Consider the following 57,189-nt stretch of genomic DNA (forward strand, 5'->3'; position numbering starts at 1 on the left):
CGTCCTCGCCGCGCCGACCGGCCGGGCCGCGAAGCGGATGACCGAGCTCACCGGGCACCCGGCCGCCACCGTGCACCGGCTGCTGCAACTGCGGCCCGGCGGCGATCCGACGTACGACCGGGACAACCCGATCGACGCGGACCTGATCGTCGTCGACGAGGCCTCGATGCTCGACCTGATCCTGGCCAACAAGCTGGTCAAGGCGGTGGCGCCCGGCACGCATCTGCTGCTGGTCGGCGACGTCGACCAGCTGCCGTCGGTCGGCGCCGGCGAGGTGCTGCGCGACGTGCTCGCCGCGCCCGCCGTACCGCAGGTGCGGTTGACCCGGATCTTCCGCCAGGCTCAGGAGTCCGGGGTGGTGGTCAACGCACACCGGATCAACGCCGGCGAGCAGCCCCGTACCGACGGCATGGCCGACTTCTTCCTGTTCGCCGCCGACGACCCGGAAGCGGTCGCCGGCCTGGTCGTCGACGTCGTCGCCCGCCGGATTCCGCGCAAGTTCCGGGTGCCGGCCCGCGACATCCAGGTGCTCGCCCCGATGCACCGGGGCCCGGCCGGTGCCGGCAACCTCAACGTCGCCCTGCAGGAGGCCCTCGCACCGCCGCGCGACGACCGGCCCGAACGGCGCCACGGGGCCCGGGTGTTCCGGATCAACGACAAGGTCATCCAGATCCGTAACAACCACGACAAGGGCACCGCCGGGGTCTTCAACGGCACCATCGGCGTGGTCACCGCCATCAGCACCGAGGACCGCAGACTCACCGTCCGCACCGACGAGGACGAGGACATCGAGTACGAGTTCGACGAGCTCGACGAGCTGCAGCACGCGTACGCCATCACCGTGCACCGCTCCCAGGGCAGCGAATACCCGGCGGTGGTCATCCCGGTGACGATGAGCTCGTACACGCTGCTGCAGCGCAACCTGCTCTACACGGCGGTGACCCGGGCGAAGAAGCTCGTCGTGCTGGTCGGCTCGCGCAAGGCGATCGCGATCGCGGTCCGGACCGCCGGGGCCGGTCGCCGGCACACCGCACTCACCCACCGACTGGCACCCGACTGACCCCTGCCCGACCCGTTTCTCATAGCCCGGGCCTGGATCTCACGGCCGCAGCGCGGCGACGACGACCTGCGCGGCCTGTGCGATCAGCGCGTTGTCGTACCCGGCGTCCGGATCGTCCCGGTCGGAAAGCACCGCCAGCACGATCGGTTGGCCGTCGGGCGGCCAGACCACGGCGATGTCGTTGCGCGTGCCGTATCCGGCGGCGCCGGTCTTGTCGCCGACGCGCCAGCCGGCCGGTACACCGGCCCGGATCAGCTCGTCGCCGGTGGTGTTCGCCACCAGCAGGTCGACCAGCAGGTCCCGGTCGTCCGTGGCGAGCGCGTCGCCGACGGCGTACGCCCGCAGACTTTCGGCCAGTGCCTGCGGCGTGCTGGTGTCCCGGGGGTCGCCCGGGGTGTAGTCGTTCAGCTCGGTCTCCCAGCGGTCCGGATCGGTCACGTCGTCGCCGATCTCCCGCAGCCGCTTCTCGAAGCCGGCAGGGCCACCGAGCTGCTCCAGCAACAGGTTGCCGGCGGTGTTGTCGCTGTACCGGATCGCCGCGTCGGCGATGTCGCGCAGCGGCATTCCGGTCTCGACGTGCTGTTCCGTGATCGGTGAATAAGTGACCAGGTCATCGGTGCTGTAACGGATCACCTGATCGAGCTCGGCATCGGTGGTCTGGTCGAACACCGCGGCTGCGGCGAGTGGCTTGAAGGTCGAGGCGTACGCGAACCGCTCGTCTGCCCGGTGTTCGACAATCTGGCCGGTGCCGGTGTCGACGGCGTAGACGCCGAGCCGGACGTCGAAGCTTTCCTCCAGGCGTCGGAGCTCGACCAGCTGTGCGCCGGTGGTCGCCGTCGTGGTCGGCTGCCCGACAGCGCTCGGGGCGGCGTCGGGCGGGCCCGAGGTCACACAGCCCGCCAGCGGTACGAGTGCCACCACCGCGACGGCGATACGGACAGAGGTACGCAAAGTCATGCGGAGCATCCTTTCCCGGTGCACTTGGGACGCCAGTCAGCCTGGCAGAGGAGTCGGATGCGGTAAAAGACGGCGACGCGCGTTCTGATGCTGATTCGGCATAGGGCCGGCATAGAATCAGCTGCCGTGGACGTGGTGGCCGCCTGCCGGGCTTTCGTTGCGGTGAGCGCCCACGGCAGCTTCACCATCGGCGCGGCGGCGGCCCGCATCCCGCAGTCCGTGGCCAGCCGGCGGATCGCCACCCTCGAACAGCACCTCGGTGCCCGGCTGTTCGACCGCTCGTCACGCGCCATCACCCTGACCGCTTTCGGGCGGGACGTGCTGCCCTCGGCCCGGCGCCTGGTCGACTTCGCAGACACCCTGGAACACCACGCCGAGCAGGCCCGACAGCGCCCGCTCCGGCTAGCCGTACCGGCGATCTGCCCGCCCCGGCGGCTGGCCCGGTTGGTCGCCGAAGCCCGGACCGACGGTCTGCGACTGGATCTGGTCCCCGCCGATCCGGCGGGGCGCGCCGACCTCGTCCACGGCCTGGAGGTACGCGCGGCGCTGCTCGCCGTGGCACCCGACGGCAGCCGGTGGCAGGTGCCGCTGGGGCTTGCCGGCTCGTCCGACGACTCCACCGGCGACGCCGCCGATCCGGAAGCCGCCGACCCGATCTTCCTCGCCGCGCTGCGCCCTGGTCGGTTTCGGCGTGACCCGGTCCGCCACCGGATCTGGATTCAGCCCGAGGACGACGTCCCGCATGTACGGGACCGGATGATCCATCTCGCCCAGTCCGTTGGTCTGGCACCCACGCAGGTCGGGCTCGCCCCCGGACTCGTCGCCGCGCTCGCCGACGTGTACGGCGGCGACCTGTTGCTCTGCTCGGCCAGTCAGGCCCGGGATCTCGGGCTGCGCTGGCGCCCGATCGGCGAGCAGGTGTTCGCCCGAGGCTACGACATCGCCGCCGGGTTGGCCGAGGACGCCCGGCGGTTGCACGACCTACCGGACGCCGCAGTGCGAGCCTGCCTCGGTGCCCCGCCCGACGAGCAACGGTAGGGAAGGCATGGGCGTCGCCAAGGTGCTGCGGCTGGCACGGGCCACCCTCGACGAGGCGGGACTCCGTGGCTCCGTCCTGGTCCGTGACCTGCGTACCGGCGACGAGCTTGGCATCGACCCCGACCTGGAGTTCCCGGCGGCGTCGCTGGTCAAGGTCCCGCTGGCGGTGGTCACGTTGGACCGGATCCACCGGGGGGAACTCGATCCGGCGACGCCGATCCTGGTGCGCCCGAACCGGGTCGCCGGGCCCGGCCCGACCGGGTTGAGCAAGTTCCGCCACCCGGCCACAGTGGCCGTCGAGGACCTGCTCTATCTCAGTACAGCGATCAGCGACGGCGCCGCCGCCGACGCGTTGTTCGGCCTCACGCCGCCAGCGGAGGTCACCATCGGGCTGCGCCGGCTCGGGCTGTCCGGGATCATCGTCCGGCACCCGATCAGTGACCTGACCGACACCCCTGCCGAACGGTTCGCCCCGCAGGAGAGTCACCTGGCGCAGTCGTTGGCCATCGGCGCGGCGACCGCCGGTCATGGCCACCCGGTCGCCCAACTCGACGTCAGCCGGGCCAGTACCGGATCGGCCCGCGCCTTCGTCGACCTCCTGCACGAACTCTGGCTGCCGACCGCGATGGACCAACGGGTTGCCGGCCGGGTCCGCGAGCTGATGGGTGACAACGTGCTGCGACAGCGACTCGCACCCGATTTCAGCTCCGATGCTGCCCGCTGGTCGTCGAAGACCGGCACCCTGCTCAATCTGCGGCACGAAATCGGCGTCGTGGAACACGCCAATGGCCAGATCTACGCGGTCGCCGCGCTGACCGAGTCCCGGGTGCCGGCGATGGTGCAGCCGGCGGCCGAGGCCTCGATGGCGTACGTCGCCCGCAGTCTGCACGACGAGCTTCGGCTGGTGGGCGGCTGACCCGACCGACATCCCAAGATCAGGTGGGCGCTATGGACCTCTCGACGGCGGGGTGCGGTCCAGGTCCATAGCACTCACCTGATCTTGGCGCGGTCAGCTTTCGGAGCCGGCTCGCTTTGGCCAGGTCGACGAACCCACGCCAGGCCGCCGGCGCAAACACGGCGCGCTCGACCGCGAACAGATTCAGCCATGCCGCCTTGCTTGCTATCGATCCTTCCGTGCGATGCCCGAGGGCCTGCTCCGCGCGCCGCTCCTGGCCCTGCCGCCCTGCGTCGGCACCTGCTGGGAGCCTCCTGCTGCCGGTTCGGCGGCCGCCGGTGCCGGCTGCCGGCCGGCCGACGCGCGTTGCCGGCCGGCCGGGCGCCAGGTGCGGCCGTTGGCGTAGACGATCCGGAACCCCAGGTACGCCGCCAACGGTGCCCAGTGCGACGAGCCCATCCGCAGCTCGGCGGCGTTGTTGTAGACCCCGTTGGCGAGTACGTCGAGCAGTACCGTCTCGAACGCGGCCGACTCCACCCAGTCGACCTCCCGGGTGTAGCCGCAGATCAGCGCGGCACCGGTGGTGGCGAGGAACTCCCGCATCCGCACGTCGGAGGCTCGCAGCACCGAGCAGCTGCCGAAGTAGAGCCGCTTGCCGGCACACCGGCCGGCCATCTGGTCGGCGACGTCGTCGAGGTCGACGTGGTGGCGTTCGGTCAGGCAGAGCCGGGTCGGCTCGCCGTGCATCGCGAAGAAGCCGACCCGGTAGTCGGCGTACTGGCGTAGCAGCCAGCGGTCCAGGAAGTAGGCGAGCTCGTCGGGGGTGGCGGCGTCCCGGTGGATGAACCGGATCCGGCCGAGCCGTTCCAGCAACTCCAGCGTGGGCAGCACGGATCCACGTTCGTTGAGGTCACGGTGCCACTGACCTTCGATGCAGAAGACACCACCGCGCGCCACGTCGCCCCCCACCGTGCCGGTCCGCCCGGTGACCATACCGCCGGTCAGGCGGGTGGTGTCACCTCGGATCGGGAAACGGTCAGTCGGACCGTGCCGACCTCGACCGCCGCGATCTGGTCCGCCCCGGCGTAGCCGACGCCGTCGATCTTGATGAACCCGGTACGCAGCAGCCGCGCGGCGATGTCCGGAGCGGTGGTCGGCTCGTCGCCGGCCTGTGGGTGCGGCACCTGGTCGCCGATCGCGTCCTGCGGGTCGACGTCGCCCTCGACGGCCACCGCCGCCGGGTCGCCGACCTGGGCCAGGGCGACCCGGCCGACGACATCACCGTGTACGTCGACCACCGTCATCCCAGGCGCTGTCCGCTGGATCGGGTCCGATGTCCCGAATTCGTCGACGCTGCTCATGGTTGCCCGGTTCCCCGCGCCGGCGGCGGACAAACCTCTTCGGCCGTCCGGTGGCGGGCAGCTGGGGGTCCGTCGGAGACCTCCCGCCAGTCGCCCGGCCCGGCGAGCAGGTGACGGACCATGTCGTACGCCGCGTCCTCGGTGCCGTGTTCGGTGAACCGGGACCGTCCGTCGGCCCCGCCCACCCGGGCCTCCACGTACCAGTGGTCGGCGTCGGTACGCAGGAAGACGTCCCGCCGGGCGAGCCGCCCCCACACCCCGTTCCACCAGTGCTTACGTTGCTCCACCGGGCGACCCTATCGAACATGTGTTCGACAGGACAGGTGTTTGGTCAGTCGGTTTCCGGGCGCTGGTAGCAGGCGCCGCAGGTCGGGTCGTCGCACCGGCTCCGGATGAGCGTGGCCGCCCGCCCGCCGGCCGGTCTCGCGGGTGGGCGGTTCAGGTCGGGTAGGGGGCGGGCGGGCGTCGCACAGTCCTGGGAGCTCGTCCCGGCTAGCTGCTGCATGTGTTCAGTGTCACTCAGGCCGGGTCGGCCTGTCGTCTTCTTTTCGACAACTGGGAGCGATATAGCAACTACGAAGGGTTGTCGACTGGGGGTGTGGAGTGAATCAGCGGAACTGGCCCGGCTGACCTGGCTGGCCCGGTTGCCCCGGCGTGCCTGGCTGGCTTGCGCGGGCGACCAGCGCGTCCCGGATCTCGGTCAGCAGCTTGATCTCCTCGCTCGGCGCGGCGGGCGGCGGCTCCTCGCCCCGACGGCGCCGCTCGGCCAGCCGATTCATCGGCAGGACGACCAGGAAGTAGAGCGCGGCGGCGGTCAGCGCGAACGTGATCACCGCGTTTACGAACGCCGGCCAGTCGAACTCGACTCCGCGGACGGTGACCACCGAGCCCGCGACGCCGTCTCCGCCGGTCAGCAGCACTGTCAGTAGCCGGATGAACGGTTCGAGGAACGACTTGGTCAACTGGGTGACGACAGCGGTGAACGCCGCACCGATCACGATGCCGACCGCGAGGTCGATGACGTTGCCGCGCAGGATGAAGTCCTTGAAACCCTTAAGCATGAGGGGTACTCCCGGGGGCCAGAGCGAGATGTCGCGGACAACCTACCCGTGACCGCCGCCGCAGCGGCCCCTGGCCTGCGCGGCTCCGCCCGCAGGCCGGCCCGGAATGATCCGCCGGGCCGGGTCGTTGTGCATGGTCCGCGACGCGCAGTAGACCGCTTCGGCCAGCCCCGGCATGCCTGCCGGTTGCACCCGCCTGGGCGTCCTGGCGGACCGGTACTGCGGTAGAACAGTATTCCTGTGAGGAATAATCATTCCTCTGAGGTATATCGCCCGGACGGTGTCCCTGTCCAGCGCCGTCACGGTCGGTGACGTGGCGGACCGCGAGGCCACTGCGGGGAATGGCCGGCCGGCCCGCATGGTTGTACATTGTCGCGACGCACGGAAGGCCAGCCCCGAGCGGGCGAGTAGCCGCCGCCGCGTCCCCGTACCACCCGGACGACCGTTTACCGCACACCCCGCACGACCGCCCGCCCCGGCACGCTTCCCGGGGCCCGGGTGGCGGGTGTGCCCCCTCGGAAAACGGAAGGTGGACCCCCCTATGACCACGATCATCACCCGCACCCTGCGCACCACCGCTCTGGGCATCGCCGGTCTCACCCTGGCCGGCGGCGCGATCGCCGGCCCCGCCCTGGCCGCCGACCACGCCCCCACCGCCCTGGCCGCACCCGCCGCCGCAGCCGCGAGCGACAGCGGCGTCGACACCGCCAAGCTGATCCCGCACGGTGTGCAGGGCGAGCAGTCCCGCATCGACCTGAGCAGCGAGCAGACCGACAACGTCAAGGGCATCATCGCCGCCACGAAGAAGGCCGGCATGGACGAGCGGGCCGCCGTGGTCGCGATCGCGACCGCGCTGCAGGAGTCGAAGCTGGAGAACCTCGGCCACCTGGGTGACCGTAACGACCACGACTCGCAGGGCCTGTTCCAGCAGCGGCCGTCGTCGGGTTGGGGCACCGTCGAGCAGATCACCGACGTCGAGTACTCGACCACCGCGTTCCTCAACGGGTTGAAGCAGGTCGACGGCTGGCAGGACATGCCGCTGACCGAGGCCGCGCAGACCGTGCAGGTGTCGGCGTACCCGGACCACTACGCCCAGTGGGAGACCCAGGCCGCCGAACTCGTCGCCCAGCACTGGAACAGCTGACCCGGAACCAGACACAGACACAGCAGACAGGTCGAAGGGCCGGACCCCGTACCCCGGGGTCCGGCCCTTCCACGCGTACCCGCCGGGGTCAGTCGGTGGTGAGGTAGGCCGCCGCCTCCCGGGCGGCCCGGTCCGGGTCGCCGTCGCGGATCGCCTCGACCAGCCGGGCGTGGTCGACGTGCCGGTCGGGGTGCAACTGTGGGCCGACGGCTTCGGCGACGGTCGTCCGCATCGCCGCGCCGATCGAGTCGTACAGCTCGGCGAGCATCACGTTGTGCGCCGCCGCCAGGATCGCCCGGTGCAGGGCCATGTCGGCCTCGACGAACGGGGCGAGATCGCCGGTGCGCCACGCCGCCTCCCGGTCGGCGAGGGCCCGGTCCAGCGCGGCGATGTCGGCCGGGGTACGGCGTTGGGCGGCGAGCCGGGCCGCTTCGACCTCGAAGGCGCGCCTGACCTCGACGGTTTCCCGCCATTCGGCGGTGGCGCAGCGGCGGGCGACGGCACCGGCGAGTTCGTCGGTGGAGACGACGTACGTGCCGGAGCCCTGCCGGCACTCCAGGATGCCGGCGTGGACGAGCGCCCGTACCGCCTCCCGGACGGTGTTGCGCCCGACGCCGAGCGCCTCGGCCAGCTTCGGCTCGGTGGGGATGCGGGAGCCGAGGGGCCAGTCGCCGGCGGCGATCGGCTCGCGCAGCGACTCGATCGCCTGGCGGACCAGGGTCTGCCGGGAGCGGGCGGGCCGGGCAGCGGCCGCAGGGGAAGGTACCGGTGGTGTCATCCGTTACATCACCCGACCATAAATCATCCCATGATTTTAGGATGGCAGGCATGACTCCGCCAACCGCCCTCGCCACCCGGACCGCCGTCCGCACCGGTACGGCACCGGCGCCGGCACCGGCCCCGACCGGCCCGGCGGGCGACCGGCTGCCGGATCCCGGCGGGCGCGGGCGGCACCGGGCCACCCACCGCCAGCAGGTCCGGTCCGGCCAGGGCGCGCTCCTGGTGCTCGCCGCGATGGTGCTCGTCGCGCTCAACCTGCGGATGGCGATCACCAGCCTCGGTCCGCTGCTCGACGAGGTCCGCACCGGCCTGCCGATGTCCGCCCTGCAAGCCGGAGTGGTGACCACCCTGCCGGCGTTGGCCTTCGCAGCGGTCGGGTCGGCCACCCCGTGGCTGGTCCGTCGCTTCTCCCCGCCGCGACTACTGGTCGCGGCGATGGGCGCGCTCGCCCTCGGGCAGCTGCTGCGGGTGGCGACCGGCGACGCCTGGCTGTTCGTGGCGACCAGCGCGCTGGCCCTGGCCGGGATCGCGGTCGCGAACGTCCTGCTGCCGATGCTGGTCCGACAGTACTTTCCGCACCGGATCGGCCTGGTGACCGGCGCGTACAGCATGTCTCTGACCATCGGTGCCTCGGTGGCCGCCGGTACGGCGGTGCCGATCGCCCACGCGGCGGGCAGCTGGCGGGTGGGGCTCGGCTTCTGGGCGCTGGTCGCGGTGGCCGCCGCCGTGCTGTGGGTGCCGATCGCCTGGCGGAGTCGGCGCCGCGCCGCTGCCGCTGCCGGCACCCCGCGCCCGGCGGCCGCCGCCGGGGTACGGATCCGGGCGGGCCGGACCCGGCTCGGCTGGCTGATGGCGGTCTTCTTCGGTGCCCAGTCGTTCGCGGCGTACGCGCAGATGGGCTGGTTGGCGCAGCTGTTCCGGGACGCCGGCTTCCGGGCGGAGACCGCCGGGCTGCTGCTGGCCGGTGTCACGGCGGTGAGCGTGCCGATCGCGATGGTCATGCCGACGTTGGCCGGCCGGATGACCAGTCTGCGGCCGCTGGTGCTCGGTACCGCCCTGGCGTCCGGGCTGAGCTACGCCGGGCTGCTGTGGTCGCCGTACGACCTGGCGTTGGTCTGGATGGTGCTGCTCGCCCTCGGTCAGGGCACCTTCCCGATGGCGCTGGCCATGATCGGGCTACGGGCCCGGACCGGCGCGGGCATCGTGTCGCTGTCGGCGTTCACCCAGAGCGTCGGTTACCTGATCGCGGCGGTCGGCCCGCTGTCGGTGGGCCTGCTGTACGGGCGGACCGGTGACTGGGTGGCGCCGGTCGGCCTGCTCGTTGTGGCGTTGCTGGTGCAGACCGGTGTCGGCTGGTCGATTGCCCGTCCACGGTGGATCGAGGACGAACTGCGCTGACCGGTCGAGCGACGACCGCCAGTCGGCCGGGCCGGGGCGACCTCAGTCGGTCGCCGCCGGCTCCGGTGCGGAGACGGCCTCGTCGACGGTGGGGAAGGTCTGCAGGACCTCGACGAGCCCACTGACTTCGAGGATGCGCAGCACGCCACGTTGCGGGGCGGCGAGTCGGACGACGCCGCCCGCCTCGTCGCAACCGTTCTTGGCCCGGACGAAGACCGACAGGCCGGTGGAGTCGCAGAACGAGACGTCGGCGAGGTCGAAGACCAGCCTGCTGCGGCCTTTGTCCAGTAGGTCGGTAATCTGGTCCTGCAGCTGCGGGGCGGTGGCCATGTCCAACTCGCCACCGACCGACACCACGACGACATCGCCGCGCTGCTGCGTCTCCACCGTCAAAGACATTCACGACCTCCAGCCATTCCGCTCGAACGGTACTCCACTCGATGTCGTCCGTGCCGGACCGGGAGTTCGTCGTCGGTGCCACCATAATCGGTGGCCCGGCGACGAATCGCACCACCGGCACCTTACCCGTCCGCTCCGGGGCGGCCGGCCGTCTCAGTCCCCGGCCCGGCCCACCCGGTCGAGGATCCAGGCGGTGACGAACGCCTCCTCGTGCCAGGCGTCGTAGCGGCCGCTCGGACCCCCGTGCCCGGCACCCATCTCCGTCTTGAGCAGGTACGACCCGCCCGGTGCCACCGCCCGCAGCTTCGCGACCCACTTCGCCGGCTCGTGGTAGAACACCCTGGTGTCGTTCAGGCTGGTCACCGCCAGGATCGGCGGGTAGTTGACGGCGGTCACGTTCTCGTACGGCGTGTACGAGCGCATGTACGCGTACACCTCCGGGTCGGCCAGCGGGTTGCCCCACTCCTCCCATTCGGTGACGGTCAGCGGCAGCGACGGATCCAGGATCGTGTTCAGCGCGTCGACGAACGGCACCTGCGCGACGACCCCGCCGAACGCCTCGGGCGCGAGGTTGGCCACCGCGCCCATCAGCAGCCCGCCGGCGGAGCCGCCCCGGGCGACCAGCCGGTCGGTCGTCGTCCAGCCCGCCTTCACCAGATGCCGGGCGCAGGCCACGAAGTCGGTGAACGAGTTCTTCTTGGCCAGCATCTTGCCGTGGTCGTACCAGCGGCGGCCGAGTTCACCGCCGCCGCGTACGTGCGCGACGGCGAAGACCACGCCCCGGTCGAGCAGTGACAACCGGGGGACCGAGAACCAGGGGTCCATGCTGATCTCGTACGAGCCGTAGCCGTAGATGACGCAGGCGGCGGAGCCGTCGCGCGGGGTGCCGGCGCGGCACACCACCGAGATCGGCACCCGGGTGCCGTCGTCGGCCATCGCCCATTCCCGATGCTGTTCGTAGTCGTCGGGGTCGTAGCCGCCGAGCACCGGCTTGCGCTTGAGCAGCGTCATCGCCCGGGTGACCAGGTCGTAGTCGTAGACGGAGTCGGGGGTGACCAGCGAGGTGTACCGGATCCGCAGGGTGCTGGTGGTGTACTCCGGGTTGGCGTCCAGCCCGACGCTGTAGATCGGCTCGGGGAACTCCAGGTCGAAGGTGTCGGTGCCGCCGGCGGGCAGCACCCGCAGCCCGGTGAGTCCGTCGGTGCGCAGCGAGACCACCAGGTGGTTGGCGAAGGCATCCACCGACTCGAGCCGGGTGCCGGGCGTGTGGTCGATCAACGGCACCCAGTCGCCGGGGGTGTCCGCCGAGGTGTACGCCAGGGCGAAGTCCTCGGCACCGTCGTTGTGCAGGATCAGGAACCGGTGCCCGTGGTGCTCGACCGAGTAGTCGACGCCCTGGCGGCGGGGCGCGATGACGACCGGCTCGGCGGTGGGGTCGGCGGCTGGCAGCGCCCGTACCTCGCTGGTGGTCTTGCTGTGCGCGTCGATCAGGATGAAGCGCTCGGAGCGGGTGAGCTCCACGCCGACCCAGAACCGTTCGTCGTCCTCCTGGTAGAGCACGTCGTCGGTGTCGGCGGCGGTCCCGACCCGGTGCCGCCAGACCCGGTACGGCCGCCACGCGTCGTCGACGGTCAGGTAGAACAGCACGCTGCCGTCGGCCGACCAGGCGGTGCCGTAGAAGGTCGACGGGATCTCGTCGGGCAGCACCTGCCCGCTGGCCAGGTCCTTGACCCGCAAAGTGAAGCGTTCGTCGCCGGTGAAGTCGGTGGAGTAGGCCAGCCACCGTCCGTCGGGGCTGATGTCGAAGGTGCCCAACGCGAAGAAGTCGTGTCCTTCGGCGAGGGCGTTGCCGTCGAGCAGGATCTCCTCGTCGGGCGGTGGTGCGCCGTCGACGGTGGCCGGCGGCTGCGTCTCGTCTGGACTGACCGGCCGTCGGCACTGGATTCCGTACTGCTGACCCTCGACCGTCCGGGTGTAGTACCAGTGGTCGCCCTTGCGGGTGGGCACCGACAGGTCGGTCTCCTGGGTGCGCCGCTTCGTCTCGGCGAACAACGTCTCGCGCAGCGCGGCGAGGTGTGCCGTGGCACCCTCGGTGTAGGCGTTCTCCGCCTCCAGGTAGGCGATGGTGTCCGGGTCGTCCTTGACCGCCAGCCAGGCGTACTCGTCGATGACGGTGTCGCCGTGGTGGGTGCGCTCGGTCGGGACACGCTTGGCGGCGGGAGGCACGGGTGCGTCGGTCGTCACCCGGCCACGGTACCGCCCGGGTGCGACGGGTCGGTGCCGGTCGTCGACCACTCGACGTCGATTAGAACATGTGTACGATGTCCGGTGGGAGGTGTGTGGTGTGCTTGATCACCTGGCGGAGATCTGCGGTGCCCGGTACGCGCGCCGGGGCGGCGAGGGCGACGCGGTGGCGGCGACCACGCCGCGGTGGGTGGTGTCGCCCGGCAGTCCCGGGGTGGTCGCTGATGTCCTGCGGCTCTGCGCCGATCGGGGTCTGACGCTGGTGCCCCGGGGTTCGGGCAGCAAACTGGACTGGGGTGCCGCTCCGCCGCATGTGGACATCTTGTTGGACACCGTGCGGCTCTCCGGGATCTGGCACCATCCGCCGGGTTCGGCCACCGTACGGGTCGGTGCCGGCACCACCCTGCAGGCGGCCCAGCGGGCGGTCGGTCGGACCGGGTGGCGACTGCCGTTCGATCCGCCCTCGGCCGCCGCCACGGTGGGCGGGGTCGTCGCCACGGCTGAGGCCGGGCCGTTGAGCCACCGGCACGGCTCACCCTGTCGGCATCTGACCGGCGTCGACTACGTCGACGCCACTGGTGCCCTGGTCCGGGCCGGGTCCAGCGGCGGTGGCCCCGACCAGGTGCCGGAGCTGCTCTGCGGGTCGCAGGGCGCGTTGGCGGTGCTGGTCTCGGCGACCGTACGCCTGCAGCCCGCACCGGCCGACCGTCGCTGGGTCTGCCGGTCCGTCGCCACCCCGCTGGAGGTGCACGACCTCGTCGAGGAGCTGACCGGCATCGGGCTGCAACCGGCGGCGATCGAGCTGGACCTGCCGGCGTCCGACGCGCCGTCCGGGTCGGGACCGACCGGGCCGGACCGGGCCGCCGGGCCGAGACCGACGGTACGGTCGGGACCAGCCGTACGGTCGGGCACGCTCGCGGTGCTGTTCGAGGGTGAACCGGGCCCCACCGGCAGCCGCGCCGACCGCGCCGCCGCCCTGCTCGGCGGCACCGCCACCGTCACCGACCGCCCACCGTCCTGGTGGCAGCGCTACCCGTTCGGTCCTGGTGACGTCGCGATCCGGTTGGCCGTACCGGCGGCCCACCTGCACGCGGCGATCTACGCCCTGCGGGACGCCGTCGGCGCGCCGGTCGGGGTGCGTGGTTCGGCCGGCACCGGCGTGGTGCACGCCGTGCTGCCCGGGGCGACCTCACCGGAGCGGATCGGCGGGCTGCTCGCGACGGTGCGCACGGTGCTGCTCGCCCGGGGCGGGACCTGCCAGGTGCTGGCGGCACCGGCAGCGGTACGCCGGTCCGTCGACATCTGGGGCGACGTGCCTGATCTGCCCCGGTTGCGCCAGCTCAAGCAGGCCTTCGACCCGCACCGCCGGCTGGCCCCCGGCCGGCTTCCCGGCGGCCTGTGAGGTGGTCGGTCTGGCCCGTGCCGGCCGGGCCCGTGCCCGCCGTCAGTTCGTTACGGACCACCAGGATCGCGATGTCGTCGCGGGGTGCCTCGGCGGAGAAGTCCAGCGTGGCGGTCCGCAGCCGGGCCGCGACCACCTCGGCCGAGAAGCCGGCCAGCGGTGCCGCCGCGCGGCGCAGCCGTTCGGTGCCGAACAGTTCCCGGCCGTCCCGCCGCTCGGTGATCCCGTCGGTGTAGAACACCAGGGAGTCGCCCGCCGCCAGGCTCAGCTCCACCGACGGCGCGGTGATCCGGTCCAGCAGACCCAGCGCGGTCCCACCGGCGCCGACGAACCGGGCCTGCCCGTCGCCGCTGACCAGCACCGGCCGGTCGTGTCCGGCGAGGTGCAGCCGGACGTCGAGCCGCTGGTCGTCGGTGACCCCGACAGCCGCCATGGCCAGTGTGCAGTACCTCCCACCGCCGCGTTCGACGAGCGTGTCGTTGAGCCGGCCCAGCACCTCCGGCAGCGCCTTGCCGTCGCGGACCAGCACCCGGATGACGTCGCGGACCAGTCCGGTGACGGTCGCCGCCTGGACGCCCTTGCCGGAGACGTCGCCGACGACCACCAGCCACCGGCCGCCGGGCAGCGGCACCACGTCGTAGAAGTCGCCGCCGACCTCCACGGCGTCGCCGCTGGGTACGTACTCGGCGGCCAGCCCGATGCCGTCGATCACCGGCAGCACCGGGGGCAGCAGCGACTGCTGCAGGGTGTGCGCGACCCGGCGACGTTCCTGATGGATCCGGGCGTTGTCGATGGCCAGCGCGGCCCGCCGGGCGACGTCCTCCAGCACGGCGACCTCGTCGGGGTCGTGCCGGTGTCGTTCGTGCCGGCCGACGGCGAGGGTGCCCAGCCGCTGCCCCCGGGCCACCAGCGGTACGGCGAAGCCGTCCATCGGGGCGCCGAGCGGCACCTGGGATCCGATGCGGGATGCCTCCCGTAGCCGGGCGGAGACCGAGTCGGGGCCGGATTCGGTCAGCGTGGCGTGCAGCGCCGGCAGGACCGTCTCGTCGGCGTGGATCGCGGCGGCCAACTGCAGCTGACCCCACTCGTCGGCGGTGTGCACCGCGCACCACCGGCCGAGTCGGGGCACCACCAGTTGCGGGATGAGTGCCATGGTCAGGTCCACGTCGAGCGACTGGGCGAGCAGTTCGCTGGCTTCGGCCAGGAAGGTCAGCCAGGTCTGCCGGCGCAGGTCGGCGCGGCGCAGCCGGTCGTTCTCCAGGTGCAGGGAGAGCCGCTCGGCGACCAGGGTGGCCAGCGGTCGGGCGTAGTCGGAGGGTGCGGCGTCCAGTTCCAGTTCACCGCTGTACGGCCGGTGCAGGGTGAGCGGCACGCGCAGCAGCTCACCGGAGCGCGGTGACCGGCCGTAGCGGGCGAGCACCTGGGTGCCGTACCCGTCGCCCCGGTCGACCCGGATGGTGCCGCCGGCCGCCCCGACCAGGTCGGCGACCCGGGCCAGCAGGGTCCCGGCCAGGTCGGCGAGCGGATCGTCGGCGTACGGCTCCGGGGCGGCCTGCAGGAGTGCGGCGAGCGTGGCGGCGCTGGGGGCGGCCGGTCGGTGCTCGTCGTCGACCGGCGGTGCGGGTACGGCGGACACGCCCTGCCACGGGTCGACCGGGCCGGCTGGGTCGGCCGGGCCGGTCGGGTCGACCTGGTCGGGCGTCGGCGTGGCGGGGTGCCGGTCGAGCCGGAACCAGACGCCCTTGCCGCTGGGCAGGTGGGTGGTGCCCCAGCGGCTGGCGAAGTGGTCGACCAGCAGCAGGCCGCGACCGCGTTCGGGCACCTCACCGATGTTCTGCCGGTCGTTGCGGGGGTGGGCGGCGACGGTTTCGATGGGCCCGGCGGCGAAGTCGGTGACCGTGACGGTGAGCCCGACCGCGTCGGCCGCCACTTCGATGATCAGCTCGGTGCCGGCGTGTACGACCGCGTTGGTGGACAGCTCGGTGGTCAGCAGCAGGGCCTCGTTGAGCAGGTCGTCCAGGGCTGCGTCAGAGAGTATGGATCTGACTACTGCTCGTGCTGTTGCTGGGGTGCGTCGGTCGGCGGGCAGGCGTACTCGTCGGAAATGTTCACTCCCAGTACCGGTGGTGGGACCCTCGGCCCTTGCTGTCACCTGCCAGTTCCTCCGATCGCCCGGTTCATCGAAACGGTCGTGCACCTCGCATCTGTCACGGTAGTCGAGCAATGATGAGGTCAGCCCACTCCCAGAGCTGAGCGAGGATCCGATGACCCGCGCGAAAGAGCTGTCCACCGACCGCCTGCCCACCGAGCATCCGCCGGCCGGCGACGAGACCGCGTTGCTCGTCGAACTCGCCGCGGCGCTGCGCCGGATCGGGCAGGGCGACCTCAAGGTGCGGCTGCCCCGCCGGGTCGGGGTGGCCGGCGAGGTCGCGGACGCCTTCAACGAGGTGGTCTCGTTGCAGGAGCGCCAGCACCTGGACCTGCGTCGGATCAGCCGGATCGTCGGCCGGGACGGTCGACTGACCGAACGCCTCGACGAGGAGGGCTTCGGCGGCGCCTGGGCCGACAACCACCAGGCGATCAACGCGTTGATCGACGACCTGGGCCGGCCGACCACCGAGATCGCCCGGGTCATCCGGGCGGTCGCCGAGGGCGATCTGTCCCAGCACATGGAGCTGGAGATCGACGGGCAGCCGCTGCGGGGCGAGTTCCTGCGGATCGGCCGGACGGTGAACACGATGGTGGATCAGCTGTCGTCGTTCGCCGACGAGGTGACCCGGGTCGCCCGGGAGGTGGGTACCGAGGGCAAGCTCGGTGGCCAGGCGCGGGTCAAGGGCGTCTCCGGGACGTGGAAGGACCTGACCGACAACGTCAACTCGATGGCGTCGAACCTCACCCACCAGGTGCGGTCCATCTCGCAGGTGGCGACCGCGATGTCCCGGGGCGACCTGTCCCAGAAGATCACCGTCTCCGCCAAGGGCGAGGTCGCCGAGCTGGCGGACACCATCAACATGCTCACCGACACGCTGCGCCTGTTCGCCGAACAGGTGACCCGGGTGGCCCGGGAGGTGGGTACCGAGGGCAAGCTCGGCGGCCAGGCGCAGGTGCCGAACGTCGCGGGCACCTGGAAGGACCTGACCGACAGCGTCAACTCGATGGCGTCGAACCTGACCGCGCAGGTGCGCAACATCGCCCAGGTGTCGACGGCGGTGGCCAAGGGCGACCTGTCGCAGAAGATCACCGTCGCGGCGCAGGGCGAGATCCTCGAACTGAAGTCGACGGTGAACACGATGGTGGACCAGCTGTCCTGGTTCGCCGACGAGGTGACCCGGGTGGCCCGCGAGGTCGGCATCGAGGGCAAACTGGGCGGTCAGGCCCAGGTCCGGGGCCTTTCCGGTACGTGGCGTGACCTCACCGAGAACGTCAACCAGCTGGCCGGCAACCTGACCAGCCAGGTCCGCAACATCTCGCAGGTGTCGACGGCGGTGGCCAAGGGTGACCTGTCGCAGAAGATCACTGTCGACGCGCGGGGCGAGATCCTGGAGTTGAAGTCGACGGTGAACACGATGGTGGATCAGCTGTCGCTGTTCGCCGACGAGGTGACCCGGGTGGCCCGGGAGGTGGGTACCGAGGGCAAGTTGGGTGGTCAGGCCCAGGTCAAGGGCGTTTCGGGTACGTGGCGGGACCTGACGGACAACGTGAACTCGATGGCGTCGAACCTGACCAGTCAGGTGCGTAACATCGCGTCGGTCACCACCGCGGTGGCCAAGGGTGACCTGTCGCAGAAGATCACTGTCGACGCGCGGGGCGAGATCCTGGAGTTGAAGTCGACGGTGAACACGATGGTGGACCAGCTGTCGTCGTTCGCCGACGAGGTGACCCGGGTGGCCCGGGAGGTGGGCACCGAGGGCAAGTTGGGTGGCCAGGCCCAGGTGCGTGGGGTTGCCGGCACCTGGCGGGACCTGACCGACAACGTGAACTCGATGGCGTCGAACCTGACCGCGCAGGTGCGCAACATCGCCCAGGTGTCGACGGCGGTGGCCAAGGGTGACCTGTCGCAGAAGATCACTGTCGACGCCCAGGGCGAGATCCTGGAGCTCAAGGACACCGTCAACACGATGGTGGATCAGCTGTCGTCGTTCGCCGACGAGGTGACGCGGGTCGCCCGGGAGGTGGGCACCGAGGGCAAGTTGGGTGGTCAGGCCCAGGTCAAGGGCGTTTCGGGTACGTGGCGGGACCTGACGGACAACGTGAACTCGATGGCGTCGAACCTGACCAGTCAGGTGCGTAACATCGCGTCGGTCACCACCGCGGTCGCCAAGGGCGATCTGTCGCAGAAGATCACTGTCGACGCGCAGGGCGAGATCCTGGAGTTGAAGTCGACGGTGAACACGATGGTGGACCAGCTGTCGTCGTTCGCCGACGAGGTGACCCGGGTGGCCCGGGAGGTGGGCACCGAGGGCAAGCTGGGTGGCCAGGCCCAGGTCAAGGGGGTCTCCGGCACCTGGCGGGACCTGACCGAGAACGTGAACCAGCTGGCCTCGACCCTGACCACCCAGCTGCGGGCGATCGCGCAGGTGTCGACCTCGGTGACCCGCGGCGACATGACCCAGCACATCACCGTCCAGGCTCAGGGCGAGGTCGCCGAGCTGAAGGACAACATCAACCAGATGATCGTGACCCTGCGGGACACGACGAAGAAGAACGCCGAACAGGGCTGGCTCGACTCGAACCTGGCCCGCATCGGTGGGCTGCTGCAGGGTCAGCGGGACCTCGGCGAGGTCTGCCGCATGATCATGAACGAGGTCACGCCGCTGGTCGACGCGCAGCTCGGCACCTTCTTCCTCGCCGACGTCGACGAAGGGGTGATGCGGCTGGGGCTGACCGCCTCGTACGGCTACGTGGCCCGTGACCACATCGTCATCTTCGGGCCCGGCGAAGGCCTGGTCGGTCAGGCCGCGGTGTCCCGGCGCACGATCCGGGTCGGTGCCGGCAGCACCGGTGCCCTCACCCTGCGGTCCGGTCTGCTCAGCGCCGCGCCGCGTGACCATGTCGTCCTGCCGGTGCTGTTCGAGGGCGAGATGCTCGGGGTGATCGAGTTCGCCTCGGTCGCCGCCTTCTCCGAACTGCATCTGGCGTTCCTGGAGCGGCTGGTGGCCACCATCGGCATCGCCGTCAACACCATCCAGGCCAACAAGCGCACCGAGGAGCTGCTCGCCCAGTCGCAGCGGCTGGCCAACGAGATGCAGGCGCAGTCCGCCGAGCTGCAGCGCACCAACGCCGAGCTGGAGGACAAGGCCCGGCTGTTGTCCGAGCAGAAGGGCAACATCGAGACCAAGAACCGGGAGATCGAACTGGCCCGGCTCGGCCTGGAGGAGAAGGCGCAGCAGCTGTCGCGGGCCTCGGCGTACAAGTCGGAGTTCCTCGCCAACATGAGCCACGAGCTGCGGACGCCGCTGAACTCGCTGCTGCTGCTGGCCCGGCTGCTGGCCGACAACCCGGACGACAACCTGACCGAGAAGCAGATCGAGTTCGCCAAGACGATCCACAGCGCCGGCTCCGACCTGCTGTCGCTGATCGACGACATCCTGGACCTGTCGAAGATCGAAGCCGGCCGGATGGACGTGCAACCGGCCGAGGTGCCGTTCGTCGAGATCCAGGCGTACGTCGAGCAGGCGTTCACGCCGCAGGCCGACGAGAAGGGCCTGCAGTTGCACGTCGAGGTCGCCCCGGACCTGCCGCCGGCGATCGTCACCGACGCACAGCGGCTGCAGCAGATCCTGCGCAACCTGCTATCCAACGCGGTGAAGTTCACCGACAGCGGCTCGGTGATCCTGCGGATCGGCCCGGCGGCACCCGGCCAGGAGTTCAGCGTGCCGGCGCTGTCGGCCGCCGCGCAGGTGGTGGCGTTCACCGTCATCGACACCGGGATCGGCGTCTCCGACGACAAGCTCTCGTTGATCTTCGAGGCGTTCCAGCAGGCCGACGGAACCACCAGCCGACGCTACGGCGGCACCGGGCTGGGACTGTCGATCAGCCGCGACCTGGCCCGGCTGATCGGTGGCACGATCACCGTGTCGTCCGCTCCGGGTGCCGGCTCCACCTTCACGCTGTACGTTCCCGACGTGCTCGACGCCGACGCCGTACTGTCGCAGGCGCCGCTGCCGAGCGCGGCGCCGATCCGGACCGCGTTGCCGCCGCTGACCCGGCCGATCGAGGTCGACCGGCCGGAGCCGCCGGCCACCCGGCGGTTGGACGGCGCCACCGTACTGATCATCGACGACGACGTGCGCAACGTCTTCGCCCTGACCAGCGCCCTGGAACTGCACGGCATGACCGTGCTGTACTCCGACAACGGGGTCGACGGGGTGCGTAAACTCGCCGAACGCCCGGAGGTCGACATCGTGTTGATGGACGCGATGATGCCGGACCAGGACGGCTACGAGACGACCCGGATCATCCGCCGCAACGAGCGGTTCGCCGACCTGCCGGTGGTCTTCCTGACCGCCAAGGCGATGCCCGGCGACCGGGAGTCGGCGCTGCAGGCCGGTGCCACCGACTACATCACCAAGCCGGTGGACCTCGACGAACTGATCACGCTGATGGTGACCTGGATCAACGCCGCAGAGGAGCAGAATCGATGACCGCCGCGACGGCGAAGGCACTGCTGGTGGACGACCGGCGGGAGAACCTCATGGCGTTGGAGGCGATCCTGCAGGGTCTGCCGGTGCAGACCGTGGCCGTGGAGAGCGGCGAGGCCGCGTTGAAACAGCTGCTCGTCGACGACTTCGCGGTGATCCTGCTCGACGCGCAGATGCCGGAGATGGACGGCTTCGAAACCGCCAACCACATCAAGCGGCGGGAGCGGACCCGGCACGTACCGATCCTGTTCCTGACCGCTGCGGACCGGGACAACCAGCTCGCGCTGCGCGGCTACGCCGCCGGCGCGGTCGACTACCTGATCAAGCCGTTCGACCCGTGGGTGCTGCGGGCCAAGGTCGGCGTCTTCGTCGACCTGTGGGTGAAGAACCGGCAGCTGGCCACCCAGGCCGACCTGGTCCGCCAGCGCGACGAGCAGTTGCGCGGGCTGGTCGCTGCCGTGGACCGGGCGGTCGGGCAGCTGCGGGCCGGTGACGCCGCCCCGGCTACGGTCGCCGACGAGCTGGAGGCGGCCCGGTGGGGCGGGGACCGTACGGCGCAGCCGTGACCGTCACCGGATGGTTTGGCGCGGCGCAGCCGTGACCGTCACCGGATGGTTTGGCGCGGCGCAGCCGTGACCGTCACCGGATGGTCAGCGCCGAGCGTAGCCCGGTGATGTTCAACACCCGGAGCAGAAACTCGCCGACGTTGGTGAGCAGCAGCAGGCTCTGCGCGTGACTCGCCTTACGGGTGAGCACCACCAGGGTGCCCAGCCCCTGTGAGTCGCAGAAGGTGATCCCGCCCATGTCCAGCACGATCCGCGCCGGGGCGTCGCTGAGCAGTTCGTTGACGGTGTTGGTCAGCTGGGTGGCGGTGAGCATGTCGATCTCTCCGGCGAGGCGGAGCATCGCCTCGTCGGAAGTGCGCTGCAGCGCGATAGACAGCTCCGCCCGCTCCACCCGGCCAGCGTATCGCGATCAGGCGAGCCGGGCCCGGCTACGCCCGGCGCGGGTGGCCGCGAGCTGGGCACGGGGCGGATGTGCACCCCCACGGGCGCGACTGCCACAATGGCAGTGCCGTGACTGCCACCGACACCGCCGGCGCCCGCCCGTACCCGGCTGACGCGCCCGCTTCCCAGGCCCTGTTCGACCGCGCCAGCTCGATCGTCCCCGGCGGGGTCAACTCACCCGTGCGCGCCTTCCGGGCGGTCGGCGGGACACCCCGCTTCATGGTGCGCGGCAGCGGACCGTGGCTGTTCGACGCGGACGAGCGCCGCTACCTCGACCTGGTCTGCTCCTGGGGCCCGCTGATCCTCGGCCACGCCCACCCTGAGGTGGTCGCCGCGATCGGCCGGGCCGCCGCGCTGGGCACCAGCTTCGGTACGCCGACCCCCGGTGAGGTGGAGCTGGCCACGGAGATCGTCGAGCGGACCCCGGTCGAGCAGGTCCGGCTGGTCAACTCCGGCACCGAGGCGACGATGTCGGCGATCCGCCTGGCCCGTGGCCACACCGGCCGGTCGCGCATCGTCAAGTTCGCCGGCTGCTACCACGGTCACGTCGACGCGTTGCTCGCCGCCGCCGGCAGCGGGGTGGCCACCCTCGGGCTGCCCGACTCGCCCGGCGTCACCGGCGCTGCGGCCAGCGAGACGATCGTGCTGCCGTACAACGACGTGGCTGCGGTCGAGCGGGCCTTCGCCGAGTACGGCGACCAGATCGCCGCGATCGTCACCGAGGCGGCGGCCGGCAACATGGGGGTGGTCGCCCCCGGCGCCGGGTTCAACGCCGCGTTGGCCCGGATCGCCCACGCGCACGGCGCGTTGCTCATCGTCGACGAGGTGATGACCGGTTTCCGGGTCGCCCGGGGCGGCTGGGCCGAGCTGGATCCGGCCGACGCCGACCTCTACACGTACGGCAAGGTGATGGGCGGCGGCCTGCCGGCAGCGGCGTTCGGCGGCCGGGCCGAGATCATGGCGCAGCTGGCCCCGGCCGGTCCGGTCTACCAGGCCGGCACCCTCTCCGGGAACCCGCTGGCCTGCGCGGCCGGCCTGGCCACGCTCCGGCTGGCCGACGCCGACGTCTACCGGCGGCTGGCCGACACCGCCACCCAGGTAGCGACGATGGCCACCGGGGCGCTGCGCGCCGCCGGCGTGCCGCACCGGCTCTCCACCGCCGGCACCATGTTCTCCATTTTCTTCACCGACGCCGAGGTCACCGACTACGCGAGCGCCCGGACCCAGGACACCGACGCCTACCGGGCCTTCTTCCACGCGATGCTCGCGCACGGCGTCTACCTGCCCCCCAGCGCGTTCGAAGCATGGTTCGTCTCGGCGGCGATCGACGACGCCGCCCTGGAGCAGCTGGCCGCCGCGCTGCCTGCTGCGGCCACGGCCGCAGCCGCCGCCGGTGACCTGCGGACGGTGGGGGATTAGCGGATGAAACGTACGGTGGTCCACGTCCTGCGGCACGGTGAGGTACACAACCCGACCAAGATCCTCTACGGTCGGCTGCCCGGCTTCCGGCTGTCCGAGCTGGGTGTGCAGATGGCGAAAGCGGCCAGTCAGGCGCTCGCCGACCGGGACGTGGTGCACGTGGTCGCCAGCCCGCTGGAGCGCGCCCAGGAGACCGCCGAGCCGATCGCGGCCCAGTTCCGGCTGCCGGTGTCCGTCGACGAGCGGCTGATCGAGTCCGCGAACTGGTTCGAGGGCCGGCGGGTCTCCCCGGGCGACGGATCGTTCCGTGACCCGCGCAACTGGTGGGTGCTGCGGGATCCGGTCACCCCGTCCTGGGGCGAGGCCTACACGGTGATCGCCGAACGGATGTTCGCCGCCGTGCACGCGGCCCGGGTGGCGGCCGAAGGTCACGAGGCGGTCTGCGTCTCCCACCAGTTGCCGATCTGGACCCTGCGCCGCTACCTGGAGCGCAAGCGGCTCTGGCACGACCCTCGGCGTCGCCAGTGCGGCCTGGCCAGCCTGACCTCGATCCACTTCGAGGACGCCAAGGTGGTCGGCATCGGCTACTCCGAGCCGGCCGCCCACCTGATCGCGATGTCCCCGTCGGCGCGGACCGCCAAGGGCGCCTGACATGCGGGTCCGACGGGCGTCGGTGGCGGCGGCGGTGGTCGCCGTACTCGCCCTGACCGGCTGTGGTGGTGCCGCCAGCGACTGGGCCACCGACTGCGACACCGACGGGCAGGGTGTGATCCGCTGCGTCGGCGACGACCGGCCCCCGGCCCCGCAACTGGAGCTCGAACTGCTCGACGGCGGCACCTTGGACGCGGCGGCGCTGCGCGGCCAGGTCGTGGTGATCAACTTCTGGGGGTCGTGGTGTCCGCCCTGCCGGGCCGAGGCCGCCGACCTCGAAGCCACCTACCAGGCGACCCGCGACCGGGGCGTCGCGTTCGTCGGCGTCAACGTCCGTGACGAACGCGACCGGGCCCGCGCCTTCGAACGGGGCCGGGTGACGTACCCGAGCCTGTTCGACCCGGCCAGCCGCCTGGCGCTGGACTTCAACATCCCACCGAACAGCATCCCCGCGACGATGATCGTCGACCGGAACGGCCGGATCGCCGTCGTGATCCGCGAAGCCGTCCGCCAGGACGACCTGCAGCCGCTCGTCGAGCAGATCGTCGCCGAACCGATCAAGGCGGAGCCGGTCGATGGGTGAGACCTTCGCCGAGATCACCCGGGGCGGGCCGGTGCTGGTCGCGCTCGGCCTGGCCGCGCTCGCCGGGCTGGTCAGCTTCCTGTCACCCTGCATCCTGCCGCTGACCCCGGGCTACCTGTCGTACGTCACCGGGCTGGCCGGCTCCGACCTGGACTCCGCCGGCGGCGACTCCGCCCGCCGGTACGGCCGGGTGCTGGCCGGCACCCTGCTGTTCGTCGGCGGCTTCACCCTGGTCTTCACGCTGACGGCGATCCTGATGGCCGGCGTCGGCCGCTACCTGTTCGTCTACCAGCGGCCCGTCGAGATCGGCGTCGGTCTGCTGATCGTGCTGTTCGGCCTGGCCTTCCTCGGCCTGGTGCCCGGGATGCAGCGGGAGATCCGGATGCACCGGCTGCCGGAGGCCGGGCTGTTCGGGGCCCCGGTGTTCGGCGCGGTCTTCGCGCTGTCCTGGACCCCCTGCGTCAGCCCGACCCTCGGCGCGGTGATCGGCATGGCGACCGTCAGCGGCAAGACCGACCGGGCCGTCGCCCTGGCGATCGCGTACTGCCTCGGCCTCGGGCTGCCGTTCGTCATCTTCGGGCTGGCGTTCCGTCGGCTGCTCGGCGTCTTCACGGTGATCCGCCGCAACAGTCAGTGGGTCACCCGCATCGGCGGCGTCATGCTGATCGCAGTCGGGACGGCGCTGGTCACCGGCGCCTGGAGCAGCTTCGTCATCTGGCTGCAGGCCACCGTCGGATCGGGCGAGGTCGGGATCTGATGTCCCGGTCCGGAGCGGTACGGGCACTGCTGCGCAACTCCTGGCGGCAGCTGACCAGCATGCGTACCGCCCTGATCCTGCTCTTCTGCCTGGCGGTCGCCGCCATCCCCGGCTCCCTGCTGCCGCAGCGCGACGTCAACATCGAAAATGTCAACGCCTACTTCCAGGACAACCCCCGGCTGGCCCCGGTGCTGGACCGGCTCGGCATGTTCGACGTCTTCGCCGCGCCCTGGTTCGCCGCGATCTACCTGCTGCTGTTCACCTCGCTGGTCGGCTGCATCGTGCCCCGGCTGCGCGACCACGTCCGCGCGCTGCGGGCCGCGCCGCCGGCCGCGCCCCGCCGGCTGGACCGGCTGCCGCAGCACGCCAGCTGGACCGGCACCGGCGACATCACCGCGATCGCCGCGCAGCTGCGACGCCGCCGCTGGCGGGTCACCGTCACCGGCGACACCGTCAACGCCGAGAAGGGCCACCTGAAGGAGACCGGCAACCTGGTCTTCCACCTGTCGTTGGTCGCCGTCCTGTGCGGCGTCGCGCTCGGTTCGTGGTACGGCTGGCACGGCAACCGGCTGCTGGTCGCCGGCCCGGACACCGCCTTCTGCAACACGGTCCAGCAGTACGACGAGTACGGCCTCGGCCCACGGGTCGCCGACACCGACCTGCCCCGGTTCTGCCTCGAGCTGACCGACTTCACCGCCACCTTCCTGGAGACCGGCCAACCGGACAGCTACACCGCCGAGGTACGGGTCGACGACGGCGGCGGCGACCCCCGCGACGCGACGTTCTCGGTGAACTCGCCGCTGCGCCTGGCCGACGCCAACGTCTACCTGCTCGGCCACGGCTACGTGCCGGTGCTGCGCTACACCGACCGGTACGGGCAGGCCCAGACGGTCACCGCGCCGTTCCTGGCCGTCGACGACATGATCACCAGCGAGGGAGTGGCGAGCTTCCCGGACGCCAACGTCGACCCGGCCAGCGGCGAGCGCGACCCCGACCTGCAGGTCGCGTTCGAAGGACTGTTCCTGCCGACCGCCCCGGCACAGGCACCGTACATCCGTTCCACCCATCCCGAGCTGCGCGACCCGGCGCTGATGCTGTGGGCGTACCGGGGCAACCTCGGGCTGGACGCCGGCATCCCCGGCTCGGTCTACCGCATCGACCAGAGTCAGGTGGAAGCCGGCCGGCTGCTGCCGGTCGGGGATCCGCAACTGCTGCGCGTCGGCGAGACGATGACCCTGGACGACGGCACCAGCATCGAGTTCCTGGACATCACGCAGTACGTCACCCTCTCCGTACGCCATGATCCGGGCAGCGGGCTACTGCTGGCCAGCTCGGTGCTGCTGCTCGCCGGGTTGATGCCGTCGCTGTTCGTCCGGCGGCGTCGGGTGTGGTTCCGGGTCACACCGGCCGCCCCCGGCGACGGCTCCACGACAACCGGTAGTAGCGTCATCGAGGCCGGTGGGCTGCCGCGTACCGACCATCCTGGGTTCGGCGACGAGTTCCGGGAGCTCGTCCGGGCGGTCGGCGGTGCCGGCCCGCCACGGGAAGGAACGCAGTGATGGCAGAGCTGTCCGACCAACTCCTGGTCGTCACGATCTTCGCGTACCTGTTCGCGATGATCTGTCATGCGGTCGAGGCCGGTTTCGGCAGCGGCAGCCGGCGGAGCGCGCCGGTCGCGGCCCGCGACCGGGAACTCGCCACCGCCACCGTCGGTGGGTCGTCGCCGACGGTGACCGCCGTGGTGCCGGGCGCCGCTGACGACCTGATCCCGGACGGTCCGGTCTCCAGAGCGCCGACCCCGGGCGGCCCGGTCGGGCTTGAGCCGGAGCGGACCGGCTGGGCCCGCGTCGGACTCGCCGGCTGGTTCGCCATCGGCGCGACGGTCCTCGGCGCGCTGGTGCACCTCGCCGCCCTGGTCGCCCGGGGTGTCGCCGCCGAGCGGCTGCCCTGGGGCAACATGTACGAGTACGTGCTGGCCATCACCTTCGTCGGTGTCGCCGCTTGGCTGGTGATGGTCTACCGGCATCCGTCGCTGCGCCCACTCGGGCTGTTCGTCGCCCTGGTGATGGTCGCTCTGCTCGGAATGGCCGGACTGGTCTTCTACACGCCGATCACCCCGCTGGTGCCGGCGCTGGAGTCCTACTGGTACGCCATCCACGTCTCGACGATCATGGCGTCGTCCGGGGTGCTGCTGCTCGGGTCGATTCCGGCCGCGATGTTCCTGCTCCGGCACGGGTACGAGCAGGGGCGGCGCGGATTCCCGTACCTGCTGGCCAAGCGGGTGCCGGCGGCGGTGTCGCTGGAACGGCTCACCTTCGGGCTGCACGCGATCGGCTTCCCGGTCTTCACCTTCGCGGTGATCGCCGGGGCGATCTGGGCCGAACACGCCTGGTCCCGGCCGTGGGCGTGGGACCCGAAGGAGACCTGGGCGTTCATCTCCTGGGTGGTCTACGCCGGCTACCTGCACGCCCGGGCCACCCCGAGCGTACGGCGGACCACCGTCACCTGGATCGCGATCCTCGGGTTCCTCACGATGCTGATGAACCTGATCGGCGTCAACTACTTCTTCGAGAGCCTGCACTCGTACGCCTGACCGCCGGTCGCGCGCATCTCGTCCGTAGCCGACCGGGGCGGGGGTGCATCGGTCGGAGTACTCCGACCGATGCACCCCCGCCCCGGACCGACCGCCTGACGGCGACGGGTTACTTCGACGAACTGGTCTCGTCGTCGCCGGTGACCAGCACGACCCGCTTGCGCCGGCCGAGCAGGAAGACCGCCACACCGACGACCAGGATCGCGGCACCACCGGCCGCGACCAGCCCGGCCTGCGCGCCGGTGACCGGCAGCCCGCCGTCGCCGGCACCGCCACCACCGGATCCGCCGCCGGTGCCCGGGTGCTCACCGGTCGGGTTGATCAGCACCAGTGCCTCGTTGTTGTCCAGGTTCCGGTCGTACCACGGCTCCGGTGACCCGTCCCAGTCGACGACCTCGACCAGGCCCTCCGCGTCCGGGATCACCTCGTTGATCAGCAGGGTGAAGGTGTGCTCGAACTCCTCACCTGCCTTGATGATGATCAAGGGACTGCGGCAGATGTACCAGTCCGCGCCGGGCACCTGGTCACCGGACTCCTCCGGCGTGTGCGCGGTGCGGCAGCCCTCCGGCACCTCGGTGACCTCGGTGCCTTCCGGGGTGTGGAAGGCGAAGTAGGCGGCCGGATTGCCGGACCGGTCGAACACCGTGCCCGGTCCAAGGTTGGTCAGCCCGAGGGTCACCTCGACCTCGTCGCCGGCCACGCCGCTGGCCTCGGCACCGGCCACCGCGAAATCGGCCTGGTTGTCGACATTGAGGAACACTGAGCCGTAGTTGTCCGACTCGTCGAGATCGGCAGCCGACCGGCTGGCCACCCGGCTGCCGGTGGCGACGGCGCGTAGGGTCGCGCCTCGGCCCCGGCTCAGCTCAGCCTGGCTGGACAGGCTGACCTCGCCAGCGGGCAGCACCGTGTAGATGAGGTGCTCGCGCAGCGCGGCCTCGGTCGGCGTGACCTCGAACCCGTCGACGATCTCGAAGCCATCGCCCGGCTCCAGCTCGAGCGCGATATCGCAGACCGCGTAGTTGGAGAGCGGGTAGCTGGTGTACACGCAGTTGTCGTACTGGCCGAACTCGCTGGAGGTGACGTCGATGGTCAACTGCAGGCCGTCGGTCGGCTGGTTGCCGGCGTTGTAGCCCTCGATCGGCACCGCGACCGATTCACCGGGGGCCACCAGGCCGAGGTCCTCGTCGCCGGTGGTGACCACCAGGTCCGGGCCGTCGCCGAGGGTGATCGTCGCCGAGCCGGATCGAGCGCCGGCGTTGGCGGCGGTGGCCGTCCAGCTGATCTGGCCGCTGTCGCCGACGTCGGCGCCGCTGGCGGCGGCCAGGCCGATCGGCATCACGAAGGAGCCGTACGGGTCGGCGTCGAACAGATCCAGCTCGCAGGTGACGGTGTCGGCGTCGACGGTGCACTGCGCCGGGAACTCCACGTCGACGACTCCGGCCAGTCCGGAGACGTCGACGGTGACCAGCGGGTCGACGATCCCGTCGCTGAGGTAGATCTGTGCGGGGACGTACTTGCCGGGGGCACCGGGGCCGCCGATGGTAACGTCGTTGAGCCAGAACTCGAGGTAGCCGTCCTCGCCCTGGGCCGCTGCGGCGGCCGGCACGGCGGCGAGCAGCGCGCCGGCGGCGACCAGGGAAACTCCCAGGCGGGCCGAGTGGCGCCGCCGGGATGTGCGTACGAACATGGGTGTCCTTACGAGGGATTATGGGGGACGCACGATGATAAACGGACCGTGCGACAGCGCGGGGTCCCGTCGGGACGAAGACCGGACGAACCGGACGCGGCGCGAATCACCGCCCCGGATGGTGGCACCGGCGCCCTGGTAGGCCAGACTTGGCGACATGGCGGCTGCAGGGTTCCCGTACCAGGATCTGAAAGACTTCGTCGCGGCGCTGGAGACCGCCGGCGAGCTGCGCCGGGTCGACGTGCCGGTGGATCCCACGCTGGAGATCAGCGAGGTGGTGACCCGCACGGTCCGCGCCGGCGGCCCGGCGCTGCTGTTCGAGCGCCCCACCCGGGGTGAGATGCCGCTGGCGATCAACCTGTTCGGCACCGAGCGGCGCACCGCCATGGCGCTCGGGGTCGAGCACCTGAACGAGATCGGCGACCGGATCGGTGCCATGATCAAGCCCGACCTGCCGGTCGGCTGGTCCGGCATCCGTGACGGGCTGGGCAAGGTCATGCAGCTCACCTCGCTGCCGCCGCGCAAGGTCAAGACCGCACCGTGCCAGGAGGTCGTCTACACCGGTGCCGACGTCGACCTGAACCGGCTCCCCGGGCTGCAGGTCTGGCCGGGCGACGGCGGGATCTTCCACAACTACGGGCTCACCCACACCAAGCATCCGGAGACCGGCAAACGCAACCTGGGTCTCTACCGGCTGCAGCAGCACTCGCCCAACACCCTCGGCATGCACTGGCAGATCCACAAGGACTCGACCGCCCACCACGCGGTCGCGGAGCGGCGCGGCGAACGGCTTCCGGTGGCGGTGGCGATCGGCTGCGACCCGGTGGTCAGCTACTCGGCGTCGGCGCCGCTGCCCGGCGACATCGACGAATACCTGTTCGCCGGGTTCCTGCGCGGCCAGCGGGTCGAGATGGTCGACTGCCGGACCGTGCCGCTGCAGGTGCCGGCGCACGCCCAGATCGTGCTGGAGGGCTACCTGGAGCCGGGCGAGCGGCTGCCGGAAGGGCCGTTCGGCGACCACACCGGCTTCTACACCCCGGTCGAACCGTTCCCGGTGCTGCACATCGAATGCATGACCTTGCAGCGCGACGCGCTCTACCACTCGATCATCACCTCCAAGCCGCCGCAGGAGGACCACGGGCTCGGCAAGGCCACCGAACGGATCTTCCTGCCGCTGCTGCGGATGCTGATCCCGGACATCGTCGACTACGACCTGCCGGCCGCCGGGGTGTTCCACAACTGCGTGATCGTGTCGATCCGCAAGCGCTACCCGAAGCACGCCCAGAAGATCATGTCGGCGATCTGGGGCGCCCACCTGCTGTCGCTGTCCAAGCTGATCGTCGTGGTCGACGACGACTGCGACGTGCACGACTACGCCGAGGTGGCGTTCCGTGCCTTCGGCAACGTCGACTACTCCCGTGACCTGCTGCTCACCGAGGGCCCGGTGGACCACCTCGACCACTCGTCGTACCAGCAGTTCTGGGGCGGCAAGGCCGGCGTCGACGCGACCCGTAAGCTGCCCACCGAGGGCTACACCCGGGGCTGGCCCGAGGAGATGACCATGTCACCGGAGATCGTGTCGCTTGTGGACAAGCGGTGGCGGGAGTACGGGATCTCGTGAGCGCCGCAGCCACCACCGCCGGGCCGGCCGGCGTACCGGTCGGCCGGGTCCGGGCCTTCCTGCGGCTGGTCGCGATCGAACACTCGGTCTTCGCGCTGCCGTTCGCCTACCTGTCCGCGCTGACCGCGATGGTCAGCCTCGACGGTGGGGTCCGCTGGCTCGACCTGCTGCTGATCACCGTCGCGATGGTCGGGGCACGCACGTTCGCCATGGCCGCGAACCGGATCATCGACCGGCACGTCGACGCGCGCAATCCGCGTACCGCCGGTCGGGAGCTGGTGACCGGGGCGGTCAGCGTCCGGACGGCCTGGACCGGTGCGGTGGTCGCCCTGGTGGTCTTCCTCGGTGCCGCTGCCGCGCTGAATCCGCTCTGCCTCGTGCTCGCCCCGCTGGCGGCGGTGCCGCTGGTCGTCTACCCGTACGCCAAGCGGTTCACCAACTGGCCGCACGCGGTGCTGGGGCTGGCCCAGATGGTCGGCCCGGTCGGTGCCTGGCTGGCGGTCACCGGCACTGTCGACGGCGCCGGACCGGCGATCGTGCTCGGCGCGGCGGTCGGCCTGTGGATCGGCGGATTCGACCTCATCTACGCCTGCCAGGACGCGGAGATCGACCGCGAGATCGGGGTACGTAGCGTGCCGGCGCGGTACGGGCGGGCGTTCGCGCTGCACGCCTCGACGGCGGCGCACGTGGTGACGTTCGGGCTGTTCGGCTGGTTCGGTTTCGTGGTCGGCTTCGGCTGGCCGTGGTGGCTCGGCCTGGCCCTGACCGCCGTGGCCTTCGGCTACCAGCATCTGGTGGTCACCCCGACCGACCTGTCGAAGGTGAACCGGGCGTTCTTCACCGCCAACGGCTTCGTCGGCATCGCGCTGTTCGTCTTCGCCCTGCTCGACCTGGTGTTCCGACTCGGCCTACGGCCCTGACCCCGGCTCACCCGCCCGCCCGCCTCGACCTGGCGGGCGGTACCGGCCCGACTCGGCGGACCAGTCGATGGTGCCGCGTACCGCGTGGCCGATCCCGTCCAGCAGCGCGGCGGCGGCCCGGTCGTACGCCGGCCCGAACGACGGCACCGCCGCGCGGCGGGCCGCGAAGAGGTCCAGCTGGGCGCGCCACCGCCCGGCGACCAGGTCGACGGCCGCCGCCAGTGGGATCCGGTCCGCCTCGGCCACCGCCACCACCAGGTTGTGCCCACCGCCGACCCGCAGGTCCCCGGGGAGCGAGTACAGGTCGTTGTACCAGGAGAGCAGGTCGTTGCCGGTGTCGGCGAGCTCCCGGACCCGGGGGTGGTGGAACACCGCGTCCGGCACCGGTTCGCCGGTGGCGAACTCGATCAACGTGTACGCGACGTTCGCCGCCGACGTGGCCCGGCGCAGCTCGACGTACTCGGCCGGGTCCGGGCGGTGGCCGGTGGCCTTGTTCCGGGCCTCGCGGACCGCACCGTCGAGGTGCTCGGCCACCGCGTCGACGAACCGCTCGCGCCACCACGGCGGCATGGTCCGGACCAGCACCCGCCACGGCCCGGTCAGCATCCGCCGGGCCGGGCCGACGAACACCGGGCCAGCGTCGGAGTCCGGGCCGGCGTCGGACCGGGCGTCCGCGCCCGTGGTCTGCCCGGTACGCAGCAGCGCGAGGATCTCGCTGGCGACGCGGTGCAGCCGGTCCTGCTGCGGCTCGGCTACCTGGTCGAACTCGTCGTCGTTCAGGAAGAACCAGGCGAACAGCGCGGTCAGCAGACGCAGCCGGCCCAGGTCGGCGGCCGGGTAGAGGCGGGCGGCGTACCCGCCGATCTGTGCCCCGGCGAGCCGCCGGTGGGCGGTGGTGTCGGGCGGCAGGCCGCAGCGCCGCAGCCAGCCGGGCAGCCAGCCGTCGGCGGCGTGCAGGTGCGGGGAGACCACGACCGGCAACCGGCACTGCGCCTGTAGCTCGGCCAGCAGGCCGGTGAGGTCGGTGCGGTTGCCGGAGTCCATCACCTACCTGCGTGGTTGCTGCCACAGTGTCCGTACGGGGTGCGACCTACCCTATGGGGTGATCGTGCTGGGCGACAGCCGGTGAGTGGACGGGGAGCAGATGAGAAGACCGTGGGTGATCGGCGTCTCGGGTGCCTCCGGTACGCCGTACCCGGCGGCGGTGCTGCGGGCCCTGCTCGACGCCGGGCATCCGGTGGACCTGGTGGTGTCGCGGGCGGCCCGGCTCACCATCCTCGACGAGACCGGTGGACCGTTGCGCGACAGCCACTGGCGCGACGATCTCGGCCGGTGGCTCGGCCGTGCGGTGCACGACGCGGACGTCCGGTTCTGGCCGGCGGGTGACCTGGCCGCCGGTCCGAGCAGCGGCTCCTATCCGGCGCGGGGGATGGTGGTGGTGCCGGCCAGCACGGCCGCCTGCGCCGGGATCGCGATCGGGCTGTCCAAGGACCTGCTGCAGCGGGCAGCCGAGGTGAACCTGAAGGAGCGCCGACCGGTGGTGCTGGTCCCCCGGGAGACCCCGGTGACCCGCAGTCATCTGGAGCACCTGATCACCCTGCACGACGCGGGAGCGGTGGTGCTGCCGGCGAGCCCCGGCTTCTACGGTGCGGGTGCGGCCGCCTCCGCCGCCCAGCTGGTCGACTTCGTCGCCGGCAAGGTGCTGGACGCGCTCGGCGTACCGCATTCGTTGTTCCGCCGGTGGTCCGGCGAGCTCGGCGCGGCCCGCGACGCGCCGGCTGGGTCCTGACGGGTCAGCCGACGTAGCCGCCGGATCCGTTCTCGGTGTGCCGGGGGCGGTTCTCCGCCGCGCTCTCCGCCTGCATCTCCTCCAGTACGCCTTCGCCTTCGAGTAGCGCGCGTACCTCGGACTCGCGGAACCGGCGATGGCCTCCGGGAGTACGGATGCTGCCGATCCGGCCGGCCGCCGCCCAACGTGTGACGGTCTTCGGGTCGACGCGGAACAGCGCGGCCACCTCGCCCGGCGTCAGCAGACGATCTCCAGTGTCCACGGTCCCCTCCTCGCGTCCACGACAGCCCTGACCTAGCCAGTGAGCCCCCCGATGGACCGTGTGCCAGCTGCCGTCGTGCCAGACGTACGGCCATTAGAGCACCGGCTGCCTGCCCTGTCCGGGAAATGGGGAAAGCTACCTGCCTGGGAAGTTGTCCAGTATGATTTGCACCCTATATTGTGATTTACACTAGCTTAGCGTGAACTCGTGTCACCTGTCCTTGAATCATCCGAGGGAGCCACCGACCGGCCGGCAGGTACTAGGGTGTACTTCCCGTGGACGTCATCGACCTGCGGCTCGTCGACCTGCTCCGTGGCAACGCCCGGCTCTCCTACGCCGAGCTCGCCCGCCAGGTCGGCCTCTCCGCCCCCGCCGTGCACGAGCGGATCGGCAAGCTGGAGGCCGCGGGCGTGCTGCGCGGCTACCGGGCGGACGTACGCCCCGAATCCGTCGGCCTCGGGGTGACCGCCCTGATCGGCCTGGTCGAGGATTCCGGAGCCGAGACCGACGCCGTGCTCGACGCGCTCCGCGCGATGCCGGAGATCGAGTCGTGCTACTTCATGGCCGGCGTCGAGTCGTTCCTCTGCCTGGCCCGGGTCGGCACCATCGCCGAACTCGAACAACTGATCATGCGGCTGAACCGGACTGCCGGGATCGCCAACACCCGGACCAGCGTCACCCTCTCCACCAAGTGGGAGAACCGTCCCCGACCCCTCACCGGCTGATCCGACCGGCGGTGTTGTTACCGTCAGCGGGTGGATCAACTGGACCGGTGCGACGACGCCGACCGGGCCTGGGTGACCGAGGCGATCGCCAAGGTCGAGGCGGACGCCAACCGGTCCGCCGACACCCACCTGCTGCCGTTCCCGCTGCCGCCGTCCTGGGGGATCGACCTCTACCTCAAGGACGAGTCGGTGCACCCCACCGGCTCGCTCAAGCACCGGCTGGCCCGGTCGCTGTTCCTCTACGGGCTGTGCAACGGCTGGATCGGACCGCAGACCACGATCGTGGAGGCGTCGAGCGGTTCCACCGCGATCTCCGAGGCGTACTTCGCCCGGATGCTGGGCCTGCCGTTCGTCGCGGTGATGCCGGCGGCCACCTCGGCCGAGAAGATCGCCCAGATCGAGTTCCACGGCGGCCGGCCGCACCTGGTCCGTGATCCGGCGGCGGTCGTCGTCGAGGCCCGGTGGCTGGCCGAGGACCTCGGCGGGCACTTCATGGACCAGTTCACCTACGCGGAGCGGGCCACCGACTGGCGGGGCAACAACAACATCGCCGAGTCGATCTTCGCGCAGCTCGCCCTGGAACGGCACCCGATCCCCAGCTGGATCGTGGTCGGCGCCGGCACCGGCGGCACCAGCGCCACCATCGGCCGGTACGTGCGCTTCCAGCGCCACCGCACCAAGGTGTGCGTGGTCGACCCGGAACACTCGGCCTACTATCCGGCGTGGACCAGCGGCGACTGGACCACCACCACCGGGCGCGGCTCGACGATCGAGGGCATCGGCCGGCCGACCGTCGAGGCCTCGTTCCAACCGTCCGTCGTGGACCGGATGATCCAGGTCCCGGACGCGGCGTCGTTGGCCGCAATGCGCCTGGCCACCGATCTGCTGGGCCGGCGGGTCGGCGGATCGACCGGCACGAACCTGTGGGGGGCGTTCGCACTGATCGCCCAGCTCCGCGCGGCAGGCCAGCAGGGATCGGTGGTCACCCTGCTCTGCGACAGCGGCGAGCGGTACGCCGACAGTTACTACTCGGCCGACTGGCTCGCCGGCCAGGGCCTCGACCTGACCCCGTACCTGGCGGTGGTCGAGCGTTTCCTGCGCACCGGTGACTGGTCGACCGACGTCGTCAGCTGAGTCAGGCCGCCGTCGGCCGGCGCCGGCTCGGTGACCTGCGGCCGGTGCCTGGTCAGGCGCGTTGCGCCAGCCCCGGGTAGTGCCGGACGAATCCGTCCGGATCGACGGTCAGTTCGGCGGTGAAGCTGCCGCTACGGAACCGGACCCGGTCGACGTCGAGCACGGTGTAGACCTGCTCGACCGGCAGCACCTCCAGGCTCGGCACCCGGACCCAGGCGACCGTCAACCGGTGCTCCTCACCTGCCGGGCGCTGCGCCAACCGCAGTCGACGTACCACCAGGGTGTTGAACAGCGGCGCCGCACCGAGATCGACGTCGAGGGCCGGGTCGAGCCGCCCCGGCTCCTCGGTGCCCGGCAACCCCACCGGGGGGTGCCCCGCCGCGCGCAGCGCCCCGTCCAGGTCACCCTGCTCGGCGGTGCTGACCCGCCACCGGCCGAGCGCCCGCTCCATCCGTACCGTGCGCAGCCAGCCGGCACCTTCGGCGGTGACGGTGAGCCGCGCCGACTCCCACTGCTCGTCGGTGGCGAGCTCGTAGTGGCAGCTGTACGGCAGCGGTGCCGCCGCCATCGACACACCCCGGGCAGTCAGTCCACGCCGGTCGTCGAAGAGCACGTGGTCGGCGCCGCCGGTGTCGGTGCGCGCCCAGATGATCGATTTCGGCGACGTCGGCATGAGCCGACCGTACCGGCAGATCGGGCCGGCGGGGAGCCGGACCGATCTGCCGGTGTCAGTCGATGCCCGTCAGTCGGTGCGACAGGCTGTCATGGCTGCGGTGACCCGTCAGCCGGTGCGGTGATCCGTCAGTGGCTGCGGGTGGGCCGTCGGTCGGCGAAGCGTCGCTCGCCACCGCGACGGTCGTCGCGGGGCGGCCGGTTGCCGTCGTGGCGGAACCCGCCACGACGCTCCCCGGACCGGTCGGCGTCGCCGCGCGGGCCACGGTCGGCGTCCCCGCGCGGCCCGCGGTCGACGTCACCGCGCCGGCTCCGGTCGGTGTCGCTGCGCGGGCCACGGTCCGTCTCACTCCGGCCCCGGTCGCCCCGGCCACGGAACCGGTCCGGACGGTCGGACCGGAAGCGGTCGGGCCGCTGACGGTGCTGACGCGGCGGCTCCGGCTCCTCGACGATCGGTACGCCACTCGGTTCAGCGGCACCGGTCAGCTCGGTCAGGACGGCGTCGCCCCGGCGTACCCGGGTCTGCGCCGGCTCGACGCCGGCCTTCTCCATCATGGCGAGCGTGCTGCGACGCTGCTTCGGCAGTACCAGGGTGGCGACCGCGCCGGACTCCCCGGCCCGAGCGGTCCGGCCGGCCCGGTGCAGGTAGTCCTTCGGGTCCTTCGGCGGATCCACGTGCACCACCAGCGAGACCCCGTCGACGTGGATGCCACGGGCCGCGACGTCCGTCGCGACCAGCACGTTGACCCGGCCCTCCTTGAACTCGGCGAGGGTGCGGGTCCGTACCCGCTGGGTCTTGCCGCCGTGCAGGGCGCCGGCCCGGACTCCGACGGCGGCCAGCTGGTCGACCAGCCGGTCCACCCCCATCTGGGTACGGGCGAACATCATGGTGCGGCCGGACCGGGCGGCGATCGACGCGGCGACGGCGAACTTGTCGTTCGGCGGGATCAGCAGCAGATGGTGGTCCATGGTGGTGACCGCTGCGGTCGGCGGCGCGGTGGAGTGGGTGACCGGATCGGTCATGAACCGCCGCACCAGAGCGTCGACGTCGTTGTCCAACGTGGCCGAGAAGAGCAGCCGCTGGGCGTTGGCGGGCGTCTTGTCCAGCAGTTCGGTGACCTCCGGCAGGAAGCCCATGTCGGCCATCTGGTCTGCCTCGTCCAGCACGGTGACCTCGACGTCGTCGAGGTTGCACACGCCGCGCGCGATGAGGTCGCCGAGCCGGCCCGGGGTCGCGACGATGATCTCCACGCCCCGGCGCAGCGAGTCGATCTGCCGGTCGTACGGCACGCCGCCGACGGTGGTCTTGAGGAACACGCCGACGGCCCGGCCCAGCGGGAACAGCGCGTCGTTGACCTGCATCGCAAGCTCGCGGGTGGGGACCAGGATGAGTGCGCGGGGGTGCAACGGACGGGCCCGGGGGCCGTCGGCCATCCGGGTCAGCACCGGCAGGCCGAAGGCGAGGGTCTTACCGGAACCGGTCTGGCCACGGCCCAGCACGTCACGGCCGGCGAGCGCGTCGGGCACGGTGGCCCGCTGGATCTCGAACGGGGCGGTGATGCCTTCCCGGGCGAGGGCCTTGACCAGCGGTCGCGGCAGGCCGAGCTCGGCGAAGTCCGGCTCGTGGACCGCCTCGGCGACTGGTTCGGCGACTGGTTCGGCGACTGGTTCGGTCGGCTGCTCGACGGGCTCGACCGGGGTGTCGAGGACGGAGGGGAACGTGCTGGGGTCAGCGAAGGTGGTCAAGAAAACCTCTCAGAGCGGGGCAGATCTTCGCGAATGGCCCGTTCCGGTGTCGCACCGTTGAATCGCCCGCAAGATTGCCCATGAGCACGCGTGAGCATGCCGGATTGATGATCGGGTGCAAGTGTACGGGTTTGCCGCGCTGTTGCCACCCGACCTGTCCGGCCGGTGGGCCGGCTCACGCCGGTCGGCGGTCCGGGCGCGCCCGACCCACCGGGTCGGGCGCGCCGGACCGGGCCGAGGTCAGCCGCCGAGCAGGCCGTCGAAAAGACTGTTGAAGGCGTTGCCGACGACCAGGGCGATCAGTACGCCGAGCACCACGACCACACCGAGTCCGATCGCCATGACCAGGACCACCTTGGTGGTGCCACGGTCCTCCCGGTCCGGCGTGTCCGCCCAGCCCTGGGCCAGGATGTGACCGGTCAGCGAGCCGGAGTTCTCCACGGCCGGGTCGAACGTCATGCCGCCGCGCGGCGCACCCATCGGCAGCGCCATCGTCGAGTCCGCGCCGGGTTCGGCGCGCCGGGCACCGTACACCGTCCCGGTCGACGGTGCCGGCGGCGACCACGGTGCGGCGGCCGGCGGTGCGGACACTGCGGGCGGTGCGGAGACCGCAGGCGGTGCGGACACGGCTGGCGGTGCGGAGACGGGCGGCGGTGGCGGTGGCGTCGGGTGCCAGGTCGGCGACGTGGCCGCCGGGATGGTGTATCCGCCGGCGGCGAACTGGCCGGGCGGTGGCGGGAAGGGCCCCGGAGCCGGGGCGGGTGGGGCCGGCGGCGAGGTGGGCCGCGACGGTGGTGGCGAGCCGGGCAGCGGTGGCGGGAACGGCGCCGGGGGCGGCGGCTGCGCGGGTGCGGGCGGCGAGACCGGTGCCGGCGGTACGGCCGGCTCCGGCGCGGTCGACTCGCGCCGGGCGCCGTAGACCCGGGTGCCGCCGGTCGGGAACCGCAGTGCACCGACGTCGCTGGCGGAGACCTGCGCCGCCCCGGTCACCGCAGCTCTGGCCCGAGCGGCGGAGCCCGGCGACGCGGCGGGATCGTCAGCGTCGGCGGAGGCCGTCGGCGAGTGCTCCACGGCGGGTACGGCAGGAGGAGCCGGCGTGGCGGCAGCACTGTCCGGTGGTTGCCAGGTGTCGGCGAACGCGGACCAGGCCGACGCCGCCGATCGGCCGGCACCCGGATCGGCCGAGACGGGCGCGCCGGAGACGGGCGCGTCGGACACCGAGGGGTCGGACACCGAACCGCCGGATACGGGCGCGTCGGTCGCGCCCGGCACCACCGGTACGTCGGCGCCGCCCACGTTGGTCGGCCAGAGGGCGCCACCCGGTGGCGGTGGCGGTGGCGGACTGTACGGCTCCGGCAGCGGAACGTACGGCTCGGGCGGCTGGGGCGTACTGCCGGACGAGCCGGAACGGTCGGGCTGACCGGGCACGAGTGGCTGCCCGGCGTCGACCTGGTCCACCGTTGACCAGCGCCGATCTTCGTCCATTGGTTGCCTCCCGTGACAGGGGTCCGCCCGGATACGCCTCCGGCCGGTGAGGCGTTCCTGTGATCACCGTGCCATACCGGTGCCCGTCGGCACACCCGGAGTATCGGCGTACCGACCGCAGGTCGGCACGTTCGGCACGACCAGCCGACCCGGTCAGCTCTCCTGCGGACCCGCGCTGGGGCTGCCGGTGGCCGTGGCGGACGCGCTCGGGCTGGCCGACGCCGTGCCCGTCACGCCGCTCGGCGTCGCGGTCGGGGTGCCCGTGCCGGTCTCGTCCGGGTCCGGGGTGCCGGTCTCGTCCGGATCCGGCGTGCCCGGCACGGTGGTCGGCGTCGTGGTCGGCGACACGCTGGTCGACGGGGTCGGCGCCGGGGTGCTCGGGGTGCCGGTCGGTGTCGGCGTCGGACCCCCGGTCGGCGTCGGGGTGGGCGACGCCGAGCCCGTCGGGGTCGGCTTCGGTGTGGCCGGGGTGGACGGGGTCGGCTTCGGGGTGGCCGGGGTGGTCGGCGTCGGCGTGGGCGTGGGCGTCGTCGTCGGGGCGGCGACGGCGTCGAACACCCTGGTCGCCCGGTAGAAGCGCGACCACCAGACGGTGGCGACCTTGACCACGTCGCCGGTGGTCGGTGCGTGCACCATCTGGCCGTCGCCGACGTACATGCCGACGTGGTGGACGGTGGTCCAGCTGGAGCCGGACGCGAAGAAGATCAGGTCGCCGGGGAGCAGCTCCGAGCGGTCGACGGTCTTGCCTCTGGTCGCCCAGTACTGGTCGGCGGCGACCCGGGGCAGACTGAAGTAGTCGGCGCCGGGTGACCGGTAGGCGGCCCACATCAGGCCGGAGCAGTCGTATCGGCTCGGGCCCTCGGCACCCCAGAGGTACGGCTTGCCGAGCTGTCTGAGCGCGAAGTCCAGGGCGGCGACCGCGCGCGGGTGGGCGGTGGTGCCGGTGATCCCGTCGACACCGTCGATGCCGCGGCCGATCTCCTGCTCGGCGGCCTCCCGCTGCCGCTCGATGGTGACCAGTTCCTGGGTGTTGCGGGCCTTCAGTTCCAGCAGCGCGGTCTCCCGCTGCTTGAAGGTGCCCTCGGTGGAGCCGAATTCGGCGCGCAGCGCGTCGACCCGGGCCAGCGCGGCGGTGTAGGTCCGGTGCGCCTCCTGCTCGGCGGCGGCGGCCAGGGACACCTCCCGGTTGGCGGCGTCGGCGCTGGTGCCGGGCTCACCGCGCTGCAGCCGGGACAGCGCGTCCCACCCGTGCAGGTCGCCCCGGTACTCGCCGGGCGGCAGCGCGGCGGCGTCCTTGATCGCCGAGGCGGCGGTGTTCTCGGCGGCCCGCTGGGCGTCGAGCAACGCGGTACGCCGCTGCCGCAGCGCCAGCTCGGCGGCGTGCAGCGCCGACTCGGCCTCGGTCTGCTGCTCCTCCAGGTCGATCAGTTTGGCGCCGAGCAGGGCCACCTCGGTCTCGCTGGCGTAGATCTGCGACGCGAGCGGGCCCTGCACGGTGCTGGGTACGAAGTTCGGCGGGACGGGAGGGCCGGTCGTCGGTGCCGCACCGGGCAGTTGCAGGCCGCCGGCGGGGACCGGCCGGGCACCGGTGTCGGGCACGGCCACCGGCTGGGCGGCGACCGGGGAGGCCAGCGCGAGGGCGGTGACGGCACCGAGCAGTGCGGCCCACAGGGCCGGGCTCAGCCGTACCGGGACGACGTCGGGCGCACCGGGTGCCGGACGCGACCAGCGTCGGACGTTTCGTCGGCCTGCCCTGTCCCTGCTCTTGCCAATCATGCCTGCTCGCTCCCCGTACGGCGCATTTGTCCCGATGCCGTTGCCCCGGAACCGGGTCGCGTCGCCTGGTGTCAGCTGTCCCCCATCGGTCTTACCGCACGGGACGCGTGATGTCGATGTTCCAGGAGGTAACGAGACCCTGTGAGGTTGGCGGCCGGGACATGACGCAGATCGCTGCGGAGTCGGCCGACGCGCCGGACGGGCCCGTCGGGACGTACGCTCGAACGCGGATCTCGGCGGGACTGGCCGTCGACGGGCGGGTCGTCGACGCGCCCGGCCGGTGGAAGGGACGTGGCGGACGTGGACGCTGGTCGCAAGCGCGAGCTCGAAGAAAAGGTGTACGCCGGGGAGCGGCTCGACTACACCGACGGGGTGGACCTGTACGCCAGCGACGACCTGGCCTGGCTGGGGCGGCTGGCGCACCACCGGCGTACCGAACTCAACGGCGACCGGGTGATGTTCAACGTCAACCGGCACCTGAACCTGACCAACGTCTGCAGCGCCTCCTGCGCGTACTGCTCGTTCCAGCGCAAGCCGGGCGAGAAGGACGCGTACACGATGCGGATCGAAGAGGCCGTCCGTAAGGCCAAGGAGATGGAGGACGAGCAGCTCACCGAGCTGCACATCGTCAACGGCCTGCATCCCACGCTGCCCTGGCGCTACTACCCGAAGGTGCTGCGCGAGCTGAAGGCCGCGCTGCCGAACGTCAAACTGAAGGCGTTCACCGCGACCGAGGTGCAGTGGTTCGAGAAGATCAGTGGCCTGCCGGCCGACGAGATCCTCGACGAGCTGATGGACGCCGGCCTGGAGTCGCTGACCGGCGGCGGCGCGGAGATCTTCGACTGGGAGGTCCGCCAGCACATCGTCGACCACGCCTGCCACTGGGAGGACTGGTCGCGGATCCACCGGCTCGCCCACAGCAAGGGGCTGCGGACCCCGTCGACGATGCTCTACGGCCACATCGAGGAGCCCCGCCACCGGGTCGACCACGTGCTGCGGCTGCGTGAGCTGCAGGACGAGACCGGCGGCTTCACGGTCTTCATCCCACTGCGCTACCAGCACGACTTCGTCGACTCGGCGGACGGCAAGATCCGTAACCGGATCCAGGAGCGGACCACGATGGCCGCGCCGGCCGAGTCGCTGAAGACGTTCGCGGTGTCCCGGCTGCTGTTCGACAACGTGCCGCACGTCAAGTGCTTCTGGGTGATGCACGGACTGTCCGTGGCGCAGTTGTCGCTCAACTTCGGCGTCGACGACCTGGACGGTTCGGTGGTCGAGTACAAGATCACCCACGACGCGGACTCCTACGGCACGCCGAACACCATGCACCGCGACGACCTGCTGCACCTGATCTGGGACGCCGGCTTCCAGCCGGTCGAGCGGGACACCCGCTACCAGGTGGTCCGCGAGTACGACCGGCCGCCGTCGTTGGCGCAGCGGCGGGCCGAGCCGCAGCAGATCTGGGCCTGACCCGGGTGCCGGCAGTCGGGGCGGACAGGTGTCGACCCGCCCCGATCAGGGAATGACGTACCGGTGAGTCAGCCACGTAGCGTGATCTCACGCCTGCGTGGCGTGTGGGGGAGTTTCTGGGCCGTCCCGGCGGCGTTCGCGGCCGGATCGGTCCTCCTCGCCGTCGTTCTCACCGCGTTGGAGCTGCGCCTGCGGCTGCCACTGGACTCGTACCTGCCCAGCGGGCCCGCCGGGGCGAGATCGCTGCTCTCGTCGATCATCACCGCGATGATCTCGTTCACCGCGCTGGTCTTCTCGATCACCGTGGTGGCGCTGCAGTTGGCGTCCAGCCAGTACACCCCACGGGTTCTGCGGACCTTCCTGCAGGACCGGGTGACCCAGGCCACCCTCGGTACGTTCGTCGCGACGTTCCTGTTCGCCATGGTGGTGCTCGCCGCGCTGCCGGACGAGTCCGACGCCCGCCTGCCGGCCCTGTCCCTGGCGGTGTCGATGGGCCTCGTGCTCGGCAGCACCGGGATGTTCCTCTACTACCTGCACCACATGACCGCGCTGATGCGGGTCTCCCACATGATCGCGGCGATCGGCGCGCAGACCCGCCGCAGCATCGACCGGTGGGCGCCCCGGCCCGCCGACCCGGACGACGCGCCGAACGGTCCGATCGTCGACGTGCTGGTGGCCCCCGGGACCGGTTCGGTCACCGCCGTCGACGTCGACCAGTTGGCCCGGATCGCCCGCCGGCACGACTGCGCCGTCACGGTCGCACGGATACCGGGCGAGTTCGTCGTGGCCGGCATGCCGCTGCTCGCCGTACACGCGGTCGGTGACGCCCCGCCCCGGCCGCTGGACGTGTCCCAGGCGGCCCAGGCCGTCGAGATCGGCGTCGAACGGATTCCCGGCCAGGACGTCGGCTTCGGCCTGCGGCAACTCGCCGACATCGCCGAACGGGCGCTCTCCCCGGGCATCAACGACACCACTACCGCCGTGCGGGCCCTGCAGGAGTCCCACGACCTGCTGCGCCGGCTCGCCGACCGACCGGACCGGCCCCGGATCGTCCGCGACGACGACGGCACCGTCCGCGTCCATCTGCGCCGGCAGACGTTCGCCGAGCATCTCGACACGTCCGTCACCGACGTGCGGCGGGCCGCCGGCGAGCAGCCCCGGGTCACCAACCTGGTCGGCGACATCGTCGACGATCTGCTGACGGTGGCGCGGGCCGAGCACCGACCGGCCCTGCGGCGACACCGCACGGGTACGGCGCAGCAGCGGCGCGACCAGGCAGGCGTACCCTCGTCTGGTCATGACTGAATCGAAGAGCGAGGGTTCGCCACGCCGCGACGCGGCGGGCCGGATCGTCGCGCTGCCGGACCTGTACGGCGTCGTCGGCGCCGGCCTGGTGATCGGTCTGCTCCTGCTGCTGCTGTTCGACGGCGTGTTCACCCTCATCGGACCCGGACGGATCGGCCAGTCCAACGGCTGGCTCGCGGTGATCCTGCCGGCGTGGCTGTTCGCCGAGGAGTTCCGGGCCTGGCACGGCGGGTCCGCCCGGTTCGCCGCCGCCGCAGTCGCGGCCGGGGTCGGGACCACCTCCGGGCTGCTGGCCGCCGGGCTCGCCGCCGACCTGCCGCCGTTGGCCGGCGGCGGCATCGGAGCGGCGGTCTCCACACTGGTGTACGCGACGGTCTGGTTCCACGGCGTCCGGTGGCTGGACAGCCGGACGCCGACGAGACGGTGAGGAGAGACATGAGCCCTGCGGTGAAGTACACCCTCGGCCGGATCGGGCTGTTCGTGGTCGTCGTGCTGGCCCTGTGGCCGATCGACATGAACATCTTCCTGAAGTTGATGATCGCGGTGATCTTCTCTGCGGCGTTGTCGTTCTTTCTGATGCGCGGCTGGCGCGACGAGATGGCCCAGCAGATCACCGAGGTCACCGAGCGCCGCCGGGCCGAGAAGGAGCGGTTGCGGTCCGCGCTGGCCGGCGACGACCAACCCGGTGGTACGGACGGCAGATCCCAGGAGAATTGATAGCTTTCGGTCACAAAGGATTGACCCGGCAACCCGATGCTCGCTTGAATGTCGCCGGAATCGCCTTGGCGGATGCACCTGAGACGGTGGTGGATCGTGTTGCCCGGCAACTTGTCAATCCGACGTCGGCTCGGCCGGCTCCCTCGGCGTACCACGGCCGGGGTCCTTGCCGGCGTGGCCGCGCTGTCGACGATCGTCGCCACCATCGGATTCGGTGCCGCCTCGGCCCGCGACGACGACCTGATCGGCGAGCCGGTCTCCGCCGAGCAGTTCGCGGCGATCGCCGCCGCCGCCCAGTCCTGCCCGATGCTCACTCCCGCCCGGGTCGCCGGGCAGTTGATGGCCGAGTCCGGTCTGGACGCCGCCGCCGCCGTCACCACCTCCGGCGGGCAGGGCATCGCCGGACTCGACGAGCGGGACTGGCAGGAGTGGGCACCGTGGCCGGCCGCGCGGCGGACCGACCTGGCCGCGAACGTGATCGCGCTGGCCCGACAGATGTGCCAACTGGGCGGCAAGCTGCGGGTGGCCGAGGTGCCGGGTGACCGGTGGCGGCTGGCGTTGGCTGCCTTCCACACCGGACTCGACTCGGTCACCGTTGCCGGCGGGGAGCCCGACCAGGCGCTCGGCTACATCGGTGCGGCGAGCGGGTACGCCGCGTACTACAGCCAGTTGCCGCAGTTCGCCGGTGCCGGCGAGGCACCGGCCGACCCCGCCCGGCAACCGAAGGCGATCCCGGAAGGGTACGTCGACCTGATCGTCGCGGCCGGCTCGGTCTGCGCGCCGGTCACCGCACCGGCGATCGCCGCGCAGCTGATGGCCCTGTCCGGGTTCGACGCCACCGCGACCGGCGAGGACGGCCGGGCGGGCATCGCGCAGTTCCGCCCGCAACTGTGGGAGCAGTACGGCCCCGACGACGCGACCGCCTACGTCCCGGCCGCCGCCATCCCGGCGCTGGGGGCCGCGATGTGTGCACTCGTCGCCGAGTTCGCCGACGTCGACGGCGGTGACCCGTACGAGTTGGCGCTCGCCGCGTACCACCGGGGCGTCGACGCGGTCCGCGACGCCGACGAGCCGCTCGGCAAGCAGACCGAGGACCTGGTGGCGGCGGTACGCCGGCTCACCGACTTCTACGCGATGGACGGCCGGATGGTGTCGCCGTCGACGTCCCCGTCGCCGTCGGTGTCGCCGTCGGTCACGGCGTCCCCGCGGACGCCTGCGGCGGATCCGACCCGACCCGGCCCGGGGGCGACCACGCCGCCGGCCAAGGTCGTCACCCCGCCGGCGGCCGCGCCGCCGCCGGACACCCGGGCGACGAACAACACGCCGCCGCAGCAGACCACCCCGGCCGCACCCCCGGCCCCGGTCCGGCCGTCGAACATGCGTCAGCTGGTCGGCAAGGAGACCGGGCTGTGCGTCAGCGCCGGTGCCGGCAGTGACGGGACCCAGTTGACCCTGCAACGCTGCGCGGAGAACAAGTCACAGTGGTGGGAGATCCGTAGCGACGGCACCATCCGGGCCAACGGACTCTGCATGGACGTCGCCTGGGGTGCCAGCGCCGACGGCACCGCCGTGCAGGTGGCGTACTGCAGCGGCAATCCGGCGCAGAACTGGCAGAAGTGGCAGGGCCGCAGTGGCACGCTGGTCAACCCGTTGACCGGCAAGTGCCTGGACGTGGCCGGCCACGGCGTCGGCGCGCCGCTGATGATCTGGCACTGCGTGGGTCATCCGAAGCAGACCTTCGACGCCCGCTGACCGACGCCCGCTATAGCCTGCCGAAGGCCAAGGTGCGATCCGACGGTATACCTGTGTGGAATAATCATTCCACACAGGTATACCGTCAGGAGCCGTACCTGTCTGAGGAGCCGTTGCGGACAGTCACGGCACCTGAGCGGGCAGGTGCTTCTCGATGGCGGCCACCAGCGCGGCATCGGTCGGCGCGACCCGGGGCCGGAACCGGCCGGCCACCGTACCGTCGGGGGCGATCAGGAACTTCTCGAAGTTCCACTGCACGTCACCGGCCTCGCCGTCGGCGTCGGGCGTGGCCACCAGTTCGGCGTACAGCGGGTGCCGGCCCGGCCCGTTGACTTCGATCTTGGCGAACATCGGGAACGTCACCCCGTACGTCGTCGCGCAGAACTCCTGGATCTCCTCGGCGCTGCCCGGCTCCTGACCGCCGAACTGGTTGCACGGGAAACCGGCCACCGTGAAGCCCCGGTCGGCGTACTGCGGAGTGAGCCCGCACTTCGACGCCACGTTGACCACCAGCACGGCCCTGCCCGCGAAGTCCCCGAGTGATCCGGGCTCCCCGGCCAGGGAGGTCAGCGCAATGTCGTAGATCCCCATGTCCCGATCCTCTCTGTCCCACCCGTCAGGGCGGTGCCGATCGCGGTCCGCCAGTAGAGTACTTCCCGCCCGGACCTGCGCTTGGTGACCAGGCCGGCGTCGAGCAGCACCTTCAAATGGTCGCCGACCGTGCCGGTGCCGAGCCCGGTGGCCGTGGCCAACTGCGAAGTGCTCATCGGGGTCGCCAGCCGGATCAGGATCGCCGCCCGGTTCGCGCCGATCAGCCGGCCCAGCCCGGTCGCCGTCACCGGTGTCGGGTCGGCGAGGATGCCGCTGGCCGGATAGACCATGCCGAACCGGGTGGGCTGGTCCCACAGCACCCAGCCACGGGCGCAGTGCGCGGGGACGAAGACCAACTGTTCCGCCGCGTCGAGCCGCATCGGCGGCGACGGGTAGTCGTTGACCTGCAGTCGGCCGTCGCCCAACCAGCGCATCTTCTGGTTGAGGTCGGCGAAGACGCCGGCCCAGCCCTGGCTGCTGAGTCGGGCGGTGCGCCCGACGATGTCGGCCCGCAGCCGGCGCTCCCGGTCCGGCCACTGTGGCTGCACCGTCTGCCGCCACACCCAGTCGAGCAGCTCCGCCGCCCGCCCGGCGAGCCCGTCGGCCAGCAGTACGTCAGCGAGCGGCCCCGGTCGGGTCTCGCGCAGGTCGGCGCGGATCTGCGCGTCCCCGCGACCGGCGACGGCGGTGAGCTCCTCGGCGAAGGTCGGTGCCGTCGACAACGGAGCCAGGGTGAGGTAGTCGGCCGTATACCGGGGCCGGAACGACGCCGCCAACAGGGCGCGCAGCACCGGCCGGTCGTCCAGCAGATGCTGGAACGCGGCCAGGTACGGTCGCCGCCAGTCGTGCTGCCACGGCCGACGTGGGTAGTACAGGGCGCGCAGCGCGGCGACGGTGTCGGTCAGCGGCGAGACGACGAACCGACTGCGGGCCAGCAGATCCGCCGGCACCTGCCAGACCGTCAACTTTCGCCTCCAGACGTAACGCTACTGGTCCGGCGCCGCCGGGCCGCAGCATCAGCGGGTGAGGACCTACTCGGAGTTGTTCGCGGTCGGTGAGTTCCGCAATCTGTTCGTGGCCAATTGTGCCGGCATCGCCGCGCACACCAGTTCGTCGCTGGCGCTCGGCGCGCTGACCTACGCGACGACGGGGTCCGCCCTGCTCACCGCGCTGAGCATGTTCGGTGCGCCGCTCGCTGGCGTGCTCGGCAGCGTGACTCTGCTGTCGGCGGCGGACAGCCTGCCGCCGCGTCGGGCGATGACCATCGCGGCGCTGGTCGCCCTGGTCGGTGCCGCTGCCCAGGCCGTACCGGGGCTGCCGCTGTGGGCCCGGTTCGCCATCATCGGGCTGGTCACCTACGTCGCGTCGATCACCGCCGGTGCCCGGTGGGCACTGATCAACGACATCCTGCCGACCGGGGCCTACGTGCTGGCCCGGTCCACGATGAACGCCAGCGTGGGCATCATGCAGATCGCCGGGTTCGGCGTCGGCGGGGTTCTGCTGGTCTGGCTCAGCCCGTACCAGGTGTTCCTGGTCGCCGCCGGGCTGCGCGCGGTCGCGGCGGCGGTGGTCCGCTTCGGTCTGACGGAACGGCCGGCCCGGACCACCGAGCGGACCTCGACCGCCCGTACCTGGCGGATCAACCGGCAGCTGTGGGCCGATCCGGGACGCCGGTCGCTGCTGCTCAACCTCTGGCTGCCCAACGGACTGGTGGTCGGCTGCGAGGCCCTGTTCGTGCCGTCCGCCGGGGACCGGGCCGGGTTCCTGTTCGCCGCCGGCGCGTTCGGGATGCTCGCCGGTGACGTACTGGTCGGACGGATTCTGTCGCCGGCGGCCCGGCAGTGGTGCGCGCTGCCGCTTCGGCTGCTGCTTCCCCTGCCGTACCTCGTGTTCCTGATCCGTCCGGACCTGCCGCTGGCGATGCTGCTCGCCATGGTTGCCTCGGTCGGCTTCGCCGCCGCGCTGCCGCTGCAGGAGCGGCTGATCGCCCACTCGCCGGCGCAGGCGCGCGGCCAGGTCCTCGGCCTGCAGCAGAACGGCATGCTGGCCGGGCAGGCGGTCTGCGCGATCCTCGCCGGCACGGTCGCCGACCATCTACCGGTGCACCAGGCGGTCGCCGTACTGGCCGGGCTGTCGCTGGTCGCCACGATGGGGTTGACCCGTGGCCTGCGGCGCACCCGACCGGCGCTCAGCCGCGCCGCCACTTCTGGTTCGCGCCGCCGTGGCATTCGTAGATGACCAGCCGGGCACCGTCGGCGGTGTTCCAGTCGACGACGTCGACACACTTGTTGGCCTGCGGGTTGACCAGGTCGCCGGCCCCGCTGAGCACCCACTGCTGGGCCGGGTTGCCGCTGCAGTTGGCGAGCTGGACGACCGCGCCGTTGGCGGTGGACCCCCAGGCGACGTCCATGCAGAGCCCCAGCGCCCGGATGGTGCCGTCACCGGGGAAGGTCCAGTTCTGCGCGTTGGTGCCGTTGCAGCGGTACAGCTGCAGGTGCTGGCCGTCGACGCCGTTGGAGTTCGGTACGTCGATGCACTTGTCGGCCAGCCCGATCAGCCGGCTGGTCGAGCCGCCGCTGCCGGTGGTGGTCAACGACAGCCCGTAGCGGGACAGGATCTCGTTGACCGGCTGGTAGACGGTGGTGCCGCCGGAGGCGCAGGTGCCGCCGGCGCCGGAGGTGACGCCCTGGGCCTGGGTGCCGGCCAGCACCGCGCCGCCGGAGTCGCCGGGCTGGGCGCAGGCGGTGCTGGAGACCAGCCCGTAGACGGTACGTCCGCCCGAATAGTTGACCGTGACGTTCTTCGCGGTGATGGTGCCGCACCGCCAGCCGGTGGTGCGGCCGGACCGGCAGATGGCGGTGCCGACGGCCGCCTCCTGGGAGCCGCTGACGTTGACGGTGCCGCCGCCGTAGTTGTTGACCCAGGGCCGGGGCACCCAGTTGGCGTTGGTCTGCACCCAGGCGTAGTCGTCGCCGGGGAACGACGAGCCACGGAAGGTGCCCTGGGCAGCGCCGCTGCCGGTGGTCGTCGCGCCGACGGTGCCGCAGTGGCCGGCGGTGACGAAGCCGCCGGCGACGGCGAAGCCGACCGAGCAGAGCACGCTGTTGTTGATGGTGTACTGGTCGCCGCCCCGGATGTCGTACACCGGCCGGTAGGCGTCGGCGTCGACGACGACGGAGACCGCGTCGGCGGGCAGCCCGGCGGTACGGGCGAAGGTGGTGGCCGCCGTGGCCGTGGCGGCCTGGATCGTCACCGTGTTGCCGACCGGGTCGACGTACCAGGCGTGCACGGCGGGGCCGGCGGCCGTGGCCCGCCGGTCCAGCCCGGCGGCGAGCCGGTCGAGCTCGCGCAGGCCACGGGGGACGACCCGGGCCTCGGCACCGGCGGCGCGGACCCGGTCGGCCTGCGCGGGGTCGGTCACCCCGACGACCACGGTACGTCCGTCGGCGTCGACCCAGGTGCCGGCGTACGCGTCGGCCAGTTCGAGGCGCAGTCGTTGTTCGATGTCCGGGGCGGTGGCCTCGACGGCGAGCCGGGTGTCGAGTTCCTCGACGGTGAGGTCGAGGTCGCGGCGTAGGGCGGCGAGTTGGCCGGCCGGGAGCACCCCGGCCGGTGTCGTGGCGGCTGTCGGTGCTGTCTGGGCGGGCGTGACGGTCGGGGCCGCAACGGCGGCCGACGGCGGGGCGATCAGGGCCGTGCCCAGGGTCAGGCCCAGCAGTGCTCTCAGCGTGCGGTTCATCGGGGGAACCTCCGGGGGTGGGAGGGATCGCAAGGGCTGAGAGCGCTCTCTCTAAACAAAGCTTCCAGATAGGCGCCAGTCTGTCAACATCAACTAAAGTCGATAGTCCCTGCTCCTGGCGTGCACCGGGCCGCGAGTGGGCGTGGGCGGCAGCCGCCCCGCCGCTCCCGCCGAAGGCTCAGGCCTTGCGGGCGACCAGGATGCCGAGCGGCGGCCGGTCCGGGGCCGGCGGAGTCTGTTCGACGGTCACCAGGACCAGAAAGCCGGCCTCGGTCAGCAACCGCGTCACCTCGGCCGGCCGCTGCCGATGGAAGCTCAGATCGATCCGCTTGCCCTCGAACTCGTCGCGGTGCCGGATCTCGTCGCCGACCTGAAACACCAACATCAGGTAGCCGCCGGGCGTCAGCACCCGGTGGAACTCGGCGAACGCCGCCGGCCGCCGCTCGTACGGCAGATGGATGATCGAGAAGTAGGCGAGCAGCCCGCCGAGCCCGCCGTCGGGCAGGTCCAGCTCCAGCATCGAGCCGACCTCGAACCGCAGCTGCGGGTACGCCTGCCGGGCGTGGGTGATCATGCCCGGTGACAGGTCGACGCCGACGGCGTCCAGCCCGTGCCCGGCCAACAGTACGGTCACCCGGCCTGGCCCGCAGCCCACGTCGGCGACCGTACGGTTGCCCGTCGAGAGCACCAGTTCGGCGAACAGGCCCAGCATGGCCCGGTCCAGCGGGGCCTCGTCCAGGGCCGTCTGCACCTCCCGGACGTACTCGTCGACGATGGCGTCGTAGGAGTCCCGGGTGGCGGTCAGGAAGTCGGAGTCAGTCACCCGCAGCACGGTAGCGGCGGCGCAGCCGCACCGTCACCGGCACCACGACGACGGCCAGGCCGACGGCGAGCCACAGCCAGAGCCGGGGGCCGGGCCACCGGGAGGGCACCTGCGCCGGCCGGACCGTCCCGGTCGCGACCGCCCGGTCCGCGACGTCGACCGCCCGCACCCCGTCGGCAAACGTCATCCGCACCGTCGGCGCGTCGGCACCGGGGGCCAACGACACCAGCTGTACGCCGCCGACGTGGCCAGCGTGGATCCGCTGGCTCAGCGCCCAGACCCCACTCATGCCGGCGGAAGCTGGCTGGTAGGCGACCACCAGGGCGCTGCCGTCCGGCCGCCAGCCGAGTAGCCGTACCGCCGTCACGTCCGCCACGGTCGGCAGTCGCGGACCCGGCGCGTCGGCCCCGGTCACCGGGTCGACCGCGACGAGCCGCCAGTCGTCGCCGTCACGTTCGGCCAGGGCCACCGCCTGCCCGTCCGGCTGCCAGGCGCCCTTGCCGGCCAAGGTCCGACCGGGCGGCAGGTCGAGCGTATGCCGCCGGCCCGATCCCAGGTCCATGATGGTCAGCCGGCTGCCGGACTGCAGCGCCAGACGTCGGCCGTCGGCGGCGAACGCCACCGCGTACCCGGCGACGAGCGTGTCGTCGACGGTGGCCAGCTTCCGCACGGACCCGTCGGCCACGTCGACCAGGCTGACGACCGCCGCGTACGCCGACCGGTCCGACGTACGCGGCACCGAGTCCACCACCACCAGCTGGTCGCCGGACGGCGACCAGGCCAGCGGCCGGGTCAGGACACTGGCGGCGTCCCCCGGCCCGAGCGCGGCCACCGTACGGTCACCGAGGTGCCGGATCCGCACCCCGGTGCCCCCCTGCGCGGAGTCCCACTGATGCGCCAGGCGGGTCCCGTCCGGTGAGAGCAGCACCACCTCACCGGCCGGTGCGTCCACCCCGACCCGGTGCACCCGGTACCGGTCCGCGCCAGCGTCGACCACCGCCACGGCCCCGGTATCGTCACCGCCGAATCCGCTGACCGCGACAGCCGCCGCACCGATCGGGAACGGATCGGTGATCCGCAGAGCGCCCCACGGCGGCGTGCCGACCCGGTCCGGCAGGGCATCGGCGGTCCCACCCACCGGCCGGGAGCCGGCCAGCAGCACGGATCCGCCGATCAACAGCAGAACGGCAGTGGTGGTGGCGGCCCACCGCCACCGGCGGACGATCGTCGCCGTCGTCGAGTGCATAAGGCGTCGACGCGCCACGTACCGCCTTCGGTTGTCGGTCCGTTCGGTCGTCGACCCGGTCGCGGTGTCGCACCTGGCTGCTTGGATGGTCGTCATGGGAGTGCTCTACGACTACTTTCGGGCGGCTGGCGACGACGCGGCGGTCGCCCTGATCGACGGTCTGGTGGGCGGCCCGACGACCGCCGCCGGTGCGGTGGACGCCGTCGACTGCAAGGGCATCGACCCCGACGTCGCCCTCGGCAGCCTCGTCGCCTTCGTCCGTGGCGTCGCCTGGCGGCCCGACCTGGTGCGCAGCGATCTTGTCGGGGACCCCGACGACGACACTCCCTGGCTGCTGCGTATCGACGACGGCACCCGGGACACCCTGGCCGGCATCGACAGCGGCCAGGCGCCGCAGCTGTCGGCACGATGGGGGCGGACCGACGAGCTGGCGCCCACCGGCCCGCTGCCCGACGATCACCTCGTACCGGTGATCGAGGCCGTCGCCGGTCTCGCCAGGCGGGCCCGCGACGACGGTGACCACCTCTACTGCTGGTGCAGCCTCTGACCGATTCTCATCCGACTCCCATGTTCGCGTGATCTGATCGGCGGACATGGGCAGCTCAGGCGAACGCATCCTGGTCGTCGACGACCAGCCGAACATCGTCGACATGCTCGTCACCGTGCTCACCTTCCACGGCTACACGGTCGACACCGCCGGCACCGTGACCGAGGCGCAGCAGTCGGCGGTACGACACCGACCCGACCTGGTGGTACTCGACGTGATGCTGCCCGACGGTGACGGGTTCGACCTCTGCCGGCGGCTGCGGGCCGACGGGCACCGGTTCGGCATCGTCTTCCTGACCGCCCGCGACGCCCGGCGTGACCTGGTCTCCGGGCTCACCCTCGGTGGCGACGACTACCTGACCAAGCCTTTCGCCGTCGATGAACTACTGGCCCGGATCCGGGCGGTGCTGCGCCGGGTCGGTGCCGTCGGGCGACCCGATGACGCCGCCCGGTCCGTGCTGCGTTACGCGGACCTTTCGCTGGACGAGGACACGCTGCTGGTGACCCGGGCCGGCCAGCCGGTACGGCTGTCGCCGACCGAGTTCAAACTGCTGCGGTACCTGATGCTCAACGCCGGCCGGGTGCTGTCCCGGACCCAGATCCTGGAAGCGGTGTGGAGCTACGACTTCGGCGGCGAGTCGAACGTCGTCGACACCTACGTCGGGTACCTGCGGCGCAAACTCGACCCGCTCGGCGAACCGATCATCGTTACCCACCGTGGGTTCGGATACGCACTGCGTACTGGTGGGGGGTGAGGTGGCATGCCGGTTGATCGCCCTCGTCGTGCCCCCCGCTGGTCGCTGCGCCGGTCGCTGACCGCCAGCACCGTCGCCTTGACCTGCGCCGCACTGCTCATCACCGGACTGGTCAGCGCGGTCGCGACCCGCCACCACCTGGTGAACCAGATCGACGACCAGCTGACCGCCGCCGCCGGACTGGTGACCCAGGGCAGCCGGCAGATCGCGCTGATCAGCGAGCGGGACCGGACGGTCCGCGCGGTCGTCGGACCGACCGAGTTCCTGGTGGAGATCCGCACCGGCACCGGGGAGCTGTCCCGGTTCGCCTCGACCGCCCCGGTGCCGGCGACGCCACTGCTGAACTCCGCGCCGGCACCATCACCAGGTGGGCGGTCACCACTGAGCACCGTCGCCACCCCGGAGGGCAAGTACCGGGTGGTGACCATCGACGTGGGGCCGGCCGTGGTGCTGCTCGGACTGCCGCTGGCCCCGGTCCAGCGGACCGTGACCCGGCTGATCGGCATCGAGGTGCTGGTCTCCATCGCGGTCGCCGTCGGGCTGGCGTTCCTGGCCAGGATGCTGATCGCGGCCCGGCTGCGGCCGCTGGACGACATCGCCCACACCGCCGACGCCATCGCCGCCGGCCAGGTGGACCGGCGGGTGCCGGTCACCGACGACCCACGACGGGTACGGCGTACCGAGGCAGGTCGGTTGACCCTGGCGGTCAACGGCATGCTGGACCGGATCCACGCCGCCCTGGCCGCCCGGGAACGCTCGGAGCAGCGGATGCGCGCCTTCGTCGCCGACGCCTCACACGAGCTGCGGACCCCGCTGACCGCGATCCGGGGTTACACCCAGCTGCTGCGCGCCGGAATGGTCGACGAGCAGCGGCGACCGGACGTCCTGCGCCGGCTCGACGACGAGGCCACCCGGATGTCGAAACTCGTCGGCGACCTGCTGTTCCTGGCCCGGCTGGACGTCGAGCCGCAGCTGCGGGACGAGCCGGTCGACGTCGCCGTCCTGGCCCGCGACGCGGTCGCCGACGCGCTCGCCGTCGAGCCGCACCGGGTGATCGCCCTGGACTCGCCGCCGCACGTGTGGGTCCGTGGTGACGCCGACGGGCTGCGGCAGGTGCTGGCGAACCTGCTGGCCAACGTACGGGAGCACACGCCGGCCACGGCGCACGCCGAGGTGTCGGTGCGGCCGGACCGGGCCGGTGGTCCGGTCCGGGTCGCGGTGGCCGACAGCGGCCCGGGGCTGGCACCGGACGCCGTCGACCGGATCTTCGACCGCTTCTACCGGGCGGGTCCGTCGGTCGGGGCGGCGGCGGGTCCGTCGGCCGGCCCGTCGGCCGGCCCGGTGGGCCGCAGCGGGCAGGGGGCCGGGCTCGGCCTGGCGATCGTCGCCGCTACGGTCCGCACGCTCGGTGGTGAGGTCGGCGTCGACTCCGCTGCGGGTGACGGCACCACCGTGTGGTTCACCGTGCCGGCCGGGCCGCCACCTGCCGAGACCGGACCTGGCGAAACGTGTCCGTAACGCGGTAGCGCCAGCATACGGCCATGCTGTTGCGCATCGAGCGGGCCGACTTCGCCGACCCGGGACTGTCCGTGTTCCTGCAGGCCCACCTCGACGACATCGCGCCGACCGCGCCGGCCGAGAGCCGGCACGCGCTGGACCTGACCGGGTTGCGCAAGCCCGGCGTCCAGCTCTGGGTGGCGCGCGACGGGGCGACGATCGTCGGTACCGGCGGGTTGGCAGAGGTCGAGCCGGGCCATGAGGAGATCAAGAGCATGCGGACCGACCCGCGGCACCGGGGCCGGGGCATCGCCACCGCGGTGCTGCGCCATCTGCTCGAGGACGCCCGCAGGCGCGGGGTTCGGCGGGTGTCGTTGGAGACCGGCAGCATGGAGTTCTTCGCCGCTGCCCGGGCGTTGTACGCGAAGGCCGGCTTCGTGGAGTGTGCCCCGTTCGGTAGCTACCGGGACGATCCCAACAGCACCTTCTTCACGAAGCGGCTGGAGCAGTCGTTGACCGGGTCGGCTCAGGCCGTCACCTAGCCGCGCGACACCGGTCCGAGCACGGTCTACACCGACATGTACGTCCGCAGCTCCAGAAACGACTGCGCGATCACCTGGTACACGCTCCGAACGGAGGTCGGCCGCCGCAGATGTGCCAGTTGCCATCAGCAAGGGTTTTCCCGTAGAAATGTGCCTCAATCGCCGGCCTGGCCGCTGTCGGCAACCGATGCATGCACGCTGGACGGGGCGAGGGCATGCGGATCGGCCTCGTGGAGCTGGAGGTCTGGTGGTGATGGCGCTGCTGTCGCGGTGGCTCAGGCGGCGACCGCTGCCGGACGGTCCCGGCACCACACTGCCGCAGGCCGTTCATCCGCTGTGGCACGGCCGGGTCGCCGTCGTCTCGCACGCTGACGATCCGCCGGCGCTGCTGTGGCGACTGATGCGCGACGCTACCGCCGCCCTCAGCCAGGACATCCTGGTCGTCGTGACCGACGCGGCGCTGTCCGACTCCTCCTGCGGCGCCGCGCTGCGTCAGGTGGTCGAACACGCGACGCGTAACCTGGGTGCCCGTCGGATCTGGGTGGACGCCGCCGGTATCGGCAGTCCGGACAACGTCTACGCCTCCTGGCTGCTGCGGCTGGCGGCGCACGTCAAGGTCGAACTGCTCGCCCCGGACGGGCCGCCGCACCTCACCGCGGACGGCACCCGGTACGTCGGTACCGGTACCGACGCCGGTGGTTGGTGGTCGTTTCAGCCCGGGGCCGATCCTGCCGTGGTCGCGAACCGGTTTCCGCCGCCGCCGTGGGAGGCGGCGATGCCGGATCATCCGGTCGGGCTGCCCGGCCTCGTCGCCGACCCGATTCCCGCCGGGTTCCTGCTGCGGGCCAGTGGCACGGCGGTGGTCGAGCCCACCGACCCGGCCTTCGACGTACCCGTGGACCGCCGAGGTCCGACGCTGGTGCTCCGGCATGTCGGCGAGCCGCCGGTGGAGCCGGCCGAGCTGGCCGCGCTCTTCGCTGGCCTGCCGGCCCGGACGAT

The 57,189-nt window shown here is 71.7% G+C and carries 51 protein-coding genes and 1 pseudogene (2 of these 52 only partly in view); 30 read left to right on the forward strand and 22 right to left on the reverse strand.

Annotation, left to right across the window (positions count from 1 at the left end):
* On the forward strand, positions 1–1,060 hold the 3' end of the coding sequence (locus ACN28F_RS17290) for an ATP-dependent RecD-like DNA helicase (RefSeq protein ID WP_421358661.1). 1,190 nt of this gene lie to the left of the window's left edge; the window shows 1,060 of its 2,250 coding nt (coding positions 1,191–2,250); the start codon falls outside the window, past its left edge; its stop codon occupies positions 1,058–1,060.
* A gap of 39 nt (positions 1,061–1,099) precedes the next feature.
* Here ACN28F_RS17290 and bla read toward each other — a convergent pair whose 3' ends face one another.
* Positions 1,100–2,017 (reverse strand): class A beta-lactamase, encoded by a 918-nt coding sequence (gene bla / locus ACN28F_RS17295; protein ID WP_289208955.1) that lies wholly within the window; start codon positions 2,015–2,017, stop codon positions 1,100–1,102.
* Positions 2,018–2,143: 126 nt separating this feature from the next.
* Between bla and ACN28F_RS17300 the strand changes: the two genes are divergently transcribed.
* Together ACN28F_RS17300 and ACN28F_RS17305 are read left to right on the forward strand one after the other, a co-directional pair.
* Positions 2,144–3,055 (forward strand): LysR family transcriptional regulator, encoded by a 912-nt coding sequence (locus tag ACN28F_RS17300; RefSeq protein WP_289208956.1) that lies wholly within the window; start codon positions 2,144–2,146, stop codon positions 3,053–3,055.
* A gap of 7 nt (positions 3,056–3,062) precedes the next feature.
* Positions 3,063–3,971: a serine hydrolase gene (locus ACN28F_RS17305; protein WP_353850552.1), complete on the forward strand. Its 909-nt coding sequence runs from the start codon at positions 3,063–3,065 to the stop codon at positions 3,969–3,971.
* Between the two features lie 288 nt (positions 3,972–4,259).
* Here ACN28F_RS17305 and ACN28F_RS17310 read toward each other — a convergent pair.
* The 4 genes and pseudogenes from ACN28F_RS17310 to mscL form a co-directional block, all read right to left on the reverse strand.
* Positions 4,260–4,907, reverse strand: a pseudogene (locus ACN28F_RS17310) (DUF6642 family protein); the annotation flags it as partial.
* Positions 4,908–4,951: 44 nt separating this feature from the next.
* Positions 4,952–5,254 carry a hypothetical protein gene (locus ACN28F_RS17315; RefSeq protein ID WP_289208958.1) on the reverse strand — a complete coding sequence of 101 codons (303 nt, stop codon included), beginning with the start codon at positions 5,252–5,254 and terminating at the stop codon, positions 4,952–4,954.
* A 53-nt stretch (positions 5,255–5,307) separates the two neighbouring features.
* On the reverse strand, positions 5,308–5,598 hold the full coding sequence (locus tag ACN28F_RS17320; RefSeq protein WP_289208959.1) for a hypothetical protein: 291 nt from the start codon (positions 5,596–5,598) through the stop codon (positions 5,308–5,310).
* A gap of 321 nt (positions 5,599–5,919) precedes the next feature.
* Positions 5,920–6,372 (reverse strand): large conductance mechanosensitive channel protein MscL, encoded by a 453-nt coding sequence (mscL, locus tag ACN28F_RS17325; protein WP_289208960.1) that lies wholly within the window; start codon positions 6,370–6,372, stop codon positions 5,920–5,922.
* A gap of 541 nt (positions 6,373–6,913) precedes the next feature.
* On the opposite strand from mscL, the gene ACN28F_RS17330 reads away from it, so the two are divergent.
* Entirely contained in the window at positions 6,914–7,516 is a 603-nt protein-coding gene (locus ACN28F_RS17330) for a hypothetical protein (protein ID WP_421358664.1), read from the forward strand.
* Between the two features lie 88 nt (positions 7,517–7,604).
* Here ACN28F_RS17330 and ACN28F_RS17335 read toward each other — a convergent pair whose 3' ends face one another.
* Positions 7,605–8,294 (reverse strand): FadR/GntR family transcriptional regulator, encoded by a 690-nt coding sequence (locus ACN28F_RS17335; RefSeq protein ID WP_421358666.1) that lies wholly within the window; start codon positions 8,292–8,294, stop codon positions 7,605–7,607.
* Between the two features lie 50 nt (positions 8,295–8,344).
* Here ACN28F_RS17335 and ACN28F_RS17340 point away from each other — a divergent pair, with 50 nt between their 5' ends.
* Positions 8,345–9,694, forward strand: coding sequence for an MFS transporter (locus ACN28F_RS17340; protein WP_421358668.1), 1,350 nt, complete (start codon positions 8,345–8,347; stop codon positions 9,692–9,694).
* A gap of 42 nt (positions 9,695–9,736) precedes the next feature.
* Here the strand turns inward: ACN28F_RS17340 and ACN28F_RS17345 are convergent, their stop codons facing one another.
* Positions 9,737–10,093: an STAS domain-containing protein gene (locus ACN28F_RS17345; protein WP_289208962.1), complete on the reverse strand. Its 357-nt coding sequence runs from the start codon at positions 10,091–10,093 to the stop codon at positions 9,737–9,739.
* A 153-nt stretch (positions 10,094–10,246) separates the two neighbouring features.
* Entirely contained in the window at positions 10,247–12,337 is a 2,091-nt protein-coding gene (locus ACN28F_RS17350; protein ID WP_289208963.1) for a S9 family peptidase, read from the reverse strand.
* A 100-nt stretch (positions 12,338–12,437) separates the two neighbouring features.
* On the opposite strand from ACN28F_RS17350, the gene ACN28F_RS17355 reads away from it, so the two are divergent.
* On the forward strand, positions 12,438–13,739 hold the full coding sequence (locus ACN28F_RS17355; protein ID WP_289208964.1) for an FAD-binding oxidoreductase: 1,302 nt from the start codon (positions 12,438–12,440) through the stop codon (positions 13,737–13,739).
* Here the strand turns inward: ACN28F_RS17355 and ACN28F_RS17360 are convergent.
* On the reverse strand, positions 13,678–15,891 hold the full coding sequence (locus ACN28F_RS17360; protein WP_289208965.1) for a SpoIIE family protein phosphatase: 2,214 nt from the start codon (positions 15,889–15,891) through the stop codon (positions 13,678–13,680). The two genes, ACN28F_RS17355 and ACN28F_RS17360, sit on opposite strands and share 62 nt — an antisense overlap.
* Before the next feature lie 112 nt (positions 15,892–16,003).
* Here ACN28F_RS17360 and ACN28F_RS17365 point away from each other — a divergent pair, with 112 nt between their 5' ends.
* Both ACN28F_RS17365 and ACN28F_RS17370 read left to right on the forward strand, forming a co-directional pair.
* On the forward strand, positions 16,004–20,383 hold the full coding sequence (locus ACN28F_RS17365) for a HAMP domain-containing protein (RefSeq protein ID WP_289208966.1): 4,380 nt from the start codon (positions 16,004–16,006) through the stop codon (positions 20,381–20,383).
* Positions 20,380–20,946 carry a response regulator gene (locus ACN28F_RS17370; protein ID WP_289208967.1) on the forward strand — a complete coding sequence of 189 codons (567 nt, stop codon included), beginning with the start codon at positions 20,380–20,382 and terminating at the stop codon, positions 20,944–20,946. The genes ACN28F_RS17365 and ACN28F_RS17370 overlap by 4 nt, the downstream gene beginning before the upstream one ends.
* A 73-nt stretch (positions 20,947–21,019) precedes the next feature.
* On the opposite strand, the gene ACN28F_RS17375 is transcribed toward ACN28F_RS17370, so the two are convergent.
* The gene (locus tag ACN28F_RS17375; protein WP_289208968.1) at positions 21,020–21,337 is read right to left on the reverse strand and encodes an STAS domain-containing protein; all 318 of its coding nucleotides are present in this window, start codon (positions 21,335–21,337) and stop codon (positions 21,020–21,022) included.
* A 119-nt stretch (positions 21,338–21,456) separates the two neighbouring features.
* On the opposite strand from ACN28F_RS17375, the gene hemL reads away from it, so the two are divergent.
* From hemL to ccsB, 6 genes are read left to right on the forward strand one after another with little or no spacing between them, the layout of a single operon-like run.
* On the forward strand, positions 21,457–22,806 hold the full coding sequence (hemL, locus tag ACN28F_RS17380) for a glutamate-1-semialdehyde 2,1-aminomutase (protein WP_289208969.1): 1,350 nt from the start codon (positions 21,457–21,459) through the stop codon (positions 22,804–22,806).
* A 3-nt stretch (positions 22,807–22,809) separates the two neighbouring features.
* Positions 22,810–23,457, forward strand: coding sequence for a histidine phosphatase family protein (locus ACN28F_RS17385; RefSeq protein ID WP_289208970.1), 648 nt, complete (start codon positions 22,810–22,812; stop codon positions 23,455–23,457).
* A 1-nt stretch (position 23,458) separates the two neighbouring features.
* Positions 23,459–24,040 carry a TlpA family protein disulfide reductase gene (locus tag ACN28F_RS17390; RefSeq protein ID WP_421358672.1) on the forward strand — a complete coding sequence of 194 codons (582 nt, stop codon included), beginning with the start codon at positions 23,459–23,461 and terminating at the stop codon, positions 24,038–24,040.
* On the forward strand, positions 24,033–24,797 hold the full coding sequence (locus ACN28F_RS17395) for a cytochrome c biogenesis CcdA family protein (RefSeq protein ID WP_289208972.1): 765 nt from the start codon (positions 24,033–24,035) through the stop codon (positions 24,795–24,797). The genes ACN28F_RS17390 and ACN28F_RS17395 overlap by 8 nt, the downstream gene beginning before the upstream one ends.
* Positions 24,797–26,356 (forward strand): cytochrome c biogenesis protein ResB, encoded by a 1,560-nt coding sequence (resB, locus tag ACN28F_RS17400; RefSeq protein WP_421358674.1) that lies wholly within the window; start codon positions 24,797–24,799, stop codon positions 26,354–26,356. Before ACN28F_RS17395 ends, resB begins: the two co-directional genes overlap by 1 nt.
* Complete coding sequence (gene ccsB / locus ACN28F_RS17405) at positions 26,356–27,390, forward strand: c-type cytochrome biogenesis protein CcsB (RefSeq protein ID WP_289208973.1); 1,035 nt, start codon at positions 26,356–26,358, stop codon at positions 27,388–27,390. Before resB ends, ccsB begins: the two co-directional genes overlap by 1 nt.
* Positions 27,391–27,499: 109 nt before the next feature.
* On the opposite strand, the gene ACN28F_RS17410 is transcribed toward ccsB, so the two are convergent.
* A complete protein-coding gene (locus tag ACN28F_RS17410; protein WP_289208974.1) occupies positions 27,500–29,077 on the reverse strand; it encodes a hypothetical protein in 1,578 nt (525 codons plus the stop codon).
* Positions 29,078–29,234: 157 nt separating this feature from the next.
* Between ACN28F_RS17410 and ACN28F_RS17415 the strand changes: the two genes are divergently transcribed.
* A complete protein-coding gene (locus ACN28F_RS17415) occupies positions 29,235–30,698 on the forward strand; it encodes a menaquinone biosynthesis decarboxylase (protein ID WP_289208975.1) in 1,464 nt (487 codons plus the stop codon).
* On the forward strand, positions 30,695–31,618 hold the full coding sequence (mqnP, locus tag ACN28F_RS17420) for a menaquinone biosynthesis prenyltransferase MqnP (RefSeq protein ID WP_289208976.1): 924 nt from the start codon (positions 30,695–30,697) through the stop codon (positions 31,616–31,618). The genes ACN28F_RS17415 and mqnP overlap by 4 nt, the downstream gene beginning before the upstream one ends.
* On the opposite strand, the gene ACN28F_RS17425 is transcribed toward mqnP, so the two are convergent.
* Positions 31,607–32,662, reverse strand: coding sequence for a terpene synthase family protein (locus tag ACN28F_RS17425; protein WP_289208977.1), 1,056 nt, complete (start codon positions 32,660–32,662; stop codon positions 31,607–31,609). The two genes, mqnP and ACN28F_RS17425, sit on opposite strands and share 12 nt — an antisense overlap.
* A gap of 100 nt (positions 32,663–32,762) precedes the next feature.
* On the opposite strand from ACN28F_RS17425, the gene ACN28F_RS17430 reads away from it, so the two are divergent.
* Positions 32,763–33,407: a UbiX family flavin prenyltransferase gene (locus ACN28F_RS17430; RefSeq protein ID WP_421358677.1), complete on the forward strand. Its 645-nt coding sequence runs from the start codon at positions 32,763–32,765 to the stop codon at positions 33,405–33,407.
* A gap of 4 nt (positions 33,408–33,411) precedes the next feature.
* Here ACN28F_RS17430 and ACN28F_RS17435 read toward each other — a convergent pair whose 3' ends face one another.
* Positions 33,412–33,669: a BldC family transcriptional regulator gene (locus tag ACN28F_RS17435; protein ID WP_289208979.1), complete on the reverse strand. Its 258-nt coding sequence runs from the start codon at positions 33,667–33,669 to the stop codon at positions 33,412–33,414.
* Positions 33,670–33,944: 275 nt separating this feature from the next.
* Here ACN28F_RS17435 and ACN28F_RS17440 point away from each other — a divergent pair, with 275 nt between their 5' ends.
* A complete protein-coding gene (locus ACN28F_RS17440; RefSeq protein ID WP_282224404.1) occupies positions 33,945–34,394 on the forward strand; it encodes an Lrp/AsnC family transcriptional regulator in 450 nt (149 codons plus the stop codon).
* Between the two features lie 30 nt (positions 34,395–34,424).
* Positions 34,425–35,528 carry a PLP-dependent cysteine synthase family protein gene (locus tag ACN28F_RS17445; RefSeq protein ID WP_289208980.1) on the forward strand — a complete coding sequence of 368 codons (1,104 nt, stop codon included), beginning with the start codon at positions 34,425–34,427 and terminating at the stop codon, positions 35,526–35,528.
* A gap of 52 nt (positions 35,529–35,580) precedes the next feature.
* Here the strand turns inward: ACN28F_RS17445 and ACN28F_RS17450 are convergent, their stop codons facing one another.
* The 4 genes from ACN28F_RS17450 to ACN28F_RS17465 all read right to left on the reverse strand — a co-directional run bounded on the left by ACN28F_RS17450 (position 35,581) and on the right by ACN28F_RS17465 (position 41,207).
* A complete protein-coding gene (locus tag ACN28F_RS17450; RefSeq protein WP_421358680.1) occupies positions 35,581–36,201 on the reverse strand; it encodes a putative glycolipid-binding domain-containing protein in 621 nt (206 codons plus the stop codon).
* A gap of 128 nt (positions 36,202–36,329) precedes the next feature.
* Positions 36,330–37,799: a DEAD/DEAH box helicase gene (locus ACN28F_RS17455; RefSeq protein ID WP_289210798.1), complete on the reverse strand. Its 1,470-nt coding sequence runs from the start codon at positions 37,797–37,799 to the stop codon at positions 36,330–36,332.
* Positions 37,800–38,186: 387 nt separating this feature from the next.
* Positions 38,187–39,431, reverse strand: a complete 1,245-nt coding sequence (locus tag ACN28F_RS17460; RefSeq protein ID WP_421358682.1) for a hypothetical protein — start codon at positions 39,429–39,431, stop codon at positions 38,187–38,189.
* 153 nt (positions 39,432–39,584) lie between these two features.
* A complete protein-coding gene (locus ACN28F_RS17465) occupies positions 39,585–41,207 on the reverse strand; it encodes a C40 family peptidase (protein ID WP_289208983.1) in 1,623 nt (540 codons plus the stop codon).
* A 300-nt stretch (positions 41,208–41,507) separates the two neighbouring features.
* On the opposite strand from ACN28F_RS17465, the gene mqnE reads away from it, so the two are divergent.
* From mqnE to ACN28F_RS17490, 5 genes are all read left to right on the forward strand, one after another.
* Complete coding sequence (mqnE, locus tag ACN28F_RS17470; protein WP_282229473.1) at positions 41,508–42,677, forward strand: aminofutalosine synthase MqnE; 1,170 nt, start codon at positions 41,508–41,510, stop codon at positions 42,675–42,677.
* 63 nt (positions 42,678–42,740) lie between these two features.
* Entirely contained in the window at positions 42,741–43,982 is a 1,242-nt protein-coding gene (locus ACN28F_RS17475; RefSeq protein ID WP_421358684.1) for a DUF2254 domain-containing protein, read from the forward strand.
* On the forward strand, positions 43,975–44,409 hold the full coding sequence (locus ACN28F_RS17480) for a hypothetical protein (RefSeq protein WP_289208985.1): 435 nt from the start codon (positions 43,975–43,977) through the stop codon (positions 44,407–44,409). Before ACN28F_RS17475 ends, ACN28F_RS17480 begins: the two co-directional genes overlap by 8 nt.
* 8 nt (positions 44,410–44,417) lie before the next feature.
* Positions 44,418–44,699 carry a DUF4229 domain-containing protein gene (locus ACN28F_RS17485; protein WP_289208986.1) on the forward strand — a complete coding sequence of 94 codons (282 nt, stop codon included), beginning with the start codon at positions 44,418–44,420 and terminating at the stop codon, positions 44,697–44,699.
* Positions 44,700–44,810: 111 nt separating this feature from the next.
* Positions 44,811–46,451 carry a ricin-type beta-trefoil lectin domain protein gene (locus ACN28F_RS17490; RefSeq protein ID WP_421358686.1) on the forward strand — a complete coding sequence of 547 codons (1,641 nt, stop codon included), beginning with the start codon at positions 44,811–44,813 and terminating at the stop codon, positions 46,449–46,451.
* A gap of 123 nt (positions 46,452–46,574) precedes the next feature.
* Here the strand turns inward: ACN28F_RS17490 and ACN28F_RS17495 are convergent, their stop codons facing one another.
* Positions 46,575–47,042: a glutathione peroxidase gene (locus ACN28F_RS17495; RefSeq protein WP_421358688.1), complete on the reverse strand. Its 468-nt coding sequence runs from the start codon at positions 47,040–47,042 to the stop codon at positions 46,575–46,577.
* On the reverse strand, positions 47,018–48,007 hold the full coding sequence (locus ACN28F_RS17500; RefSeq protein ID WP_289208989.1) for an ArsR/SmtB family transcription factor: 990 nt from the start codon (positions 48,005–48,007) through the stop codon (positions 47,018–47,020). The genes ACN28F_RS17495 and ACN28F_RS17500 overlap by 25 nt, the downstream gene beginning before the upstream one ends.
* A gap of 58 nt (positions 48,008–48,065) precedes the next feature.
* Here ACN28F_RS17500 and ACN28F_RS17505 point away from each other — a divergent pair, with 58 nt between their 5' ends.
* Complete coding sequence (locus ACN28F_RS17505; RefSeq protein WP_421358689.1) at positions 48,066–49,280, forward strand: MFS transporter; 1,215 nt, start codon at positions 48,066–48,068, stop codon at positions 49,278–49,280.
* On the opposite strand, the gene ACN28F_RS17510 is transcribed toward ACN28F_RS17505, so the two are convergent.
* The 3 genes from ACN28F_RS17510 to ACN28F_RS17520 all read right to left on the reverse strand — a co-directional run bounded on the left by ACN28F_RS17510 (position 49,231) and on the right by ACN28F_RS17520 (position 52,868).
* Positions 49,231–50,781, reverse strand: a complete 1,551-nt coding sequence (locus tag ACN28F_RS17510; RefSeq protein ID WP_421358691.1) for a ricin-type beta-trefoil lectin domain protein — start codon at positions 50,779–50,781, stop codon at positions 49,231–49,233. The genes ACN28F_RS17505 and ACN28F_RS17510 overlap by 50 nt on opposite strands.
* Before the next feature lie 178 nt (positions 50,782–50,959).
* Positions 50,960–51,604, reverse strand: coding sequence for a class I SAM-dependent methyltransferase (locus tag ACN28F_RS17515; RefSeq protein ID WP_421358693.1), 645 nt, complete (start codon positions 51,602–51,604; stop codon positions 50,960–50,962).
* The gene (locus ACN28F_RS17520; protein WP_421358695.1) at positions 51,597–52,868 is read right to left on the reverse strand and encodes a hypothetical protein; all 1,272 of its coding nucleotides are present in this window, start codon (positions 52,866–52,868) and stop codon (positions 51,597–51,599) included. The genes ACN28F_RS17515 and ACN28F_RS17520 overlap by 8 nt, the downstream gene beginning before the upstream one ends.
* 13 nt (positions 52,869–52,881) lie before the next feature.
* Between ACN28F_RS17520 and ACN28F_RS17525 the strand changes: the two genes are divergently transcribed.
* The 5 genes from ACN28F_RS17525 to ACN28F_RS17545 form a co-directional block, all read left to right on the forward strand.
* Positions 52,882–53,397 (forward strand): hypothetical protein, encoded by a 516-nt coding sequence (locus ACN28F_RS17525; RefSeq protein ID WP_421358697.1) that lies wholly within the window; start codon positions 52,882–52,884, stop codon positions 53,395–53,397.
* A gap of 46 nt (positions 53,398–53,443) precedes the next feature.
* Entirely contained in the window at positions 53,444–54,151 is a 708-nt protein-coding gene (locus tag ACN28F_RS17530; RefSeq protein WP_289208995.1) for a response regulator transcription factor, read from the forward strand.
* Positions 54,152–54,157: 6 nt separating this feature from the next.
* Positions 54,158–55,669: a sensor histidine kinase gene (locus ACN28F_RS17535; RefSeq protein ID WP_421358699.1), complete on the forward strand. Its 1,512-nt coding sequence runs from the start codon at positions 54,158–54,160 to the stop codon at positions 55,667–55,669.
* Positions 55,670–55,692: 23 nt separating this feature from the next.
* Positions 55,693–56,190, forward strand: coding sequence for a GNAT family N-acetyltransferase (locus ACN28F_RS17540; RefSeq protein WP_289208997.1), 498 nt, complete (start codon positions 55,693–55,695; stop codon positions 56,188–56,190).
* A gap of 247 nt (positions 56,191–56,437) precedes the next feature.
* Positions 56,438–57,189 carry the beginning of a hypothetical protein gene (locus ACN28F_RS17545; RefSeq protein ID WP_421358701.1) on the forward strand. 1,642 nt of this gene lie beyond the right edge of the window, so 752 of the gene's 2,394 nt are visible here — the first part of the coding sequence; the start codon lies at positions 56,438–56,440; its stop codon lies beyond the right edge, outside the window.

Source organism: Solwaraspora sp. WMMA2101, from assembly GCF_049179175.1.
Lineage (GTDB): Bacteria > Actinomycetota > Actinomycetes > Mycobacteriales > Micromonosporaceae > Micromonospora_E.

What these genes read in the sequence shown, in the direction of transcription:
- ACN28F_RS17510 (WP_421358691.1), bottom strand. Translation starts at nt 50,781, where the DNA reads ATGAACCGCACGCTGAGAGCACTGCTGGGCCTGACCCTGGGCACGGCC.
- mscL (WP_289208960.1), bottom strand. Translation starts at nt 6,372, where the DNA reads ATGCTTAAGGGTTTCAAGGACTTCATCCTGCGCGGCAACGTCATCGAC.
- ACN28F_RS17395 (WP_289208972.1), top strand. Translation starts at nt 24,033, where the DNA reads ATGGGTGAGACCTTCGCCGAGATCACCCGGGGCGGGCCGGTGCTGGTC.
- ACN28F_RS17305 (WP_353850552.1), top strand. Translation starts at nt 3,063, where the DNA reads ATGGGCGTCGCCAAGGTGCTGCGGCTGGCACGGGCCACCCTCGACGAG.
- ACN28F_RS17430 (WP_421358677.1), top strand. Translation starts at nt 32,763, where the DNA reads ATGAGAAGACCGTGGGTGATCGGCGTCTCGGGTGCCTCCGGTACGCCG.
- ACN28F_RS17370 (WP_289208967.1), top strand. Translation starts at nt 20,380, where the DNA reads ATGACCGCCGCGACGGCGAAGGCACTGCTGGTGGACGACCGGCGGGAG.
- ACN28F_RS17365 (WP_289208966.1), top strand. Translation starts at nt 16,004, where the DNA reads ATGACCCGCGCGAAAGAGCTGTCCACCGACCGCCTGCCCACCGAGCAT.
- ACN28F_RS17340 (WP_421358668.1), top strand. Translation starts at nt 8,345, where the DNA reads ATGACTCCGCCAACCGCCCTCGCCACCCGGACCGCCGTCCGCACCGGT.
- ACN28F_RS17465 (WP_289208983.1), bottom strand. Translation starts at nt 41,207, where the DNA reads ATGATTGGCAAGAGCAGGGACAGGGCAGGCCGACGAAACGTCCGACGC.
- ACN28F_RS17535 (WP_421358699.1), top strand. Translation starts at nt 54,158, where the DNA reads ATGCCGGTTGATCGCCCTCGTCGTGCCCCCCGCTGGTCGCTGCGCCGG.
- ccsB (WP_289208973.1), top strand. Translation starts at nt 26,356, where the DNA reads ATGGCAGAGCTGTCCGACCAACTCCTGGTCGTCACGATCTTCGCGTAC.
- ACN28F_RS17410 (WP_289208974.1), bottom strand. Translation starts at nt 29,077, where the DNA reads ATGTTCGTACGCACATCCCGGCGGCGCCACTCGGCCCGCCTGGGAGTT.
- ACN28F_RS17495 (WP_421358688.1), bottom strand. Translation starts at nt 47,042, where the DNA reads ATGGGGATCTACGACATTGCGCTGACCTCCCTGGCCGGGGAGCCCGGA.
- ACN28F_RS17425 (WP_289208977.1), bottom strand. Translation starts at nt 32,662, where the DNA reads ATGGACTCCGGCAACCGCACCGACCTCACCGGCCTGCTGGCCGAGCTA.
- ACN28F_RS17345 (WP_289208962.1), bottom strand. Translation starts at nt 10,093, where the DNA reads ATGTCTTTGACGGTGGAGACGCAGCAGCGCGGCGATGTCGTCGTGGTG.
- ACN28F_RS17390 (WP_421358672.1), top strand. Translation starts at nt 23,459, where the DNA reads ATGCGGGTCCGACGGGCGTCGGTGGCGGCGGCGGTGGTCGCCGTACTC.
- ACN28F_RS17385 (WP_289208970.1), top strand. Translation starts at nt 22,810, where the DNA reads ATGAAACGTACGGTGGTCCACGTCCTGCGGCACGGTGAGGTACACAAC.
- bla (WP_289208955.1), bottom strand. Translation starts at nt 2,017, where the DNA reads ATGACTTTGCGTACCTCTGTCCGTATCGCCGTCGCGGTGGTGGCACTC.
- ACN28F_RS17415 (WP_289208975.1), top strand. Translation starts at nt 29,235, where the DNA reads ATGGCGGCTGCAGGGTTCCCGTACCAGGATCTGAAAGACTTCGTCGCG.
- ACN28F_RS17480 (WP_289208985.1), top strand. Translation starts at nt 43,975, where the DNA reads ATGACTGAATCGAAGAGCGAGGGTTCGCCACGCCGCGACGCGGCGGGC.
- resB (WP_421358674.1), top strand. Translation starts at nt 24,797, where the DNA reads ATGTCCCGGTCCGGAGCGGTACGGGCACTGCTGCGCAACTCCTGGCGG.
- ACN28F_RS17330 (WP_421358664.1), top strand. Translation starts at nt 6,914, where the DNA reads ATGACCACGATCATCACCCGCACCCTGCGCACCACCGCTCTGGGCATC.
- ACN28F_RS17540 (WP_289208997.1), top strand. Translation starts at nt 55,693, where the DNA reads ATGCTGTTGCGCATCGAGCGGGCCGACTTCGCCGACCCGGGACTGTCC.
- ACN28F_RS17450 (WP_421358680.1), bottom strand. Translation starts at nt 36,201, where the DNA reads ATGCCGACGTCGCCGAAATCGATCATCTGGGCGCGCACCGACACCGGC.
- ACN28F_RS17315 (WP_289208958.1), bottom strand. Translation starts at nt 5,254, where the DNA reads ATGACGGTGGTCGACGTACACGGTGATGTCGTCGGCCGGGTCGCCCTG.
- ACN28F_RS17460 (WP_421358682.1), bottom strand. Translation starts at nt 39,431, where the DNA reads ATGGACGAAGATCGGCGCTGGTCAACGGTGGACCAGGTCGACGCCGGG.
- ACN28F_RS17530 (WP_289208995.1), top strand. Translation starts at nt 53,444, where the DNA reads ATGGGCAGCTCAGGCGAACGCATCCTGGTCGTCGACGACCAGCCGAAC.
- ACN28F_RS17485 (WP_289208986.1), top strand. Translation starts at nt 44,418, where the DNA reads ATGAGCCCTGCGGTGAAGTACACCCTCGGCCGGATCGGGCTGTTCGTG.
- ACN28F_RS17335 (WP_421358666.1), bottom strand. Translation starts at nt 8,294, where the DNA reads ATGACACCACCGGTACCTTCCCCTGCGGCCGCTGCCCGGCCCGCCCGC.